Here is a 41078-nt window from a genome sequence, read left to right as displayed (position 1 = left end):
CCAACGATTACAGGTAACTTGGTTATTTGTGCTCAAGGCACTACTCAATTAACAGGAAGCGCAACTGCAGCTACGACAAGTCCTTGGACTTCTTCGACTCCGGGCGTTGCTACAGTAAGTTCAACAGGATTAGTAACAGGAGTAATTGCTGGTACTACTACTATAACATATACTAATTCTAATGGTTGTCAAATTTCTACAACAGTAACGGTCAATCCTAAACCGATAATTTCAAATAAAACGGCGACTATTTGTAGTGATGAATCTTTTACTATTATTCCATTAAATAATACTCCAACAGAAATTGTTCCAATTAATACAGTTTATACATGGGCAGTTTTAAATAATCCAGATGTTACAGGAGAATCAAGTGGTGGACCACAGTTATCTATAAGTCAATCACTAACTAATGATACAAATATTGTTCAATCAGTTATTTATACGGTTACACCAGTCTCAGGGGCATGTATCGGCAATACATTTACAATTACTGTAACAGTTAATCCTACACCAAAGGTTATTAACAAACAGTTTGAAACGTGCAGTGGAGAATCTTTTAGTTATTTACCAATCAATAATGCTCCAACAGAAATTGTACCTGTTGGAACGACATATTCATGGACTTATAGTGATAATCCAAATGTAGCAGGTGAAATAAATGGTACAAATCAAATGCAATTTGAACAGTTAAATTTAATAAATATTACAAACATTAATCAGATTGTTGTCTATACTGTAACAGCAACTTCTGGTTCTTGTTCAAGTACTTTTGAAATTGAATTGACTGTAAAACCAAAACCTTTTGTACCAAATCCATCAGGTTTAACAGATACAAGATGTAGTGGAGACACTTTTGTTATTGTTCCACAAAATGGAATTCCAACATCAGCGACAATAGTTCCTGCAGGTACAACTTACAGCTGGACATTTACTGATAATCCAAATGTTAGTGGAGAATCTATTGGATCTGGTCCAACAATTACTCAAGTATTAACAAACTTAACTAACGTTAATCAAAGTGTTCAGTATACAGTAACTCCTTTAAGTGGAACTTGTCAAGGTCTTCCATTTACAGTAGTATTTTGGGTAGAACCTAAACCATTTATACCTAATGTGATTGAAACTGTATGTGATGGTGGTTCATTTATACTGACACCAGTAAATGGTTTAGTACCAACAACGAATACAATTATACCAGATGTAACATTATATTCTTGGACAGTTACAGGAGGAAACGTTACAGGAATGACTACAGGAACTGATCAGCCATTTTTTGATAGTGGTATATTAGTTAATGATGATACTAGTGTTCAAACAGTAACTTATACAGTTACTCCAACCTACTATGTGACATCAAATCCTGGCATTCCAAGATGTATTGGAGATCCATTTACAATAACGGTATCTGTAAATCCAGGAGTTGAAGACAATGCTGATGTTACTAATATCGCATGTAGTTATAGTCCGCTATGTGGTGGTAGTATTGTTTTAAATCCAACAGGTATTGGACTATTTCAGTATAATTGGACTTATACAGGTACAGGAATTAATGCAATAACGAATCCAAGCTTACAAAATCAATATAACCTTTGTCCAGGGAACTATCAAGTTGAAATTACAGACGCGTTAAACTGTACTTATACGTTTAATTATGTGATTCAACCACCAACACCTATTGTAAGTACATTAGTAACGTTGCAAGATATTTCTTGTAATAATGTTAATGTTCCTCCGTGTGATGGGTATATAGAATTAGCAGTAAGTGGAGGTACGCCATTTACCACTCCAACTGCTTATACATTTGAATGGTATAAAGAAGGACCAACAGGTGTATATAATACAATAGTAGGGGTAGGAAGTCCAATATTAATGAATGCTTGTGTTGGAAATTATAAATTAAAGGTAATTGATGCAAATGGTTGTATACATTGGTCAAATGTTTATCAAATTCAAAATCAGTTTACATTAATTAATTTGGTAGAAAATATTTCTAATTACAATGGTTTTGAAATATCCTGTTTTGGAGGAAATAACGGTTATATCCATAATACAATTTCAGGGGGTTCTGGTACCTATAATTATACATTATTGAATCAAACTACAGGTGTTTGGATAGTAGGACCAAGTCCAACTCAATTGCCATCAGGATCAACAATTTTAAATTTTGATAATCTTGTATCAGGATCATATCAATTAACCATTAGTGATCCTTTTTGTCCAACAAGTATAGTTAGAAATTACGTTTTAGATCAACCTACTTTACTTCAGGCAAACTTTACATTGATTTCTCCAATTCAATGTTTTAATGGAACTGCTACTTATAATATTACTGCTACCGGTGGTGTTCCTGATTACACGGGCGATGGGATACATACTTTAGGAGTTGGTACATGGCCAATTACTGTTACCGATATTAATGGATGTGAGGCTGTGGTTACTATTACTGTTGTAGGACCTCAAGAACTTCAGGCTCAAGCTGTAGTTTCCTCACCAATTTTATGTTTTGGTGGTACAGCTAGTGTTACAATTACTGCTTCTGGTGGAACAGGAATTTTAACGTGTAATGGCGTTAGTTTTAATAGTGGTCAAAGTATTATTTTTACAGGTGTTCCAGTGGGACCAAATACTTATACTATTACAGACGCAAATGGATGTACTAAACAAGTAACTGTTACGGTTACTCAGCCAAGTCAATTAACTTATACAATTGATAATGTTCAAAATCCGAATTGTGATCCTGATCGTTCGTATTCAAATGGATCAATTTGTATTACAATTAGTGGTGGAACAAATCCAACTCCGGTAGGAACAGGATGGGTAAATATTGGAGGTAATAAATGGTGTTTGAATAATCTTTCGGCTGGAAATTATACTATTAATGTTACTGATATTAATAACTGTACCTCTTCGGGTGCTCAAGTAATTACATTAACTAGACCAGCTCCATTACAAGCCTTTGTAAATAACAATATTCAAGTAAATTGTGCTACTGCAACGGTTACACAAAACAACTATGTGTTTGCAAGTGGTGGAACAGGAAATTATACATTTAGTTGGTCAGGAGGAAATGCATGTAATCCTGCTAACCCTCAATGTATGACCACGACGCAAAATGGAAACTATATTGCCTATATAAATGATTCAGAAGGTATTGCAAATGGTTGCCCACCCATAGAAGTCCCATTTAATGTTAATTTAATTCAAATTGGAGAGGCATCATTTACATATGATTCATATGCATTTGCAAATTGTAATGGATTAGCCATAAATGATCCTATTCAATTTACAAACACCTCTACAGGTAATTATTCTTCAATTAGTTGGACGATAAATGGACAGGCCATATCAAGCCAAGAATCATTTGTTTATTCTTTTGATGAGGAGGGTGATTATACTGTAACTCTTACTGTAAATTATACCATTGCAGGTGTAACATGTACGTATACAACTACAGAAACCATAAAAATCACAAAAGGCTATGATATTATTATACCAAATGCATTTACACCAAATGGAGATGGAATTAACGATACAATCAGACCTTTATTTAAATGTATTGATAAAATGGAAATGAGTATTTATGATACTTGGGGTTCATTGTTGTATTTTGAAGAAGGCTTGTCATTATTAGGTTGGGATGGTACAATCGATGGAAAACAAGCTGAAAATGGAAACTATATTATTGTAGTTAGAGCAACTACATTTGCTGGTAAAGAATTATTTATTAATGGACCAGTTACACTGATCAAATAATTATGAAAATGAAAATTATTAAAATAGCTGTCGTATTGTTTTTTGTGAATAATGTGTATTCACAAGATCCTATTTTTACTCAGTTTTTTATGGTACCTGAAACCTTAAATGCTGGATTTACGGGTGCAAAAGCATCTACAAATGCTGGAATTATTCATAGAACGCAATGGCCTGGTATTGATTTTAGTATCAATACCCAATATGCCTATATTAATAATTGGTTTGAAGAAATTAATAGTGGTTTAGGAATTTCTATATTGAATCATAAAGAAACCAAAACAAGATATAATTTTACACAAGCCAATATCAATTATTGTTATGCTATTCAATTAAATGATGAATGGTATTTTAGGCCAAATATATCATTAGGATTTGGTACTAAGGATTTTGGCTTTAATAACTTATTACTTGAAGATCAGGTTAATATTTTTGATGGTATTATCAATACAACAAGTATTGATCCAATTCAATTGAACGAGCAGCTTAATTTTTTTGATTTTAATGCAGGTTTATTATTTAATAATGAAAATTCGTGGTTTGGACTTAGTTTAAGACATTTGAATCGCCCAAGTATTTCATTAGAATATCAAGGGAATAATGCTCTTGATATTTTCCTATCAGCTCACGCGGCCTATCAAATTCCGCTTAACGGATACTATAGAGACTACGATGAAGAAGGTTTGTATTTTCTTGGTAATTTTATGATGCAGGGACCTTATAATAGATTAGATGTTGGATCTCAATATGTATTTGATAAATTTTCATTTGCCCTATTAGCGGCAACAAATCCTATGAAAGCAGATCCCCAAAGTCATTTTTTAACATCAATAAATGCAAATGTTGGATTCAAATGGGAAGGTTGGAAATTTGGTTATTCATATGATTTTAATATGAGTAGAATTGGATCTACCGGAGGAGTATATGAAATTTCAATTTCTTTTGATTTTGGAAATACAAAAGACTGTTTTGGATGTCCAACGTATTATTAGAATTTACTTTTTTCAAATGATCATTATTTCAATAATAAATTTATTAAGAATTCAGTTAATTTAGTATTCTTTATTTATGTTTTTGATTTTTGTTCATTGAGCATTTGATTTAATAAAGATTATAATAAAAGTCAAAAATAGTAGAACTTTTTTCATGAGTTCAAAATAAAAAGTTAATTGTTATTTTCATTAGATTAATATATGAACAGAATTAAATATTCTAATTTAATAATTTAAATTTTTCTATTTGCTGGGATAGCATCTTTAAGTTGTGATTAGCGAATTATTAGTTATACTAGTTAATTCTTTCAGTTCTTTTGATCTAGGTTTGGAGCTATTTATTCTCTGTAAAAATATTTTTGTAAACAAGCGGTTTTTTGTTTTTGATAACTTTTATAATCTCCTCAGTCGTTTTCGTATATAAATCTTTTAAAATTTGCGGCTCTTTTACTTTACAATTATACATCCAGTAGAAAAGCCATCCAATTAATTCTCGGTTGATCCCAGAAGTTATCTCCATTTCAATAATATTCCCTTTTTTTCTAAATTTTTGTGATTGATGCCAAAAATGTTCTTTGATAAAATTTCCAGTTATCGAGGTAAATTCAATTACTATCTTATAAACATTATTGTCAAAGTTCTTAGTTATACCAAAGCGTTTAATCATCTCTTCTTCATATATTATTAAATGATCTTTTTTTTCAAAGACTTCTGTAAATTCTGTAAAAGATATATCTTTTAATTGTGAGATATCGAAGATTTGATATGTTTGTTTTTTTGTGTTATATCCACCAATATAGTATGAACCTCTATGTTTGATAATTTTTAAAGGCATGAACAAAATGTTTGTTGAATCAAAATTATAATTATCACCAGTAATATCATTTTTTAATTTTTTAATTTTTATAATTTGATTATTGGAAATAGCATTTCCAATAATTTTTAAGTTAGGTTTAATTTTATCAGAATCAATTATTTCAAAAAAATTTGATTTATCAATATAAAAATATTCATTGTCTTCATTTTTTATTGATTCTTTAGTTGAAATGATATAAAATATGATGATTTTTTCACTAGTCCTTTTTTTAATCAGTTTTTCGCTTGCTTTTATTAATATAGGTAATTCTTTAACATCTCTTTGAATCTGTCTGATGCCCAGATCAATATTCCATGAGTATAAAAATTTTTTAATATCATTATAACTTCCTTTATTTTGTTTTAAATAATTATAAATTAATTCAATTCTTTTAAGTTGTTGCATGTTTTTTTAACGACAATATACGACGTTTTTGATTACAATTAAAAAAATACATTCAATTTTTAGTAATTTTGTTGATTAATAATAAAATTTATTACTATGAAAAAAAATATTATACCTTTTGCGGTTTTGTTTTTAACTCTAATTACTAATATTTCATGTGGAACAAAAAAAGTTTCTGCAAATAGTGATGCAAAAGAAGTTGTACTTCCAATAACAAATTTTCAATCTGACAAATTATTTTTGAGATCGATTTCTAGTGGGAAAAGCCCAAATATGTCATTTGCAAAAGAATTAGCTTATAAAAATGCGACTAATGATATAGCAAAAACTATTGAAATCAAAGTTAAATCTTTTATGGAGGATTATGCGAGACAGTCGGATATAGAAAATTCAACGGATTATAAGGCTGAAACTGAGCGTATGGCGACATATTCATCTAATCAATCTTTAAAAAATGTAAAAATTATTAAAGAGAAAATTTTTCAAAATCCAGACAATACCTATACTTATTGGCTTGGAGTAGAATTGTATAAAGAAGATATTTTCAATTCAGTAAAAAATTCTATATCAGATTCAAAAATCAAAGCACTTCATTCAGAAAAAGTTGAGTTTCGAGATACATTCAATAAAAATTTCGAATAACTAACACATGAAGAAGTTTATTTTATCATTAGTTTCATTACTACTTTTTTATTCTTGTGGTGTTTTTAAGAAAAGTGCTATTATTCAGCCTAAATGGGTTAATGAATCTTATAGAGCTCAATTTTTTCCTGACGATGAATATTATATTTATTTTGAAGAGAAAAATATTAAGGAATTTACTTCTCAGTCAACAAAAGACATCAAATTAGAGTTTGGCAGGGAGTTAAAAAATCAGTTAGTAAAGCAAATAGTTGAAAAAATTTCTTTTTCTACAACTTCTTCAGAACTACAAACTGAAAATAATAAAATAGATTATATTTCCTCTGTACTTCGTGAGTCTTCACAAACAGCAACTGCAACCTTAATTGGATCAAGGGAAGAATATTACATTGATAATAAAATGAATTCAATTTCAGCCATTATTTATGTTAAAAAATCAATTTTGGCAAAGGGTTACAGTTCTATTTTAAATTCTAAAATAGAACTACTTAAGGGGAAAATTGATCAATATATTAAGTATGATTCATCAGAAGAAAATTCACCGCTTAATTCAATTAATTTGGAGCTTATTTCTATACAGAATGAGATGGAAATATATGCAATATTAGTAGAAAATAAAGACTCTGAATTAATTAATAAGTACAATAATATGTACGAATCATATAGGGTGTTAAATTCTAAATTTGGAAATGATGCCAATAAAATTGAAAGTTTAATTAATCAAGCAGATGAATTGTATTTGGCTCAGGCTGGTTTTGAGAGTATTTTAGCAAAATTAAATGAAGCATTATTATATGATGCAACTAATGCTAAAGTTATTAATAAGAAAAATGAATATAAAAATAGATGGGTATCAGTATTAACTTCAGATTTGAATTCAAAAATAAGTATTAAAGAGTATCAATCTGCAATATCAATTATAGATAAACTATTAGTTGTTGATCCAAATAATGAGAATGTTTATGCTGAAAAAAAGAGAAACATTATTGTTGATTATTTCAGATTTACACTTACTAATATCAAAAAATTAATTAATAATGGTTCTTTATTTGAAGCCATAAAGCAGCTTAATCAAATTTCAAAATATGCCTATGTTGATATCAAAGAATTTGAAAAAATTAAATCTGAAATTGAAAATATCAGTATTGACAATGCAATAAGTGTTTCACAAAATTACATTTTTGAAAAAAAATACGATGAGGCCCTAAATCATTGCAAGCAGAATTTAATTTTATATCCAACTAACAGAGAGTTGCAAAAAATATTAAATGAAGTTTTAGAATTAATTTCGAAAAAAAAGAAATTAGAGTTATTACAAAGTCGACCAACACGATATGTGTTTGAAATTAATTATAGTTTATCGCATTTACCTTTAATTGTTCAAGATAAGAACATTGAACAAAACGATCCTATAGATTTTTCAAATGTTGATTTTGGTAATAAATTGGGTTGTTTTCAATTTGGATTGTATCGGAAAGTTAATATTAAACTGAAAGAAGTTAATTTTGGTAAAAACAGTAAATTTCATTATTCACAATTAGGATTGAGAACGAGTTTTTTAGATCTTTCAAATAATTTATTTTATGATGACAATGGGATACCATTTTCTTATGGGAAAAGTAATATTATGCAAATTGAAGCAAGTTTTATTTGGCGTCGTTTTTTTATGTTTAACCTAGGATATCTTAAAGAGACTTTACCATTAATCAATGCAAATACAACAATTACAGGTTTAGAGAATAATTATTTTTGTTCTTCAATTGGAATTCGAATTCCATTTGATTTTATACATTTAACAGCAGATGTAACGGGTTATTCAGATTCTGGTAAAATTATTAAAGCATATGCAAAGGCTGGCGTTTCGATAAATATTGGCTTTAGTAAGAAGTATAATTTAGATGATGAAAAATATATTGAAAATGAATTAATAAGTTTGAAAAACAAATAAAAATAAAAATATGAAAAAGATCAGTTTATTGTTTGTTGCAATTTTAACAATTGTAAGTTGTAGCATGTTTAATTCTAATGAAGAGATTGAGTTAATTCCTTTTATTCAAAATGGAAAATATGGCTTTTTTGATTTAGAAGGAAAAATAGTTATAAATCCTCAATTTGAATATGCAACAGTTTTTAGAGAAAATCTAGCTTTAGTTAAAACAACTGGTGATAATGGAAAATGGGGATTTATAGATAATACAGGTAAAATTGTTATTAATGCTAATTATATTGATGCGACTGTATTTCAGAATGGTTTAGCCTGGGTAGTTTCTGAAAATTCTGCTCCAACAGCAATTGAAAAGAATGGTGAGATTAAGTTTGTTTTAAAACAAGCTAATAGAGTTCATTTATTTTCAGATGATTTAGCTGCTTTTTCAGTTAAAGATACCACAAGTAATGAAAGTTGGGGATTTGTAGATAAGTCAGGTGTACAAATTATAACTCCACAATTTAATGAAGTGAGAGATTTTAGCGGGAATATGTGTGCTGTAAAAAACAAAGATGGTAAATGGGGGTTTATTGATAAATCCGGGAAAATTATTATTAATTACCAATTTGATAACGTTGAAAAATTTATTGATGGAAAAGCAATTGTATATTTGGATAATAAAGCTGGTGTTATTGATAATGAAGGCAAGTATGTTATTAATCCACAATTTTCAAGAGCAATTGTAGATGATAAATTAATATTAATTTCTCAAGATGAAAAATTTGGATGGTGTGATGAAGAGGGTAAATTTGTTATAAATCCTCAATTTGAGTCCGCCCAACCATTTAATGGTGGAAAGTTAGCTTCTGTTCAAAGTGGAGATAAATATGGTTTTATAGATGAAACTGCTAAAATTGTTATTAATCCACAATTTGATTTTGCGACTTCTTTTTTTGGAGAAGTATCTTTGGTGAAATTAGGTAGTAAATTTGGGTTAATTGATGAAGATGGAAAATATAAAGTTAATCCTATGTTTGATGGAATTTCTATGGATTTTTTCGAATATTTATATAATCAGAACAGTGTAAAAAGTTCAATTGAAACTGATTTTCTTGATGTGGATGCTCTTTTAAAAGTAATTAATGTTGAAAGTCCAGAAAATCTAAGTTTTAATGATGAGTTTAATACTATTGTTTCTAAATTAAATAAAACCCAAGAAGATTTTAGTGCATATTCATCAAGTCATTTGGTTTTTAATTCTAAAAAAATCAATAGTAACGCAAGTTATTCGTTTTTATTCACCGGAAATGTGAAGGCAATGAGTGATGATACTTATGAATTTTATATTACAAATGAAAAGCCAGAGACGTTTGTTTATACAATTAATTTATTTGGTAATGCTTATGGTAAAGCAGAATCTATTCAAAAAGCATTTGAAAATAAATTAAAAGGATTTAATTTGATGAAAAAAGGTTTTGTTCAGGGAAGGTATGCAAGTGTTTTTAAAGGTCCCAATTCATTTATTATTTCATGGAATTTAAGTCCAAGTACACCAGTATTTTATATTTGTAATCCAAAATTTGATATTTCTAGATTTTTAAATCGCATTAAATCTGATGAGGAAGAATCGTATTCACAAGAAAATATTGATGTTGAAGTATCTTCATATGACCAAGTTGAATCGCCTGCTGTTGATACAACATATGTAGATTAATAGGTTGCTATTTATAAAATTTTATTTATGAAAAAAAATATATTGTTATCTATTATTTTAGGATTTTGTTTTCATTCAGAAGTTAACGCTCAGTATCGTCAACTCCGACTTGCCAATGAAGATTTGATGAATGAAAAAGTTGATAAAAATAAAATATTAGAGAGAATAAGTAAATATGAAAAAGATGAAGGTGTAAAAGCTGAATCAAAGTATATTAAAAGTAAGTTTCTTCGAAAGACGTCTAATGATCTTTCGGTATTGGATACAGCATATATATATTTTAAAGAAAGTTACGATGCTTTAAATACTTATGAGCAAAAAATAAAAGATGAGCTATGTAAAGAGATTCTTTTTTGTGAATATAATTTTTCAACTGAAAATAATGAATTTGAGTCTTTATTATTCAAAAGTAATACCTCTGAAAATAAGTTAGATATTATTGAGTTGTATATAAATAAGTATCCCTACAGTCGTTTCAATGATAAAGCTATCGTTTTACGTGACAGTTTAGAACTAAATAAAGTAATCACACTAAATGATGAGTTTGCATTAAATGATTTTTTGATCAGAAGACCACAATCGAAATTTTTTAGTTCTACACAGCAATTGATGTTTTCTGTTGCATTTGAGAAAACTAAAGCTTCAAATTCTAAAGAAAAATATGAAGAGTACATTAATACTTACCCAAAATCGCCATTTATTAATGATGCAATTGATTTTGTAAGTACTAAAATTTGGGAAGAAATTGAACCGAAGAATATTAAAGAATTGTTTTTAAAATTCATTAATGACTATCCGAATAGTAAATGGGTACTTCAGGCTAAAATTAAAATTGAGAATATTGATTGGACTATTGCTCTTGAAAAAGATGAGTTATCATTTTTTGAGAATTTTGCTTCAAATTATCCAGATTCAGATAAGATAATTATCGCAAAAAATAAAATCAAGGAGTTTAAAGAAATTGTTTTACCCTATTTGAATAAAAATAAAAAGTATACTTTGTTGAATATTGGTACTTTAAAATTTATTGGTGAAAACGAATATGATAATATTTTTCCTTTGAATAATGGTAAGTTTATTGTTTCAAAATATAAAAAATATGGTGTCATAGATTTATTAGGAATTAACATAATTCCTATTACATATGACTGCATAGAGTTCACAGGTAATAATTTTATTTTGAAGCTTGGAAAAAAATATGGTGTTTTTAATGATCAAGGAGAAAAAATAATTGATTTTATTTTTGATACTATTACATCCACTGAAAACAATAATTTTATTGTTTCCAAAGATATTTCAAAAAACAAAACTACTTTCGGACTTATTAATTCTAAAGGTGAAGGAATATTTGATGCAATTTACTCTTCAATTTTAGAGATTAATCCATCGATATTTAAAGTATCATTGGGTGGATTTAGTTATTTAATTAACGAAAAAGAAGCAATCATATCCCAAAAATATGAAAGTATTGACCCATTAGATTTTAGTGCTGTTTCAAAAAACACATTACTTGTAAAAAATAAAAATAAATCAGGCATTATTAATAGTAAAGGTGAGTTGGTAATCCCATTATTATATGAGGATATTGAATTTGCTGGTGATTATTTCATAGTATCAAATAATTTGCCAAAAATTGGAATCCAATACGGTATTATTGATATTAAAGGTAAAGTTATTTTACCAATTAAGTATAAGACTATAATATATACTTACAAAGATTTATTTATTATTGATATTAATAGTAGCCCAAAATCGTCAACTATTAATAATAAGTTATTCAAATCATCAACTAATAGCTTTTTAACCAATGATAGTTATGATGAAATGTCTCATATTGGAAATGATATTTTTCATGTTGAGAAAAATAAGTTAGTAGGTTTTATTAATGAATCTGGAGAGGTTGTTGTAAGCCCAATTTATCAGCCGGATTTTGATAGAGCATATTATCGTGAAGGTGATGGAGATTATTATCCAGAACCTGATGGCGCGGGTGATTATGAAGAAAGTTGTTATATTTCGATTAATCGTGATGAAAATTTAGCTAATTATGAAATAACTAATAATTCTGTTTTGCTCAAGGTTCAACTTCAGGATAAAGTAGGTTATATTAATCAAAAAGGCGACATAATTATTCCAATTATTTATTCTTTTGGGGATGATTTTAGAAATGGAATTACCAGTGTGACTACTCAAGACGATAAGAAAATTGTTATTGATGCAAAAGGCAATATAATTATTGAAAATGCCGACATTCTATATTTTTACAATAATTCAAGATATGCATTAATCAAAAGTGAAAGTGAATTTTATCGCTTGGATGTTCAAACATTAAAATTAGAACCCTATACAACAATAAAAGATATGGACAATATTGAACATTTCAAAAAATATAAAGTTGTAAACTATAAAGATTTTGATGTTTATGTGACATACAAAGATCAAATATTAATGGCTAAAGGAATTGATTTCTCTGATTATAATTTTAAAAAGAAAGTTAATGAATCTAATGTGTTATATAATTCAGGTAGATATGATGAGGCTATTTCCCAATTATTAGCTTTATATAATGAAAGGACTGATATCTATGAGGTTCCATTAATATTAGGTAAGTGTTATTTAGTATCAAAAGATTTTAATTCAGCTTTGAATTATTTTTCAAGAGCAATTAGTATTAATCCTGACAATACAGAAGCGTATTTTGAAAGGTTTTCATTGAATTACGACAGAAAATATTGGAGTGAGGCTAAGAATGATTTATTAAAATTAATGAGTTTAGATTCTTCATATGCCGATAGTTATTCGTTTCAATTAGCATATTGTTACGGCGAATTAAATAATTCGAATGAGGCTTTTACTATTTATAATAAAATATTAAAGACAGATACTAAAAATTCATCAGCTTACAATAATAGAGGCGTAATTTATCAAGCAAGAGGAGAATATCAATTAGCTCTAAATGATTATATCAATGCTCTTAAAAACAGCAAATATGAAGATGATGAATCAAAAGGTCTTTATTTGAATAATGCTGCTAATATGGCAAATAAATTAGGCAAAAAAGCTGAAGCATGTGCATATTGGTCAAAAGGAGCTGCTTTAGGAAATGAAGATTGTATTCGTAATAAAAGATTTAATTGTAAATAGCATGAAATTAATATTTTCTTTTTATTTTTTAATAATATTTATCAATGTTTCTGCCCAGGTTGAAAAGAATACTGAATCTGATATTTTTTACAAAGAAGAAGTTCAAGAAACTTCTAATAAAAATGCATTAAATTCTCAAACTAATACCCAAAATAATACTTTTGAGAATTCTAATTTCACAGAATTTATAAATAATAATAAGCCAATATTTTTAACAGGAAAATCATCTAATCCGACAAAAAACTCTGATTATTATGGTAATATGGAATTATGTTATAATTCTATATTTGATGTAGAAAATTATTCAAATGAACTTCGGAAAACACCATTAAGAGAAAGAGAAATTCTTTATTTTTCAAGAGTGTTAAAGGATGAAATTATTGAAGCAAAATCAAAGTCTAAAACATACTATTTGTATAAAAATGCTTTTAATTTCAATCAAATCAGCCGTAATCCTATAGAATTAGATGATAATTTTTTAGCCCCTATTAAGTTGTATTTTTCAAATTTTAAAAATCATTCTTCGATTCAGCAATCTGTTAAATGTTATGTTAAATCAAGATTAGATGATTATAATTGGAAAAGTGAATTTGACAAGGAAGACTATATAAATATTGTAACTCAAAAAATTCTTGCTAATTTAAAGTTGAATTTAGTTCAAAATAATAGTTCTTATTTTAAAATTTATGAAGGTGAATTTGGGAATTATAATTTTGAGAATAACACATATAATTTAGATTTGATTGAACTTATAGATATTTCTGATTTATTTAAAAGTGATTTTAATTCCAATATGTATTTAAAAGGAGAGAGAAATTATAACAATTATGTGCAAAATGGAATGGAATTTAAATGCAATCCAACGATTGCAAGACAAATAGCGGACCTTTTTGGTTCTGAAAGAAAATTAAATGTTAAATTGGAATTAATACCCGGTTCGACTAATTCAAATTTATGTATTTGTGGAGATTGTTATGAAAATAATTTTCTAATTAAGTCTATGTTATTAAGTAGAGATACTCATTTTAATGAAAATAGCTCTATTAGAATTTATTTTTAATATGAAATGGTTATTATTAGTAATTATTAATATTAGTGTCTTTGCACAATCCGAGCCATGTAATATTATTAATGAGATAAATAAGGATAAATGGATTTCTATTTCAAGTAAAATAGAATCATTTGAAGCCCCGTTTTATCTGACAAGAAAAGAACTTTTAAGTATTGTAAGTCCAGAATATATTTCATATTCAAATTTAATGAATGAATTAGAATTAATTCTAGTGAAATCAAATCTATTAATTAATAGTAATAACATTGATTTATCTTTTGGCCCTTTTCAAATGAAAACTAGTTTTATTTTAAATACTTTAAAAAGTGTTCCGAATAATAAAATAGAAGATCAAGTATTGAAGAGAATTAAAAATAATAGGGTACTAGTTGCTAGTGATATTGATTATTTGAATAAAATTGAAAACCAGTGGAAAATATTGAGATTTTTCGAATTCAATAATTATAAAATTTATGAAAAATTTTCTTTAGAGGGTTTATACACTATGTACAATAGGGGGGGCGCTCTAAAAAATAAAACAATTTTTTCAAAGATAAAATGTAAAGATTTAGCCTATGAAGATTGGTGTGCTGAATTTTTAAAGTTATTATTAGGTATCTAATAAATTAATTACTTACTGAAATGATGCATTCAAATTCACATAAGTATTAGTATCGTTTATCTTTTTCAGGGAATTTAAATTTAGTATTCAAACAATTAATTATAAATAATGGTATTTTCTAGTTTATTTTTTATTTTTTTATTTCTACCTCTAAATTTAATTTTTTATTTTACCGTTAAAAACAGAAAATTTAAAAATATTATTTTAATTGTTTTTTCACTTATATTTTATGCTTGGGGAGAGCCTATTTGGATTGGATTACTATTATTATCCTCTTTTATTGATTATTTAAATGGACTATTTATAGATCATTATTATGGCAAACCAATTGCAAAATTAGGTCTCTACAGTACTTTATTTTTTAATCTTGGAATTTTAATAACATTCAAATACTCTGATTTTATTGTACAAAATGTAAATTCAATTACAAGTCTAAACTTTAAAGAACCTGGTTTCTTAATGCCAATTGGAATTTCTTTTTATTCCTTTCAAACGATTTCTTATACTATAGATGTTTTTAAAGGTGAGGTAAAAGCACAAAAATCATTTTTTAATTTCTTGTTATTTGTTTCACTTTACCATCAATTAGTTGCGGGACCTATTGTTAGATATTCTCATATTGCTCAAGAAATAAATGAACGAATTTTTTGTTGGAATGATTTTAACAATGGCGTTTCAAGATTTTGTATTGGTCTTTTCAAAAAAGTTTGTATTGCTAATATCGCTGGTGAAATATGTTCGCATTATTTAACTAATGATTTGTCTAATATTTCTGTGTTGGGAGGTTGGTTTGGTATTATCACGTATAGTATCCAAATTTATTTTGATTTTTCCGGATATTCAGATATGGCAATTGGATTGGGTTGGATGTTTGGTTTTCATTATCATGAGAATTTTAAGTACCCATATATTTCAAAATCAATTACCGATTTTTGGAGAAGATGGCATATTTCATTGGGTACATTTTTTAAAGATTATGTTTATATCCCACTAGGTGGTAATAAAAAATATATCTTTAGAAATATTCTAATTGTATGGGCATTAACAGGTTTATGGCATGGAGCTAGTTGGAATTTTATTATTTGGGGCATTTACTTTGGTATATTATTATTAATTGAAAAATTAATTTTAAATAGTTTATTAAGTAAATTACCTATTGTAATTAGACACATTTATGCATTGTTTTTCATTGTGATTGGTTGGGCTATTTTTTACTTTACAGATATAAATCAGCTTTTTTATTTTATTAAACTCCTTTTTAATTTAACAAATCAAAATCTATATAATTTGGAAGTTGAAAATTTGTTTTTTGAAAATGTATATTGGCTTGGAATTGCTATTATTTTATGTGTTCCAATATATTCCTGGTTTTATAAATTTATTAATTCCAGTAAATTTCTAGTACATTTTATACCTTTAATTACAATACTTCTTAATATTATATTGTTAACTTGTTCAATCATTATGTTAGTAGGTAGTTCTTATAATCCATTTATTTATTTTAGATTTTAATTATGAAAATATACTTTATATCATTTTATTCTAAATTAAATTCTTTTTTATTTGTTCTGATTTTGATTATTGTAGGTCTACTATTTATAGTATTGCCAAAAGAGAAAATATCTGAAAATGAAAAAAGGGTATTAAAACAATTTCCTGATTTTACGAAAGTGAATTTATTTTCAGGTAAGTATTTTGAAGATATTGATTTATATTATTCGGATAATTTTATTTTCAGAAATACTATCATTGAAATGGCTTCTGAAATTAAAAAATATAAAGGAATAAAAAACAAAGAAATACAATATTTTACTAAAACAAAAGCGATTAATAAATTGACAAAAAATACAGGTAAGTCAATTAATTTTGTTACATCTGATGATGAAAAAATAAAAAATGTAGAAAATAGTTCTACAATAATTGATACCACTAGTGAGGCTTATAATAATATTAATTCGGTAATTGTTTATAAACGAAAAGCGATTCAAATTTATAGTGGTTCGAAAAAAAAGCTTAGCAGTTTTGCATCTTTAGTTTCTAAATATAAAACAGCGCTTGGTTCTAATGTTACTGTATTTTGTATGGCACTTCCTGTTGGATCTGATTTCAATTTGCCCAATTCATTTAAAAAAGATCGTGAGAAAACGAGTATTAATTACTTATACAATGTAATGAATCCATCAATTAAATGTGTTTATGCATATGAAGAATTAGAAAAACATCAAAATGAATATATTCAATTCAATACAGATCACCATTGGACAGGACGAGGTGCTTATTACGCGTACTTGGCTTTTTGTAAATCTGCAGGATTAGAACCATTGCCAATTGATAAATTTGAAATCAAAAAAATAAACAATTTTCTGGGCACGCTCTATTATTATACCAGAAGTGAGGACTTAAAGAAAAATAAAGACTATGTTGAATATTTTAAAATACCGAATAGAACGAAGGCAACCTATTTTGATGAAAAATTAATTTCTGAAAAAAGAACCTTATTGTATGCTGAGTATGCAAGAGGGGGGAACTCATATGGTGTTTTTTTAGGTGGTGATTACCCATTAATGCACATCAAATCTGATGTTAAAAATGGACAAAAAATACTTATTATTAAAGATTCATATGGAAATGCATTTGCTCCATTTCTTTGCGCGCATTACGAGGATGTCTATATTGTAGATTATCGCTATTTAAAATATAATATTAAATCCATTATGAAAAAGTTCGATATTAATAATATTATTTTTGCTCACAACTTATTCGTACTCAATTCCTCGTATACCACTTTTCAAGAAAGTAAATTTTTAAATTCTAATTTCATTTCAAATCCTGCTAAACCCCAACAAGTTGTAGTAAAGAAAGATACATTAACTAATAATAAAAATGAAAAGTATTAATTCAATATATATTGCCTTTTTATTAGTGTTTAGTTCTACTTTTTATAGTCAGCAAAACGCACATTCATTTATTAAGGATGAGTATAATTTCATTCAATTTAATAATTCTAATGTACTTAGTAGATTTTATAGTAATTGGAATTCAAAAAAGCGAATTTCTATTTTGCATTTAGGTGACAGTCATCTTCAAAATGAAAATTATCCAAATAAATGCCGTCAATTATTTCAACAAATACATGGAGATGGAGGAATTGGGCTTATACAACCTTTTTCAATTGTCAAATCTTACAATGCTAGTTTTTATAAATCTACACATACAGGTGATTGGGAATATAGTAAGAGTTATATTCTTCCTCCAAAATTAGCTTTAGGGGTTCGTGGTATGTCTGCAAAAACAAATGATGAAAAGGCAACATTCCAAATTACATTCAATAATTTTCCTTCAAATCAAAACACCATATTGACTATTTTTTATTCAAATGGAATTGAAAGTTATGAGCCAAATATTATGATTGATTCTGCAGCTACTGAATTGATATATAAATCTGGAGATATATTAAAATATAAATTGTCATCTAATTTTAAAAATATTCAATTTTCATTAAATAAGACTAATGAGAAACAAAATCATTTTGTTTTATATGGGATGTCATTGTCAAATTTTGAAGATACTGGTGCAGTATGGCATAATGCAGGAGTTGGAGCATGCCAATATAAATCTGTATTATTTGAAGATAAATACGAGGAACAAGCGGCCTATTTAAATCCGGATTTGATCATTATAGAATACGGTACAAATGATATATTATATACAAATTCAATTCCGGAACAGTTAAAATTAGAAATTGATAAAGTTATAAATAAGGTTAAAAAAGCGAATCCAAATGCATCAATAGTTCTTACTTCTACTCAAGATATGAATTATAAAAAAGTAAATATCACTGCAAGCAAACAGTTTTCAAAAATGATAAAACAAATTGCAATTGAGAATCAATGTGGTTTTTGGGATTGGTATATGGTTTCAGGAGGTCCTAATGCTATGAATATTTGGCAAGAAAATAAATTAACAATGAATGATGGTGTTCATTTGAACGGTCGAGGCTCTGAATTAAAGGGCACTTTGTTAATTGAGGCTTTTAAAAAAACCTATTCCTATTTAAACGAGCAGCCTGATGTAAAAGAATTGTTGTTTGAAGAGCTTATTGAGATAGCCGATACCACATCTTCAAAAAAAGCTCAAGCTGAGTTTATTGATATGCAGAATAAAAAAGTTATTTATAAAGTAAAGAGGGGAGATACACTAAGCGATATTTCAAGAAAATTTAATATTGATATTGTTGCTTTAAAAAAGCGAAATAAAATTCAAGGAAATTTAATTTTTCCAAATCAAATTTTATATATCCCAAAACAGTAAATTCAGAGTTTATATTAAATTTTTAAAAACCAAAATTGAATAAAATCCCTATAAGATGAAAAGTTAATTAGAAAAAAACTACACTCAATTTCGGTGTAGTTTTATATGTTATAGAATTAAAAAATAATAACAAAAAAATAAGTTAATTTTCGAAAAAATTTAAAGTTATTTATTTATTTGATTTTTTAAATTAATTATCATCCATTTTTTTATTTTTTTCCCTGTATATTCTAGACCACCATCTCCCGATTCTTCAAATTCTTTAACAATTTTATATTCAACAACGGCAGTATACAACTTGCCTATAGATTTAAAATTATTCGATTGTTCGGAGGCATAATATTCGTCTTGTATCTTAGCAATAATGTTGTTATCATTGATTTTGTCATCTATATTGTGAAAATCATAATCACTTCCTTTTACTATATCCTTAAATGAAATATAACAATTATCAACGCATTCATAACTCATTAGTTTAAGAGTCAATGTCTTTCTTTCACCAATTTTTTGTGAAAAGGAACTACTTGTTATAAGAAGAACAATAATACTAACAATAATTTTCATTTTTTATTTATTTATTTAATTTGAACTTAAAATATTTTAACTTACAATAAATCTATTTACTTTTTTAATTAATAATTGGAAGAAAAGAAGTACTTAACTTAACCACTAATACAAAACTTATTTTCTTATTAACTCCTACTTAGTAGTAATAATAGATATTAATTTATTAAAAAAACCTCTGATTAATACTCATGTTTTCTCAAATTTAATTTAGCTTTTATTATTTATTTTAAAACCCTGAAATTACAAGGGGTGAATTAAACTGTAATTTATTTTTGTATTTTAAACTAATTGAGCCCTCGCTATAAGCTCCCGTAGTTAGGTTTGTATCCCATTTCATTATTATTAAATAATCACCAGAAGCAAATGTCCTTGTGATTATATTTTTTACTTTAGTTGTTTTTATTTTATTTTTACTAAATAAAACTTCTTTATTATTTATAAAAAAAATTTCGCCTATTTTCGGATTACACCCTCCAATATATTTTACTTCATCATCAATTCTATCATCATTAAGCATATATGAGCGTTCTACATTTTCAAACCATTTTGGTAAATTTTTATTATTTTTAATTGAAAATGTTGTTTTAGTTTGAGCATTCGTATTTACAAAAGTGAATAATAATGTTACGAAAAATAATATTTGTTTCATTTTGTTTATATTTTTAATTGTTTATCTTTTATCCAATTGATTTTAAGACTATTTTTTTTATTATTACTTTTTTTCCAAAAGCTAATATTTGCTTAATATATTTTGTCTTCTAATAAGTTAAGTTAGTTTTTTTGTGAAATTTTAATATTCAAATATAAATAAATTATATATTTAAGATTAATATTTTTTTTGCAATAATTTAATAACTGAATTAAATGTAAAAGTGGATATTAAGTTAAACATAGATTCGATTTTGAATTGATTAAATAAGGTCAGTTTTTTATAAAAATTCAATAGTTATGATTTGTAGTAAAAAACTTTTAATAATTTTTAATTAGGGTACTTAATGATATTATCATTTGTTTATTGTTTTCATATAAATTATTAATGATCAACTAATATATAAGCCAATCATTCAATTTGATTCATTTGGAATTTCAATAAAAAAGGCAATAATTGTCAATTTTATTAATAAAATACTATATCCTATATTTTTGTACTAGTTTAAAATATTTAGAACCATGAAAAAACTAGTATTTTCTTATTTCTTATTGGTTTGACGGCTTTTTCTCAAGAAATCGCTCTAAATACCATTTCATTAGTTGGCGGTGCTTTATCATTTAGTATAGGCTTATGCTGGCAAGTAGCAAACAGAAATGATAGTAATATGACTTCTTCAATATTGAACAGATTTGTTCACTTTGGAGTAAATATTTCTAGTTTTTCTTTATCCTGTCGAAGTAATTTCCTGGGATTATCGGTTTTTTTCCAACGCTCTTCTGTAATATACTTTCCAGTACTAATTGTGATAGATTTTCGATTAAAAATCACTTTGATGTGAATAGGGCAATCTCCATTGGTTTTTGCCTTGTCTTTTTTGATGTAAAACATTGTTTTTACCATACTCTTTTTTAGTTAAATTAAACAGTACAAATTGAACTAAAAAAATTGTCATCCCTTATGGATACTGGAGATCTCCAGGGGAAGTTTGAAATTTAGTTACCCTATTTTTGTCAAAATATCCATAGGGTAACCTATAGGGTAACTAAATTATGCGTTTTTATGTGTTTTTTGACACATTACTAAAAAAGAAAAAACCCTGTAAACGTCAGTGTTTAAAGGGTTTTTGAGTTTTTATGTTTCTTTTGAAACATCACTTTCGCGGAGAAAGAGGGATTCGAACCCCCGGACCTGTTACAGTCAACAGTTTTCAAGACTGCCGCATTCGACCACTCTGCCATTTCTCCAATAGGTCGCGCACTCAATTTCTGATTGCGAGTGCAAATATAGGATGTTTTTTTATTTAAGCAAACCTTTTCAAAATAAAAAAGTAAAAAAAATGTGACATTTTTTTTAACTCTTTCAAAACGAAATCATTATCGGCAAACTATTTTAATAGTTCACATATTCGGTGATCTCTAATCCATAGCCAATCATTCCCACACGCTTGGTCTGCGCCGTACTGTTGGATAATAATTTGATCTTCGTAATGTCAATATCGTGTAAGATTTGAGCCCCTATACCAAAATCTTTACTGTCCATTCGAATTTGGGGTGCTTTTAAAGTTCCCGCTTCTTGTAAGGCCTTCAGTGCCACTAAACGATCAAGCAATTCAATGGATTGTACTTCTTGATTGATGAAAATAATAGCGCCTTTTTCGGCGGCATTAATTTTACGGAACATGTCGTCCAATTTTTGATCTCCGTTGTGGGTGAGGGTGCCTAAAATATCGTTGTTTATTTGCGTTGAATTGATTTTGGTCAATACCGATTCTCCTGCGTTCCACGTTCCTTTAGTTAAGGCCAAATGCACCTGACGATTTGTCGTTTGCAAGTAAGCACGTAAACGGTACGTGCCAAAACGGGTTTGTATTTCAAAGTCTTCTTTCTTTTGGATCAAACTATCATGTTGCATGCGATAGGCCACTAATGCTTCTATAGAAACCAATTTCAAATCAAATTTCTTAGCAACCTTTACCAACTGAGGTAGGCGAGCCATAGTGCCGTCTTCGTTCATGATTTCAACAATCACTCCAGCGGGTTTGCAACCGGCCAATCGCGCAAAGTCAATGGCTGCTTCGGTATGTCCTGTTCGGCGTAATACACCACCTTGTTTGGCAATTAACGGAAAAATGTGTCCCGGACGCGCTAAATCAAAAGGCTTGGTATTTGGGTCAATTAATGCTTGTATGGTTTTGGCGCGATCGGCTGCCGAAATTCCAGTACTCACGCCATTTCCTTTTAAATCTACCGAAACGGTAAATGCTGTTTCCATATGATCGGTGTTGTTGCGCACCATTGCATGCAGATCAAGTTCTTTACAACGCGATTCGGTCAAAGGAGCGCAAATAAGCCCTCTGCCGTGTGTGGCCATGAAATTAATCATCTCTGGCGTTACTTTTTCAGCAGCGGCCAAGAAATCGCCTTCATTTTCACGATCTTCGTCATCGACTACAATGATAACTTTTCCTTGACGGATGTCTTCTATTGCTTCTTCAATGGTATTTAACTGTATGTTGTGAGACATGATGTGTTAGTTATTGTCGGTCTGGGTTATTTTTTTAACTATTTTTTGGAACGGCTCTGTTAGCCAATCAAAATTAATCATAAGACCTATATCATTGGTCGCACGATAAGTCAATAGTATCGCTAGTGGAGTCATAAGTAACGAAGCCATCCAGGCACCTAAAAACGGCGAAATGGTAGCTTCTTGTGCTAGTTTCTTTCCAAAGGTATTGATGAAGTGAAACGTGATAAAAATCAACATCGCAAAAACGATTGGCAAGCCCAAGCCTCCTTTACGAATGATAGCCCCTAAGGGTGCACCAATAAAGAACATAAGCAAACAAGAATAGGCCATTACAAATTTCTCGTGTATGGCCAACCAATGCGAATTGATGTTTTTGGATTTGTAATCTAAATCTATTTTTGAATTTTGAATGCTAAAGTCGGTGCTGGTGATGTTATTTTTTGCCATAGCAATAATTTGGATACGCTCATTTTTTGAAAATAAAGACAGAAGATCTTTTGTAGCGTTTTCTTTTTTAGGAGCAACAAGTGCACTTTGTGCAGGCTTTTTATTGAATAAATTATCGTTTCTTAATGTTAAATTATCGGCAAATGACACCACATCTTTATCGTAATTTTTTTGCAAAGAATCGAGTGTATAGCTTAGTTCGGGTACCGTCAACATTTTTTCAGAGGTAATATCTCCTTGTTCCATTTCAGCCTGATTGAGTTGCCCTAAATCGATAGTTAGTGTGTATTTTTTAAAACTACTTTTAACAAAAGGCAATTTATTGCGGTCTTCAAATTTTGTGGGTTGAATGTCTTCATAGTAGTAGCCATCATTTAATTCAAGTTGCAAGGAATTGGTGTCGTCTTCGCCACTCAAAATTCCTTTTTTAGCTTTAATGATAGTATTTGCCCCTAAGCCATAATTGATATTTTTAATGTGCATGGTAATGCCTTCTAAAAACTCGCCATTAGTTCCCGATTTTTTGTCGACTTTAATATTTGAATTACCAATGCTGTTGAATTGCCCTTCAGTAATAGCCATAGCGGGCCTTTGTTGAATAATGGTTTTTCGTAGATTGATGAATTTATATTGTGCATCTGGAATGACATTATTGGCAAAAAAGAAGGAAACAAAAGATAAAATTCCTATAGTTATGGTAAGCATTTTCATAGCACGCTGTAACGAAATGCCCGACGATTTCATCGCTGCAAATTCATAGTTTTCAGCAAAACTTCCAAAAGTCATGATGCCAGCTAAAAGTATTGACAAAGGCAAAACCAAGGGTACAATAGTAGGAGCATAGAAGGAAAGAAATTTAATAATCGTCCAAATGTCTAAATCTTTACCTGCTAAATCGGAAATAAAAAGCCAAACTCCTTGTAAAATGAATATAAAAAATAAGATTACAAATACCGTAGTAAATGTAATCATATAGGATGTAATAATGTATTTGTCTAATAGTTTCACCCGATCGTTGTTAGTCTAATTTATTGATGTAATAATTAGGATATTTTGATTTGGTAAAGGTAAAATGATTTTTTGACAAAGGCTGATTTGTTTTAAAAGAATTAACAGTCAGAGTGGTTTTTGTACCGTTTTTACCCACTTCAATCACAGTGTAGATGTGTTTGGTTTGCGTGTCAATACCAACCAAGACTTCTTTACGAGTGTCTTTGGCACTATTAGGGGTTAATTTTACAAACTGAATTTTTCGACCTTTTACGTTTTGCGGAATATCCCATGCATATTTGTATCCGGTATTGAAAAAGGTTAACATCTTGTTTGGTGTAACTGCTTTTTCATCGTTAGCATCAAAATTTTCTTGGGTCACTTCTTCGTCTTCTGGAACAACGGTAAATACTTTTTTACCGTCAAAAATTTTGGTAACCCCCATAAAATTTAAATGATACAAATTGCCTTTAAGAGCAACATTACCATTACTTTCTTGATTGATGCGTTCTTTTGGGTTGTTTAACGAATATTTGAAGTCGATTACAATGTTATCATACGATTTTACTTTAGCAGAAACTTGGTCTAACAATTCTTTCGCCTTTTTGGCATCCTGAGCCTGAAGTGTACATGCAATAAAAGAGATCAAGAAAATACTAAACAGCTGTTTCATGATAATTAGTTTTGTTCATTATTTAAAAAGTGTTCTAAAGCCACAAGATCTGAAATCAATACAGAACGCGCTTTACTTCCTTCAAATGGTCCTACAATGCCCGCGGCTTCTAATTGATCAATCAATCGACCAGCGCGGTTGTACCCCAATTTAAGTTTTCTTTGAATTAATGAAGCACTTCCTTGTTGTGCCGTAACAATAACTTCGGCAGCTTCCCTAAACAGTGAATCGCGTTCGGAGATGTCTATATCAAGTTTTATGCCATTTTCTTCTCCAACGTATTCGGGTAATAAATAGGCTTCCGGATAGGCTTTTTGGGATCCAATGAAGTCACAAATCTTATCTACTTCTGGGGTGTCTATAAACGCACATTGCACCCGAACAATTTCATTTCCTTGTGTATACAATAAGTCACCACGTCCAATCAACTGATCGGCTCCACCTGAATCTAAAATGGTACGGGAATCGATTTTTGAAGTTACTCTAAAAGCAATTCGCGCCGGGAAGTTGGCTTTAATCATACCTGTAATAACATTCACAGAGGGTCGTTGGGTAGCGATGATTAAATGGATTCCAATAGCACGAGCCAATTGAGCTAAACGCGCAATAGGTGTTTCTACTTCTTTACCAGCGGTCATGATTAAGTCGGCAAACTCGTCCACAACCAATACGATATACGGTAAATAACGGTGTCCGTTCTCGGGGTTCAATTTACGTAACTTAAATTTTTCATTGTATTCTTTAATGTTTCGAACCATGGCATCTTTTAATAAAGAATACCTGTTGTCCATTTCAATACAAAGCGAATTTAAGGTATTGATTACCTTAGTATTGTCGGTAATAATGGCATCGCCACCATCGGGTAGCTTGGCCAAATAATGACGTTCAATTTTATTGAAAAGGGTTAATTCTACTTTCTTAGGATCTACCAACACAAATTTGACTTCGGCAGGGTGTTTTTTATAGAGTAAGGAAGTCAATACAGCATTTAATCCTACCGATTTACCTTGCCCTGTAGCTCCAGCCATCAACAAGTGCGGCATTTTAGCCAAATCTACTACAAATGTTTCATTGGAAATGGTTTTACCTAAAGCAATAGGTAATTCCATTTCGGCGGTTTGAAATTTTGGAGACGAGATGACACTTTTCATAGAAACCATCGTCGGATTGTTGTTGGGAACTTCAATTCCAATGGTTCCTTTTCCTGGAATAGGTGCAATGATACGAATGCCTAGTGCCGAAAGCGAAAGGGCAATATCGTCTTCTAGATTTTTAATTTTTGAAATACGAATTCCTGCATCGGGAACAATCTCATATAAAGTAACCGTTGGGCCTACAGTAGCTTTGATTTGAGATATACCAATGCTGTAGTTTTTCAACGTATCTACAATTTTATTTTTGTTTTCTTCTAATTCAGCTTGGTTGATCGTAATCCCTCCAGAAGAATATTCTTTTAATAAGTCGATGGGAGGAAACTGGTAATGTGATAATTCTAATGTAGGATCAAACTCGCCAAAATCTTGTACCAAACGTGCCGCTAAATTTTCTTCTACCAAAACTTCTTCTTCCACTTTTTCGATTACGAAAGCATCTTCATTTACAAATGGTTCGTTTGGTATGCTGTGGTCTTCAATAGAAAAATGGGTAGCTTCTTGGGTTTCTTCTTTGAGTTTTGGTTCCAAATGCAACTCAGAGGCACTAGAAATTGTAGGCTTTAAGGCTTCTTTGTCGATTTCAAAGGATTTGGGATACGTTTTCAATTCAAAGTTTCCCATTTCTGCTTCATCTTCAGTTAAAAAAAAATCGTCTTCTTTTTTGGAAATTGGTGTTATGGGTAGCTCATCTTCGTTTTTGTCATCGTCCTCTTTTGCAGTCGTGTCGGCTACTGGCGTTGGACTAGCTTCGGCTACTAAATCTTCATTGAATGATTTAGTAGACTTTTCGAAAAACGAGGTAAAGGTTTCGGGTGACACATTGACTTTAAATACCAAGAAAATCAATACGCCGAATACTAAAACTAATAATGTGCCGGTTTTACCGATATAATCTTGAATGAATAAGTTCATTTCATAACCTATTACACCTCCTAATTGTGGAACTACATCCCACAAAAATCCAAAGAGAATCGAACCTACGATGATGATAAAGGCATCCCAAAAGAAGTTTTTTCTTAATTTGGCAAGGCTCATGTTTAAAATCATGTAGGCACCCAGTAAGAACAGGATGCGAACAAATAAAAATGAGGTTACTCCAAATCCTTGGTACAGGAAAAAATCGGCCATATAGGCACCAATTTTACCCAACCAATTTTCAGTAATCAGACTGCGATTGGCTAAATGACTTACAGCACTTTGATCGGCATTTCCTGTAATAAAATAGGAAATAAACGAAAGTAACAAGGCTATGGAAACCAATATAAACAGTATTCCGACAATGAATTTTTGTCGGCGACTCATTTGTAGTGAAGACTTCTTAGTACCTGCATCAGTTGCATTATTTGCAACTCCTTTTGAATTTTGTTTGGCCATTGAAACGGAACAATTTTTACAAAAGTAGCTAAATTAAAACAAATATGGAAAATAAATAATACATCCAATTGCAATAGCTGTTAAGGCTGCAAAAAATACCGCACCCGCTGCGATATCTTTAATAAATCCGATGCGTTCGTGGTATTCTGGATGAATGAAATCGGCAACTTTTTCAACGGCAGTATTGAGCCCTTCTATACTGAGTACCAAACCAAAGACTAGTATTTGCATCATCCATTCTACTCGGGTGATTCCAAAATAAAAACCCGCTAGCGTCATCAATACCGCTAGCGATGATTGTACCATTACACTGTGTTCGGTTGTAATAAGTTTAAAGGCACCTTTAAGGGCAAATACCATGCTTTTTAAGCGACCAGTAAATAAGGTTTCGTCTTTTTGAAATTTCATAATCTACAATACACTTATGGCTGCTTCATAATTCGGTTCATTAGCAATCTCGCTAACTTGTTCAGTATGTAAAATGTTACCGTTTTCGTCAATAACAATGATTACACGAGAATGTAAGCCTGCCAAAGGACCATCGGTAATTTCTAATCCAAAGTTTTTTCCAAAGCTACCGTCTTTAAAGTCTGATAAATTGATTACATGTTCTAATCCTTCAGCGCCACAAAAGCGTTTTTGAGCAAAAGGCAAATCCCTTGAAATACAAAGTACTTTAGTATTGTTCAAGCTGTTTGCTTTTTCGTTAAATTTTCGAACAGAAGTAGCACAAGTACCTGTATCGATGCTTGGAAAAATATTCAATACGATTCTTGATCCCGCAAAATCGGCTAAAGTAGTAGTGCCTAAATCGGTTTTCACCAAATTAAAATCAATTGCTTTTGAACCTATTTGTGGTAATTCACCATTGGTGTGAATTGGATTTCCTCCTAATGTTATTGTCGCCATAGTTCTTTTAGTATTTATTTGCAAATATATTTTATTTATGTGTAGGATGTTCATTTTGTAACAACCAATTCTTAAAATCAAAGAAATTTTGTGGGGCTACTCCGTGGCCCACTGGATATTCATGATAGGATACGTCAAGTCCTAAATGCTCCAAAGCTGGTTTGGCCTTTCGTGCCCAATCCACAGGAATTACTTGATCTACTGTACCGTGTGATATAAAAAATTTTAAATGTGAAATAGCAGTAGCATTGGGTTCGTGGACAAGTATGTCAGAATTGAAATAACCACTTAACGCTACCACGTTATTGATCTTATTGGGAAAGGATAGTGCGGTAGCATAACTCAAAATAGCACCTTGGCTGAATCCGATTAAGCTAATTTTTTGCGCATCAATTGGATATTTTTGTACCATTTCATCAATAAAATTCGCCATCAATTGTACTGATTCCTTTGCTTGTTCGTTGTCGGAAAATTTATTTTCATCGGCATCAAAATGTATGGCATACCAAGCATGGCCATAAGGTTGTAAGTCATAAGGGGCGCGCACCGAAATTACATAATGATTTTGTGGTAATTCGTTGGCAAAAGAAAATAAATCTTCTTCATTACTACCATATCCGTGCAGCAACACTAATAGTGGGTTTTTGTCCAAAATTTCTTTTGGCTCGCGAATTAAATAGTGTAATTGCATTTTAAAAACTTTTGAATAAATTCTGATAGAAAGCACCTAGTATGGGTACTGATTTTTGTTCGCCATTCAAACAATTCATAAAACCATAGAGCCACAATATAAAAATGAAGACCCAGAACGATGCTGAAACCATCCAATTGTCAAAATAGCCAATAGGATACCCCAATAAGAAAAAAGTGGAGAAAATCCCTAAAGCTTGACGGATATGGAAACTTGCGAATGCGCTGCGGTTTTCTTCTTGGTTCATAAAAATTGCAATTACAGTTCCTACAAGCGTTAGATAACTCACTATTGCCGTTTGCTTTCCTTTACTAGACGTGTTCATGTTATGCGTTTAAAATCAATTGTCCGTTGTTGTAAATTCCAACCGCTTTTCCTTTCATTTTTTGACCTAAAAAGGCAGAATTTTTCGATTTTGAAGCGATGAATTCTTTTTCAAAAACCCAATCTGTATCGGTAACGAACAGCGATAAATCGGCTCCGGAATTAGTATTTATTGTGCTAGTTTTAGTATTGAAAATCAATTTACTAGCTGTTAATTTTTGAATAATTACTTCAAGTGGTAAAATGGTGTTTAAGGCACCAAAAGCGCTTTCTAATCCGATGCTTCCGTCGTGGGCTAAATCAAACTCCAGTTTTTTGTGTTCAATATCTAATGGGTTGTGATCCGATGTTATGCAATCAATCGTTCCGTCCAAAACTGCGGCTACTAGAGCTGCGCGGGTGGCTTCTTCTCGTAAGGGAGGCAACACTTTGAATCTGGAATCAAAGCTGTTAAGTTTTTCATCCGTTAAGAGTAAGTTAGTAACCGCTACACTACAAGTTACGGCTATTCCTTTTGCTTTTGCTTCTTTAATCAATTGAATACTTCCTTGCGTGGAAATGGTGGGAATGTGTATTTTTCCACCGGTATAGGAAGCTAAAAATAAGTTGCGCGCCACATGTAATTCTTCAGCTAAAGCAGGTATACCTTTCATTCCCAAACGAGTGCTCATTTCTCCTTCGTTGGCAATTCCGATTCCTTTTATGCTACTATCTTGACAAAAAGCCAGTAAGGATCCCTCAAAATCTTGTACATATTGTAAAGCGATTTTTTGAAGATTGGCATTTTGAATTGCTTTTTTATAATCACCAAAGGCTATTGCACCGGCGTTTTGCATATCGTATAATTCTGCCAATTCATTACCTTCACAGCCTTTTGTTAAGGCTCCAATGGGATAAAGCCAAGTGGCGTGACCTTTTGCTTTGTCGATTACAAATCGGATTTGGGATTGGTTGTCCACTACCGGATTCGAATTGGGTTGAAGCATCACGGCTGTAAACCCACTTTTTGCGGCAACTTGTAATCCGTTTTCAATAGTTTCACGGTCTTCATATCCGGGTTCGCCAAAACAAACCGAACTGTCCATCCATCCTTGTGAAATATGTAAATTTTTAATGGTAATAACTTCAAAACCAGCTGAATTAGCGATCTGTTTATCAATTTGCGTTATCGTGCCGTTTTCAATCTTTACGTCCATTATTTGTTGGTGGAACGGACTCGAAGGATCGATAATTTTAGTTTGTTTTAGAATCACTGACGTCATTTTATCATTTTTTGGATTAGTAGTTCTATGCATAATAGTAGTAATGTGCCGATCAAAAACCATTTCCAAATTTTGCTACTACTTTGCGCTGAAGCGAGATCATTTAAAACGGTTGATAGGTTGTTTACTTTGGTAAAAGTATCAAATTTTCCGGAATTAATTGCAGTAATATCGCTTTCGGTTCGGGCATAATTGAAACTGATACTTTTTAAGTTTTCTTTGTTTTTTATTATTTCGTAATTCCCTGCTATCTCAGGATAATCACCAAATGTGAGTTTGCATTTTGCGTTCAATAACTGTTGCAAAGGAATAAAACTATAATCTTTGTTTTGGATCACTACTGCTTCATCTTTAGACAGAATGGTTTCAAGAATAAGGTTTTGGTTCTCTCCAATTGTATAGGCAATACTTCCTATTTTATTTTGATTTTGTCCCATGTTGAATATCGTGGGCACAATGAGCGGAGCATTTTGAAAATTGCTATTTTGCTTATTAATGGGAGCAGAAAACGCATAAAAATTCCCCAATTGATTTGTGTTTGAACCAACAAATACGGCTTGGTCTTCAAATTGCAATACCCCAGTAGTTCCGGTAAGTCCAAAACTCGATTTTACTTTTGGATATTGAAAATTAGTCACTTTATTTTCAAATACGGCTTGATATAAGGGGTGACTATAATTTATGGTAGTTATTTGTTTTTCAGTAGTTGTAAGCGAAGTATATTTTGGGGCTCCAAAATTACTGGTAAAAGTATTCAAGTTGTTAACCGTGTTTTGTAGGTTCGGAATCAAGACTACGTTGCCCCCTTTTTCATAAAAGGATTTTAGAGTAGTCCCTAAAGCAAGGGGTAAATCCTCCAATTCGTTTAAAAATATGGACTCTTGGTTTTCGATTTGATTGTAATCTAAAGTCTTTAATTCGGTACTGTTAAAGTTGAATTCATCCGCTGTAAATATGCGACCCAAGAAATTGTTTTGTGCCGAAGTACCAATGGCTAAAACCGATGCTTTTTTGGGTGTTGAAATACTAAAATAGTAATTGTTGTCATAGGTTAAACTTTGATCTTCAATATGAACGGTGCCTTGGAACTCTTTTTTTGGAATCGTAATTTTAATTACTGTTTTGGGTTTGTCTAATTGCACCAGCGTGTTGGCAATGGATTTATTGGAACTAATAACCGATAATGGTACTTCTTTTTGTTTCAATCCAAACGATTGCAACGTAATTTTTAACTCGTAAAACTGTTCCATTACCTGCGATATCTCTACGTTTTGTATGCTAACATTAGAAAAATATTCAGCTTGTGGTTGTATAAAATACACCGAATGGTTTTGGGCTAAAGTAGCCGCTTTTTTGCTTTCTACTTGCAGGGCATCGGTGATGATAATAAAATCTTTAGGCACCTGCTTCTTCTTTATTTCGACTTGGTTGAGTAAATAATCCAACTGAAAAGGTAGAGCAGAATACGATAAATTTTGCAATTCTTTTTGAATGGATTTGATATCGGTATCCCAAAATATTTCGGTATTGGTTAGTAGCGAGAACGTTTGGTTTTCAGGAAGTTCTTCTAATAATTCTTGAATACTTCTTTTAAGCAATTCACCTTTTGGTCCTTTGGCTTGCATGGAAAACGAATTATCTAAAAGGATAATCAATTCATTGCTTTTCTTTGTTACTTTATCATTTTCAAAATAAGGTTGTGTAAAGGCTAGGATTAAACAATTTAGCAGCAACAAGCGCGTGGCTAATAACAACCATTTTTTAATTTTAGAACTTTTTCGGGTTTGTGTTTGAAGCTCTTTGAGAAGTTTTACGTTGGTAAAATATTCTTTTTTGAAACGACGTAATTGAAATAAATGCACCAAAATTGGTATAACCAACAGAAAAAGTAAGTAAAGAATTTCTGGATGTTTAAATTGCATTTAGTAGTAAGAATTTGTCAAAAGTACAAATTTCAATTGAAAATTAATAATTATCGCTTCTTTCTCTTCTCGTCTCTTTTACGTTCGATGTTTCTATTTCTGGATTCCGTTTTTCGTGGGGTACGTTTTCCAGGACCACCTAGATTGACTTTTTTGTTTTTATCTTTCTTTTGATGAAAAGCTTCGCCACCTTCTTTTTTGGGCGTTTTCAATAAAAACTTCATTTTTTTCTTTTCCTTTTCGAAATCCAAATAGCGTTCTTCTATTTTCAAATCTTCGGGAATAGGCAACTCTTTTATTTCAGTATCCATCAATAATTCGACCTCAATTTTAGCTTCAATTTCACTTGGTGAAACCAAACTAATGGCGATACCGGTTTTATCAGCACGACCGGTACGACCAATGCGGTGCATATATTTTTCAGGCTCTTCCGTAAATTGTAAATTGATTACGTGGGTGATATCTGAAATATCTAATCCACGCGCCATAATATCGGTGGTTACTAATCCTCTCAATTCGCCGGCTTGAAAAGCAGCCATGGTATTTAATCGGTAGTTTTGTGATTTATTGGAATGGATTACCCCAAATTGATCTGGAAATTCACTCTCTAATGTTTCATAAACCAATTCTACAATACGTTTGTTGTTGACAAATATCAATACCCGATCCATACCTTCAGTTTCGCGAACCAAATGTTTCAACAGATTTAATTTGGTAAGAAAATTAGGTACTTGATATACAATTTGCTCGATTTGTTCTAAGGGTGTGCCACTTTGTGCTAACGAAACTTCTTCTGGAAACTCGAAATATTCGTCCAACATCGCATCTACTTCTTCGGTCATGGTGGCCGAGAATAAGATGTTTTGTTTTTTACCGCGCATCATCGATAATATGGATGTTAATTGCGCTCTAAATCCTAAGTTTAAGATTTCGTCAAACTCGTCGATGACTAACTTTTGCAAAACATCAAATCGGAGAACACCGTCGAGTCCTAAATCCATTACTCGTCCTGGGGTACCTACCAAAATATCGACTCCTTCTGCTAATGCTTTTCTTTGGGTGTTGATGTTAACACCTCCATAAATACCAAGCGTTCTTACGCTCATGTATTTGGTCAATTTTTCGACTTCTTCAGCGACCTGTACCACTAATTCTCGAGTAGGAACCAATATGACAACACGTGGCGATTCGTTATTTTGAAATTTCCAATGTTTTAATAGGGGCAATAAATAGGCAAAGGTTTTACCCGTTCCCGTTTGTGCAATACCCATCATGTCTCTTCCGGATAGAATTACCGAATGTGATTTTTCTTGAATTGGGGTAGGATGTACAAATCCCAATTCGTCTAATGCTTTTTGAAGCGATTTTGGTAAATCAAATTCTAGAAAAGTTTTCATGGTCTCCATAAGGTGTTATTCGGTGGTAAAGAATCGCTTGTATGCAGATTGAATGCTAAGCGGCGATTTTAAAACCGTTTATATTATGTGCAAAGGTACATAAACTTTTTGTAATGATTTTTTACGAGATGTAACATAGTTTGTCTCATTTTTACTTACTTTACACTTTATATTTTTTAGGTGCGCAAGCCGGTCTAACCGAAATGAGAATGAACTATTCTAACTATCGATTTTTTACGTTTTGTTATTGTTTTTTTGCCTTAAGTGCTTTCGCGCAGGTAAAAGAGCAAGAGAAAGATAGTGCTAAAATTTACAAAGAAATTCATGATTTGTCGCAGAAAAGTAAGTTCAATAAACTTGTATATAAATTACTTTTTCGTCCTTCAGCATTGGTGGCTGATGTACCTGTTTCCCAAAAAAGTATTCACAACAAAGGAATTATTGCACATAAAGCTTCTGGAAAGATCATTCGGAATATTAGTATTGAAACCCTGGATCCGTTTGGTTATTCAATTAAAAATGAATCTAAAGTTCCTAAAAATGAAGTGGATCGTTTTGGAAATGCCATTCATATTAAGACCAAAGAATTTACAATTCGTAATTTATTATTATTCAAAAAGCACGATCGTTGCGATTCGTTGTTGTTGAAAGAAACCGAACGTTTGATTAGAAGTCAGCGTTATGTTAGGGAAGTAATCGTAGTTCCGGTTTTTATAGAAACATCTTCCGATTCGGTGGATGTAAAAATTAGAGTATTGGATTCATGGACGATGATTCCAAACGGGAGTTGGTCGGGAAGTCAAAATAGTGTAAAATTAACGGAGCGAAATATTTTAGGTTTTGGACATCAAATTTCAGGCGAAGTAGCCAATAGAATTGGCACTAAAGAACAAGCACGTTATGCCCAATATAGTGTAAATAACATTAAAAATAGTTTTGTTCGTTTGGATCTTACCTATGCCAATGAATACAATAACGATAGTAAACGAAGCATTGTCCTAACGAGACCTTTCTATTCTGTTGTCGCAAAAAATGCGGGAGGTTTGGAGTTTGAAAACAGACGACTCACCGAATTTTTTCCAGTTGCCGATACATTATTGGGTATACCTACCAAATATGAGTTTGTAGAGTATTGGTATGGTAGAGCATTCAAAATCAATGGAGAGCGAACTTTTGCTCAAAAAGTAACCAATTTAATTCTCGCATTCTCTTACAATCGAAGAGCATTTTCCCTACAACCCTCATCGCTGTATGATGTGACGCATTTTTTTACCGCCGAAAAGAACAGTATTGGTTATCTTGGAATTTCGCGGCAAAGGTTTTACCAAGATAAATTCATTTTCAATTATGATATTACCGAAGATATACCATATGGAGAGAATGCTGCTCTAGTAATGGGGTATCAAAATAAAGGCGATCGTTCGCGATGGTATTCGGGAATAGCACTTTCCCAAGGAAAAAAATATAGCTTCGGATATCTGAGTAGTTTTATAGAATGGGGAAGTTTCTACTACCAGGGTAAAACAGAACAAACTGCTTTTAAAATTGGAAGTAATTATATTAGTCCGTTATGGTATCTTGGTAAATGGAAATTGCGGCAATTTATAAAACCTACTTATATCTGGGGAAACAATCGCGATGCTTCATTTAAAGACCAACTTACCTTAAACAATTATTATGGTATTCAAGGTTTTAATAATCGCTTAACAGGTTCGCAAAAATGGTTGGTTTCGTTACAAACTCAAACCTATATGCCTGGTCTTTGGAATGGGTTCAGATTTAGTCCTTATATCAATGTTTCTATGGGTTCTTTGGCAAATAAAAATGCACTTTTTGATAGTAAGGTGTATTCAAAATTTAGTATTGGTATCCAAATAAATAATGATTATTTGGTGTTCAACAGTTTTCAAATTTCGTTTTCTTATTTTCCGTCGATACCTTTTGAAGGAACTAATTTATTAAAAACCAATTCGTTTGAAAATACCGATTTAACGATATCCGACTTTCAATTGGGTAAACCAGCTTATATACGTTATGAATGATTAAACGGTCAGTGAGAACAGCCTGGTTTCGGGAATTTTCCGAATCAAATGTAAATCGAAAGCCATGCAAATGTTACGCACAAAAGGTTTCCCTTTTTCAGTTATACTAATGGAATTCGCTGCAAGTAACAGTAAGCCGTCTTGTTCCAATTCGTATAAATGCTCAAGTACGATTGGTAATTCTGAAAATTGCAAACTTGGATCTTCCCAGGAGGTTTTGAAATGGCACATCAAATTTAAAATGTGTTTTCTTATGATGATGTCCTCAGCGCTGAGTAGGTGTCCGCGATAAACGGGAAGCGGATTTATAGCCAAGCGTGCATAATAATCTTCTATTGATTTTTCATTTTGCGCAAAGGCATACCAACTGTCGCTAATGGAAGAAACGCCTAGTCCTATCATTAGTTGGGTTTTTGAAGCTGTATACCCCATAAAATTTCGATGTAATTTTCCTTGCTGGGCCGAAGTAAATAAACTGTCATTTGCTAAGGCAAAATGATCCATTCCAATTTCGTGATAACCATTATTAGCTAATAATTTTTTACCCTCTTCATAGAGTTGTCGTTTTTCATGATCTCTAGGTAAATCATTATCATTAAAGCCTCGCTGTCCATTTCCTTTGATCCAAGGTATATGTGCATAACTGTAAAATGCCAAACGATCGGGTTGTAAAGAATTGGTTTTGTTGATGGTGTCTAAAACATTATCTAAGGTTTGAAAGGGTAAACCAAAAATTAAATCATGACCAATTGAAGTATATCCAATTTCTTTGGCCCAATAAGTAACTTTTGCAACGTTATGAAATGGTTGGATGCGGTGTATCGCTTCTTGTACATTTTTTGCATAATCTTGAACCCCAAAGCTAACCCGTCTAAAGCCCAAATCATACAAAGTTTGTAAATGTTGTTTGCTCGTATTGTTGGGGTGGCCTTCAAAACTAAACTCATAAGCTGCGGCACGTGTTGCTCGTTCAAAAATGCCATGGATTAGTATTTCTAAATTTTCGGGTGAGAAAAAGGTTGGCGTACCACCACCTAAATGGATTTCTTTGATGATGGGGCTACTCGCAAATAAATCACAATAGCCGTTCCATTCTTTTAATACGGCTTGAATATAAGGATGTTCTACTTCATGTCGTTTTGTAATGCGTTTGTTGCAACCACAAAACGTACACAAACTTTCACAAAAAGGGAGGTGAATATACAGACTGATGCCTTCGCTTGCATTGGATTCATTGAATGATCGAGTAATGCTGGCTTTCCATGCATCCTCATGAAATAAAGCATCATGCCAGTAGGGTACAGTAGGGTAACTCGTATAGCGAGGACCCGGTATGTTGTATTTTTGGATCAATGATAGTGACATAGAACTACAATTATTCAGCCAACGAAATTAGCGTCCTTTCGTGAACAAAAAAATGACATTTATCATCTGTAACAAATATTACAGACCATCGCGATTTTGAGTTGTATTTTTGTGGTATAAATTCAACGATAATGAATATAAAATTTAACGAAATAATTCAGTCTAAGGATTTGGTGTTAGTTGATTTTTATGCCGATTGGTGCGGACCTTGCAAAATGATGTCACCCATATTGCAAGAGGTAAAAGCAACTATGAAAGAGGCTGTAAAAATAATTAAGGTAAACGTAGACCAACATCAAGATCTCGCCTCTCATTTTATGGTGCGAGGAGTGCCAAAATTAATGCTATTTCAAGAGGGTAAAATGTTGTGGCGGCAATCGGGTGTATTGTCGGCGCCAGATTTAGTAAAGGTGCTAACCACACATATTAAATAGTACCTTGTTAGTATAAGTAACGGCTACTAGATAAAAAAAAATCCCGCTGAAGCGGGATTTTAAATTAAATATCGTCAAAATCAATATTGGTAAAACTTTCAGCGGATTTTACTTCGTCTGAAGTATCCGTGAAGTTCTCTCTTTTGAAATCTTTTTGATGTCTTTCTGAAATAACTTCTTCACCTTTTTGGTCCAATACAAAATCTACCATTTCGTCTAAAATTTCTCTAAACGCTGCAAAATCTTCTTTGTAAAGGTATATTTTGTGTTTTTTGAAATGAAAAGAACCGTCTTCTTCTGTAAATTTTTTACTTTCTGTAATGGTAACGTAGTAATCGTCTGCTTTGGTTGCTCTTACATCAAAGAAATAAGTTCTTCTTCCTGCTCGCAATACTTTAGAAAAAATATCTTCTTTTTCTATCATTTCATTTTCTCTCATAATCCTAGCTTTCAAGTTAATTAGTTATAGCGAATCAAAAATCTAAAAAAAAATCGGATAAAACAATAGTTTAGTTAATTTCTTTTTCCGAAAGTTGTTTCACATACAATTCTTTATAATATCCATTCAAGGCGATCAATTGATTATGAGTACCTTTTTCTATGATTTTACCGTCCTCTAAAATTAGGATTTCATCGGCATTTTTTGCAGACGAAACACGGTGGCTTACGATAAGTGTAGTTTTGTCTTTACAATACTCCAAAAGATTATTAAGTATGGTTTCTTCGGTTTCTGTATCCACCGCACTTAAACAGTCGTCTAAAAGCAATATCGGGGCGTTTTTGATGAGGGCACGCGCAATAGATACCCGCTGTTTTTGGCCTCCCGAAAGCGTAATACCGCGCTCGCCTAAAACGGTCTCATATGCGTCGTTAAAAAGCATAATGTTATCATGCACCACCGCTTTTTTAGCAGCAGTAATTACTTCTTCATTTGTAGCTAGTTCGTTACCAAATTTGATGTTGTTTTTGATGCTATCTGAAAACAAGAACGCATCTTGCGGCACCACACTTATTTGATTGCGTAAATCATACAAGTTTACCGATTTTATGGGTTGGCCATCAATAGTGATTTGTCCATCGTTGACATCATAAAGCCTGCTGATTAACGATAATATTGTCGATTTACCAGAACCTGTTTTTCCCAAAATTGCTAGTGTTTTTCCTTTTTCAAGCGTAAAGGAAATGTCCGACAAGGCCTTGATGTGTGTGTCTTCGTATTCAAAACTTACGTTGTCAAAAACGAGGTCTCCTTTGATTACTGTAGGTTCTTGTGTGGGGTTGGTAATTTCGGGTGCTTCTTTTAAAAATTCATTGATTCGTTTTTGAGAGGCTTCCGCTTCTTGTACTAATGAAGATACCCAACCCAAAGACGCCACAGGCCATGTAAGCATGTTAATGTATAAAATAAATTGCGCAATGACGCCGATACTTTTAATTTCAGGGTCGTTGTCAATATACATGGTACCACCCACATAGACCACAACGAGGTTGCTCAATCCAATGAGTAAAATCATCAACGGACCAAATAGCGAATTTACTTTTGCAAGGTCCATAGCTTTGCGATTGCTTTCTTGCGTAAGGTCTAAAAAATCGTTTTGTTTTTTACCTTCAATAGCGTAGGCTTTAATGACCCGAATACCAGAAAAAATTTCTTGCGTGAAGGTAAATAGATTGGATAGATTTTTCTGAAAAGCGCCGCTTCGTTTGTGAATTTCCGAACTGATTTTAAAAATACTGTAGGAGAGTAGTGGTAAGGGTAGTAACGAATATAGCGTCAATTTAGGTGAAATATTGTACATATAAATGACTACAATGGTAAAACGCATGATGGTATTTAACGAATACATCACAGCGGGACCCACATACATTCGTACCTTGCCAACATCTTCGCTGATTCGATTCATTAAATCACCAGTGCGGTTTCTTTTGTAGAAGTGTTGCGATAAATTTTGATAGTGGTTGAATATCTCATTTTTAAGATCAAATTCTACATAGCGCGACATTACAATGAGGGTTTGACGCATTAAGAACGTAAAAAAACCAGCAATGATGGTAGTCGCTAAAATGTAAAGAATGTTTTTGAGTAATTCATGCTGTAAGGTACCCACGTCTTTATGTGTCGATTTTACATAGTCTTCAATGACCTTGATGGAATTACCAATTAACTCTGGAGTAAACAAAGAAAAAATTTGGGCCACAATAGTAATCAACAACCCTAACAGGAAGCGATATTTATATTTGATAAAATATTTGTTTAAATATTGTAATTCTTTCATTGTATGCTATGTTGTGGTATTATTTTCGTACCAATTGCAATAATTTGTTATTGTATTGATAATGAGGTATTATTCAGTTTTATAACATTTCATTGCTAAATTATTAAAAAACAGATAAAATTTTAATTCAATTTAAAATTATTCGTAATATTGTAATCAAATTTTGAATACTATTCAATTTAAAACACAAGCATGACAGCAGATGTAATTAAAGCAAATGAGCTTCATAAAGTTGACCCTGTTTTTGGTCAAGTATCTTTTGATGGTCACGAACAAGTTGTATTTTGTAACGACAAAGATACAGGATTAAAAGCAATTATTGGAATACATAATACAGTTTTAGGACCCGCTTTGGGTGGAACACGCATGTGGAGTTATGCCAACGAATGGGAAGCGCTTAATGATGTGTTGCGTTTGTCGCGTGGAATGTCTTTTAAATCTTCGATTTCAGGTTTAAACTTAGGTGGTGGTAAGGCCGTTATTATTGGCGATGCTAAAACACTAAAAACGCCAGAATTGATGCGAAAATTTGGCGAATATGTTCATTCATTATCTGGAAAATATATTACGGCAGAAGATGTGGGTATGGAAACCAAAGACATGGATACTGTTCGTGAAGTAACGCCTTATGTAACCGGAATTTCGGAAGAAAAAGGAGG

General features: G+C 31.2%; 32 protein-coding genes and 1 tRNA gene. 14 read left to right on the top strand and 19 right to left on the bottom strand.

The features are described 5' to 3' along the window. Together ACIQ6Z_RS02145 and ACIQ6Z_RS02140 are read left to right on the top strand one after the other, a co-directional pair. Window positions 1–3753, top strand: a 3753-nt coding sequence (locus tag ACIQ6Z_RS02145) for a PKD-like domain-containing protein (RefSeq protein WP_396209290.1), incomplete at its 5' end; no start/stop codon positions are given. An 8-nt stretch (window positions 3754–3761) separates the two neighbouring features. Beyond that, window positions 3762–4742: a PorP/SprF family type IX secretion system membrane protein gene (locus ACIQ6Z_RS02140; RefSeq protein ID WP_396209289.1), complete on the top strand. Its 981-nt coding sequence runs from the start codon at window positions 3762–3764 to the stop codon at window positions 4740–4742. Between the two features lie 334 nt (window positions 4743–5076). Here the strand turns inward: ACIQ6Z_RS02140 and ACIQ6Z_RS02135 are convergent, their stop codons facing one another. After that, window positions 5077–6003, bottom strand: a complete 927-nt coding sequence (locus ACIQ6Z_RS02135) for a WYL domain-containing protein (protein ID WP_396209288.1) — start codon at window positions 6001–6003, stop codon at window positions 5077–5079. Between the two features lie 96 nt (window positions 6004–6099). Here ACIQ6Z_RS02135 and ACIQ6Z_RS02130 point away from each other — a divergent pair, with 96 nt between their 5' ends. The 9 genes from ACIQ6Z_RS02130 to ACIQ6Z_RS02090 all read left to right on the top strand — a co-directional run bounded on the left by ACIQ6Z_RS02130 (window position 6100) and on the right by ACIQ6Z_RS02090 (window position 19414). Beyond that, window positions 6100–6645, top strand: coding sequence for a hypothetical protein (locus ACIQ6Z_RS02130; protein ID WP_396209287.1), 546 nt, complete (start codon window positions 6100–6102; stop codon window positions 6643–6645). A 7-nt stretch (window positions 6646–6652) separates the two neighbouring features. Then, complete coding sequence (locus ACIQ6Z_RS02125; RefSeq protein WP_396209286.1) at window positions 6653–8593, top strand: hypothetical protein; 1941 nt, start codon at window positions 6653–6655, stop codon at window positions 8591–8593. A gap of 10 nt (window positions 8594–8603) precedes the next feature. Then, a complete protein-coding gene (locus tag ACIQ6Z_RS02120) occupies window positions 8604–10286 on the top strand; it encodes a WG repeat-containing protein (protein WP_396209285.1) in 1683 nt (560 codons plus the stop codon). A 27-nt stretch (window positions 10287–10313) separates the two neighbouring features. Continuing rightward, on the top strand, window positions 10314–13430 hold the full coding sequence (locus tag ACIQ6Z_RS02115) for a WG repeat-containing protein (RefSeq protein ID WP_396209284.1): 3117 nt from the start codon (window positions 10314–10316) through the stop codon (window positions 13428–13430). 1 nt (window position 13431) lies between these two features. After that, on the top strand, window positions 13432–14490 hold the full coding sequence (locus ACIQ6Z_RS02110; RefSeq protein ID WP_396209283.1) for a hypothetical protein: 1059 nt from the start codon (window positions 13432–13434) through the stop codon (window positions 14488–14490). A 1-nt stretch (window position 14491) separates the two neighbouring features. Continuing rightward, window positions 14492–15103: a hypothetical protein gene (locus ACIQ6Z_RS02105; RefSeq protein WP_396209282.1), complete on the top strand. Its 612-nt coding sequence runs from the start codon at window positions 14492–14494 to the stop codon at window positions 15101–15103. 108 nt (window positions 15104–15211) lie between these two features. Continuing rightward, window positions 15212–16615 (top strand): MBOAT family O-acyltransferase, encoded by a 1404-nt coding sequence (locus ACIQ6Z_RS02100; RefSeq protein WP_396209281.1) that lies wholly within the window; start codon window positions 15212–15214, stop codon window positions 16613–16615. 2 nt (window positions 16616–16617) lie between these two features. After that, a complete protein-coding gene (locus tag ACIQ6Z_RS02095) occupies window positions 16618–18000 on the top strand; it encodes a DHHW family protein (RefSeq protein ID WP_396209280.1) in 1383 nt (460 codons plus the stop codon). After that, complete coding sequence (locus ACIQ6Z_RS02090) at window positions 17987–19414, top strand: GDSL-type esterase/lipase family protein (RefSeq protein ID WP_396209279.1); 1428 nt, start codon at window positions 17987–17989, stop codon at window positions 19412–19414. Before ACIQ6Z_RS02095 ends, ACIQ6Z_RS02090 begins: the two co-directional genes overlap by 14 nt. A 165-nt stretch (window positions 19415–19579) precedes the next feature. Here the strand turns inward: ACIQ6Z_RS02090 and ACIQ6Z_RS02085 are convergent, their stop codons facing one another. From ACIQ6Z_RS02085 to ACIQ6Z_RS02015, 15 genes are all read right to left on the bottom strand, one after another. Further along, window positions 19580–19978, bottom strand: coding sequence for a hypothetical protein (locus tag ACIQ6Z_RS02085; RefSeq protein ID WP_396209278.1), 399 nt, complete (start codon window positions 19976–19978; stop codon window positions 19580–19582). A gap of 229 nt (window positions 19979–20207) precedes the next feature. After that, window positions 20208–20630: a hypothetical protein gene (locus tag ACIQ6Z_RS02080; RefSeq protein WP_396209277.1), complete on the bottom strand. Its 423-nt coding sequence runs from the start codon at window positions 20628–20630 to the stop codon at window positions 20208–20210. Between the two features lie 696 nt (window positions 20631–21326). Further along, window positions 21327–21533: an Arm DNA-binding domain-containing protein gene (locus tag ACIQ6Z_RS02075; RefSeq protein WP_396209276.1), complete on the bottom strand. Its 207-nt coding sequence runs from the start codon at window positions 21531–21533 to the stop codon at window positions 21327–21329. 259 nt (window positions 21534–21792) lie between these two features. Continuing rightward, window positions 21793–21877 (bottom strand) — tRNA-Ser (locus ACIQ6Z_RS02070). A gap of 145 nt (window positions 21878–22022) precedes the next feature. Beyond that, a complete protein-coding gene (ribB, locus tag ACIQ6Z_RS02065) occupies window positions 22023–23156 on the bottom strand; it encodes a 3,4-dihydroxy-2-butanone-4-phosphate synthase (protein WP_396209275.1) in 1134 nt (377 codons plus the stop codon). 6 nt (window positions 23157–23162) lie between these two features. Beyond that, the gene (locus tag ACIQ6Z_RS02060) at window positions 23163–24614 is read right to left on the bottom strand and encodes an LptF/LptG family permease (protein WP_396209274.1); all 1452 of its coding nucleotides are present in this window, start codon (window positions 24612–24614) and stop codon (window positions 23163–23165) included. A 10-nt stretch (window positions 24615–24624) separates the two neighbouring features. Beyond that, window positions 24625–25269 (bottom strand): outer membrane lipoprotein carrier protein LolA, encoded by a 645-nt coding sequence (locus ACIQ6Z_RS02055; RefSeq protein WP_396209273.1) that lies wholly within the window; start codon window positions 25267–25269, stop codon window positions 24625–24627. 5 nt (window positions 25270–25274) lie between these two features. Then, the gene (locus tag ACIQ6Z_RS02050) at window positions 25275–27797 is read right to left on the bottom strand and encodes a DNA translocase FtsK (RefSeq protein ID WP_396209272.1); all 2523 of its coding nucleotides are present in this window, start codon (window positions 27795–27797) and stop codon (window positions 25275–25277) included. 33 nt (window positions 27798–27830) lie between these two features. Continuing rightward, complete coding sequence (locus ACIQ6Z_RS02045; RefSeq protein ID WP_396209271.1) at window positions 27831–28205, bottom strand: diacylglycerol kinase; 375 nt, start codon at window positions 28203–28205, stop codon at window positions 27831–27833. 3 nt (window positions 28206–28208) lie between these two features. Continuing rightward, a complete protein-coding gene (tpx, locus tag ACIQ6Z_RS02040; protein WP_396209270.1) occupies window positions 28209–28706 on the bottom strand; it encodes a thiol peroxidase in 498 nt (165 codons plus the stop codon). 31 nt (window positions 28707–28737) lie between these two features. Beyond that, complete coding sequence (locus ACIQ6Z_RS02035) at window positions 28738–29397, bottom strand: alpha/beta hydrolase (RefSeq protein ID WP_396209269.1); 660 nt, start codon at window positions 29395–29397, stop codon at window positions 28738–28740. A 1-nt stretch (window position 29398) separates the two neighbouring features. Further along, window positions 29399–29722 carry a hypothetical protein gene (locus ACIQ6Z_RS02030; protein ID WP_396209268.1) on the bottom strand — a complete coding sequence of 108 codons (324 nt, stop codon included), beginning with the start codon at window positions 29720–29722 and terminating at the stop codon, window positions 29399–29401. Window position 29723: 1 nt separating this feature from the next. Further along, window positions 29724–31016 carry a dihydroorotase family protein gene (locus ACIQ6Z_RS02025; RefSeq protein WP_396209266.1) on the bottom strand — a complete coding sequence of 431 codons (1293 nt, stop codon included), beginning with the start codon at window positions 31014–31016 and terminating at the stop codon, window positions 29724–29726. Further along, window positions 30980–32905 (bottom strand): BatA and WFA domain-containing protein, encoded by a 1926-nt coding sequence (locus ACIQ6Z_RS02020; RefSeq protein WP_396209265.1) that lies wholly within the window; start codon window positions 32903–32905, stop codon window positions 30980–30982. The genes ACIQ6Z_RS02025 and ACIQ6Z_RS02020 overlap by 37 nt, the downstream gene beginning before the upstream one ends. Window positions 32906–32955: 50 nt before the next feature. Then, window positions 32956–34302 carry a DEAD/DEAH box helicase gene (locus tag ACIQ6Z_RS02015; RefSeq protein WP_396209291.1) on the bottom strand — a complete coding sequence of 449 codons (1347 nt, stop codon included), beginning with the start codon at window positions 34300–34302 and terminating at the stop codon, window positions 32956–32958. 209 nt (window positions 34303–34511) lie between these two features. Between ACIQ6Z_RS02015 and ACIQ6Z_RS02010 the strand changes: the two genes are divergently transcribed. After that, the gene (locus tag ACIQ6Z_RS02010) at window positions 34512–36344 is read left to right on the top strand and encodes a hypothetical protein (RefSeq protein ID WP_396209264.1); all 1833 of its coding nucleotides are present in this window, start codon (window positions 34512–34514) and stop codon (window positions 36342–36344) included. On the opposite strand, the gene hemN is transcribed toward ACIQ6Z_RS02010, so the two are convergent. After that, window positions 36345–37709: an oxygen-independent coproporphyrinogen III oxidase gene (gene hemN, locus ACIQ6Z_RS02005; RefSeq protein ID WP_396209263.1), complete on the bottom strand. Its 1365-nt coding sequence runs from the start codon at window positions 37707–37709 to the stop codon at window positions 36345–36347. It abuts the gene before it with no gap. A 101-nt stretch (window positions 37710–37810) separates the two neighbouring features. On the opposite strand from hemN, the gene trxA reads away from it, so the two are divergent. Next, complete coding sequence (gene trxA / locus ACIQ6Z_RS02000) at window positions 37811–38143, top strand: thioredoxin (protein WP_396209262.1); 333 nt, start codon at window positions 37811–37813, stop codon at window positions 38141–38143. Between the two features lie 64 nt (window positions 38144–38207). On the opposite strand, the gene ACIQ6Z_RS01995 is transcribed toward trxA, so the two are convergent. Further along, a complete protein-coding gene (locus ACIQ6Z_RS01995; protein ID WP_396209261.1) occupies window positions 38208–38582 on the bottom strand; it encodes a PUR family DNA/RNA-binding protein in 375 nt (124 codons plus the stop codon). A gap of 70 nt (window positions 38583–38652) precedes the next feature. Next, window positions 38653–40419, bottom strand: coding sequence for an ABC transporter ATP-binding protein (locus tag ACIQ6Z_RS01990; RefSeq protein WP_396209260.1), 1767 nt, complete (start codon window positions 40417–40419; stop codon window positions 38653–38655). Between the two features lie 192 nt (window positions 40420–40611). On the opposite strand from ACIQ6Z_RS01990, the gene ACIQ6Z_RS01985 reads away from it, so the two are divergent. Then, the coding region (locus tag ACIQ6Z_RS01985) for a Glu/Leu/Phe/Val dehydrogenase dimerization domain-containing protein (protein WP_396209259.1) at window positions 40612–41078 on the top strand (467 nt) is incomplete at its 3' end.

The organism is Flavobacterium sp. (assembly GCF_044376915.1).
Taxonomy (GTDB): Bacteria; Bacteroidota; Bacteroidia; order Flavobacteriales; family Flavobacteriaceae; genus Flavobacterium.
The sequence above is the reverse complement of the archived record's forward strand: the minus strand, read 5'-3'. Positions and strand labels throughout refer to the sequence as shown.

Excerpts from the sequence above, each read along its gene's own strand:
- ACIQ6Z_RS02140 (WP_396209289.1), top strand. The coding sequence starts at position 3,762 with ATGAAAATTATTAAAATAGCTGTCGTATTGTTTTTTGTGAATAATGTG.
- ACIQ6Z_RS02135 (WP_396209288.1), bottom strand. The coding sequence starts at position 6,003 with ATGCAACAACTTAAAAGAATTGAATTAATTTATAATTATTTAAAACAA.
- ACIQ6Z_RS02130 (WP_396209287.1), top strand. The coding sequence starts at position 6,100 with ATGAAAAAAAATATTATACCTTTTGCGGTTTTGTTTTTAACTCTAATT.
- ACIQ6Z_RS02125 (WP_396209286.1), top strand. The coding sequence starts at position 6,653 with ATGAAGAAGTTTATTTTATCATTAGTTTCATTACTACTTTTTTATTCT.
- ACIQ6Z_RS02120 (WP_396209285.1), top strand. The coding sequence starts at position 8,604 with ATGAAAAAGATCAGTTTATTGTTTGTTGCAATTTTAACAATTGTAAGT.
- ACIQ6Z_RS02115 (WP_396209284.1), top strand. The coding sequence starts at position 10,314 with ATGAAAAAAAATATATTGTTATCTATTATTTTAGGATTTTGTTTTCAT.
- ACIQ6Z_RS02110 (WP_396209283.1), top strand. The coding sequence starts at position 13,432 with ATGAAATTAATATTTTCTTTTTATTTTTTAATAATATTTATCAATGTT.
- ACIQ6Z_RS02105 (WP_396209282.1), top strand. The coding sequence starts at position 14,492 with ATGAAATGGTTATTATTAGTAATTATTAATATTAGTGTCTTTGCACAA.
- ACIQ6Z_RS02100 (WP_396209281.1), top strand. The coding sequence starts at position 15,212 with ATGGTATTTTCTAGTTTATTTTTTATTTTTTTATTTCTACCTCTAAAT.
- ACIQ6Z_RS02095 (WP_396209280.1), top strand. The coding sequence starts at position 16,618 with ATGAAAATATACTTTATATCATTTTATTCTAAATTAAATTCTTTTTTA.
- ACIQ6Z_RS02090 (WP_396209279.1), top strand. The coding sequence starts at position 17,987 with ATGAAAAGTATTAATTCAATATATATTGCCTTTTTATTAGTGTTTAGT.
- ACIQ6Z_RS02085 (WP_396209278.1), bottom strand. The coding sequence starts at position 19,978 with ATGAAAATTATTGTTAGTATTATTGTTCTTCTTATAACAAGTAGTTCC.
- ACIQ6Z_RS02080 (WP_396209277.1), bottom strand. The coding sequence starts at position 20,630 with ATGAAACAAATATTATTTTTCGTAACATTATTATTCACTTTTGTAAAT.
- ACIQ6Z_RS02075 (WP_396209276.1), bottom strand. The coding sequence starts at position 21,533 with ATGGTAAAAACAATGTTTTACATCAAAAAAGACAAGGCAAAAACCAAT.
- ribB (WP_396209275.1), bottom strand. The coding sequence starts at position 23,156 with ATGTCTCACAACATACAGTTAAATACCATTGAAGAAGCAATAGAAGAC.
- ACIQ6Z_RS02055 (WP_396209273.1), bottom strand. The coding sequence starts at position 25,269 with ATGAAACAGCTGTTTAGTATTTTCTTGATCTCTTTTATTGCATGTACA.
- ACIQ6Z_RS02050 (WP_396209272.1), bottom strand. The coding sequence starts at position 27,797 with ATGGCCAAACAAAATTCAAAAGGAGTTGCAAATAATGCAACTGATGCA.
- ACIQ6Z_RS02045 (WP_396209271.1), bottom strand. The coding sequence starts at position 28,205 with ATGAAATTTCAAAAAGACGAAACCTTATTTACTGGTCGCTTAAAAAGC.
- tpx (WP_396209270.1), bottom strand. The coding sequence starts at position 28,706 with ATGGCGACAATAACATTAGGAGGAAATCCAATTCACACCAATGGTGAA.
- ACIQ6Z_RS02035 (WP_396209269.1), bottom strand. The coding sequence starts at position 29,397 with ATGCAATTACACTATTTAATTCGCGAGCCAAAAGAAATTTTGGACAAA.
- ACIQ6Z_RS02030 (WP_396209268.1), bottom strand. The coding sequence starts at position 29,722 with ATGAACACGTCTAGTAAAGGAAAGCAAACGGCAATAGTGAGTTATCTA.
- ACIQ6Z_RS02025 (WP_396209266.1), bottom strand. The coding sequence starts at position 31,016 with ATGCATAGAACTACTAATCCAAAAAATGATAAAATGACGTCAGTGATT.
- ACIQ6Z_RS02020 (WP_396209265.1), bottom strand. The coding sequence starts at position 32,905 with ATGCAATTTAAACATCCAGAAATTCTTTACTTACTTTTTCTGTTGGTT.
- ACIQ6Z_RS02015 (WP_396209291.1), bottom strand. The coding sequence starts at position 34,302 with ATGAAAACTTTTCTAGAATTTGATTTACCAAAATCGCTTCAAAAAGCA.
- ACIQ6Z_RS02010 (WP_396209264.1), top strand. The coding sequence starts at position 34,512 with ATGAACTATTCTAACTATCGATTTTTTACGTTTTGTTATTGTTTTTTT.
- hemN (WP_396209263.1), bottom strand. The coding sequence starts at position 37,709 with ATGTCACTATCATTGATCCAAAAATACAACATACCGGGTCCTCGCTAT.
- ACIQ6Z_RS01995 (WP_396209261.1), bottom strand. The coding sequence starts at position 38,582 with ATGAGAGAAAATGAAATGATAGAAAAAGAAGATATTTTTTCTAAAGTA.
- ACIQ6Z_RS01990 (WP_396209260.1), bottom strand. The coding sequence starts at position 40,419 with ATGAAAGAATTACAATATTTAAACAAATATTTTATCAAATATAAATAT.